The organism is Streptomyces lomondensis, assembly GCF_014651035.1.
GTDB classification, from domain to species: domain Bacteria; phylum Actinomycetota; class Actinomycetes; order Streptomycetales; family Streptomycetaceae; genus Streptomyces; species Streptomyces lomondensis.
Map to the genome: position 1 here is coordinate 1 of NZ_BMWC01000008.1, position 57,671 is coordinate 57,671.

General features: G+C 72.0%; 47 protein-coding genes, 5 tRNA genes, 1 rRNA gene and 1 riboswitch (1 of these 54 running past the window's edge). Of the genes, 23 read left to right on the forward strand and 30 right to left on the reverse strand.

Features of this window, described 5'->3' with window-relative positions; translation table 11 throughout:
* Positions 1–236, reverse strand: a 16S ribosomal RNA gene (locus IE255_RS25060); the annotation flags it as partial.
* A 582-nt stretch (positions 237–818) separates the two neighbouring features.
* Positions 819–1,367 (reverse strand): MarR family winged helix-turn-helix transcriptional regulator, encoded by a 549-nt coding sequence (locus IE255_RS25065; RefSeq protein ID WP_190052642.1) that lies wholly within the window; start codon positions 1,365–1,367, stop codon positions 819–821.
* Between the two features lie 123 nt (positions 1,368–1,490).
* On the opposite strand from IE255_RS25065, the gene IE255_RS25070 reads away from it, so the two are divergent.
* The gene (locus IE255_RS25070) at positions 1,491–2,756 is read left to right on the forward strand and encodes an MFS transporter (RefSeq protein WP_190052953.1); all 1,266 of its coding nucleotides are present in this window, start codon (positions 1,491–1,493) and stop codon (positions 2,754–2,756) included.
* 13 nt (positions 2,757–2,769) lie between these two features.
* Here IE255_RS25070 and IE255_RS25075 read toward each other — a convergent pair whose 3' ends face one another.
* Together IE255_RS25075 and IE255_RS25080 are read right to left on the reverse strand one after the other, a co-directional pair.
* Positions 2,770–4,437 carry an ATP-binding SpoIIE family protein phosphatase gene (locus IE255_RS25075; RefSeq protein ID WP_190052643.1) on the reverse strand — a complete coding sequence of 556 codons (1,668 nt, stop codon included), beginning with the start codon at positions 4,435–4,437 and terminating at the stop codon, positions 2,770–2,772.
* 173 nt (positions 4,438–4,610) lie between these two features.
* The gene (locus IE255_RS25080; protein WP_190052644.1) at positions 4,611–5,990 is read right to left on the reverse strand and encodes an NAD(P)/FAD-dependent oxidoreductase; all 1,380 of its coding nucleotides are present in this window, start codon (positions 5,988–5,990) and stop codon (positions 4,611–4,613) included.
* A 375-nt stretch (positions 5,991–6,365) separates the two neighbouring features.
* On the opposite strand from IE255_RS25080, the gene IE255_RS25085 reads away from it, so the two are divergent.
* Both IE255_RS25085 and IE255_RS25090 read left to right on the forward strand, forming a co-directional pair.
* Positions 6,366–7,136 (forward strand): TetR/AcrR family transcriptional regulator, encoded by a 771-nt coding sequence (locus tag IE255_RS25085; protein WP_190052645.1) that lies wholly within the window; start codon positions 6,366–6,368, stop codon positions 7,134–7,136.
* Between the two features lie 197 nt (positions 7,137–7,333).
* Positions 7,334–9,322: a sigma-70 family RNA polymerase sigma factor gene (locus tag IE255_RS25090; RefSeq protein WP_190052646.1), complete on the forward strand. Its 1,989-nt coding sequence runs from the start codon at positions 7,334–7,336 to the stop codon at positions 9,320–9,322.
* On the opposite strand, the gene IE255_RS25095 is transcribed toward IE255_RS25090, so the two are convergent.
* Together IE255_RS25095 and IE255_RS25100 are read right to left on the reverse strand one after the other, a co-directional pair.
* Positions 9,309–12,596 carry an AfsR/SARP family transcriptional regulator gene (locus IE255_RS25095; protein ID WP_190052647.1) on the reverse strand — a complete coding sequence of 1,096 codons (3,288 nt, stop codon included), beginning with the start codon at positions 12,594–12,596 and terminating at the stop codon, positions 9,309–9,311. The two genes, IE255_RS25090 and IE255_RS25095, sit on opposite strands and share 14 nt — an antisense overlap.
* Before the next feature lie 463 nt (positions 12,597–13,059).
* Positions 13,060–15,177 carry an asparagine synthase-related protein gene (locus IE255_RS25100; RefSeq protein WP_190052648.1) on the reverse strand — a complete coding sequence of 706 codons (2,118 nt, stop codon included), beginning with the start codon at positions 15,175–15,177 and terminating at the stop codon, positions 13,060–13,062.
* A gap of 870 nt (positions 15,178–16,047) precedes the next feature.
* On the opposite strand from IE255_RS25100, the gene IE255_RS25105 reads away from it, so the two are divergent.
* The 4 genes from IE255_RS25105 to IE255_RS25120 all read left to right on the forward strand — a co-directional run bounded on the left by IE255_RS25105 (position 16,048) and on the right by IE255_RS25120 (position 21,284).
* Complete coding sequence (locus tag IE255_RS25105) at positions 16,048–17,472, forward strand: NsdA family TPR-like regulatory protein (RefSeq protein ID WP_010044958.1); 1,425 nt, start codon at positions 16,048–16,050, stop codon at positions 17,470–17,472.
* Between the two features lie 75 nt (positions 17,473–17,547).
* Positions 17,548–18,753, forward strand: coding sequence for an L-2-hydroxyglutarate dehydrogenase (gene lhgD / locus IE255_RS25110; protein ID WP_190052649.1), 1,206 nt, complete (start codon positions 17,548–17,550; stop codon positions 18,751–18,753).
* A gap of 283 nt (positions 18,754–19,036) precedes the next feature.
* Positions 19,037–19,882: a tRNA (guanosine(46)-N7)-methyltransferase TrmB gene (gene trmB, locus IE255_RS25115; RefSeq protein ID WP_190052650.1), complete on the forward strand. Its 846-nt coding sequence runs from the start codon at positions 19,037–19,039 to the stop codon at positions 19,880–19,882.
* Between the two features lie 58 nt (positions 19,883–19,940).
* A complete protein-coding gene (locus IE255_RS25120) occupies positions 19,941–21,284 on the forward strand; it encodes a PrsW family intramembrane metalloprotease (RefSeq protein WP_190052651.1) in 1,344 nt (447 codons plus the stop codon).
* 18 nt (positions 21,285–21,302) lie between these two features.
* Here the strand turns inward: IE255_RS25120 and IE255_RS25125 are convergent, their stop codons facing one another.
* From IE255_RS25125 to IE255_RS25145, 5 genes are all read right to left on the reverse strand, one after another.
* Positions 21,303–22,247, reverse strand: coding sequence for an aldo/keto reductase (locus IE255_RS25125; RefSeq protein WP_190052652.1), 945 nt, complete (start codon positions 22,245–22,247; stop codon positions 21,303–21,305).
* An 82-nt stretch (positions 22,248–22,329) separates the two neighbouring features.
* Positions 22,330–23,361: a M23 family metallopeptidase gene (locus tag IE255_RS25130; RefSeq protein WP_190052653.1), complete on the reverse strand. Its 1,032-nt coding sequence runs from the start codon at positions 23,359–23,361 to the stop codon at positions 22,330–22,332.
* Between the two features lie 11 nt (positions 23,362–23,372).
* A riboswitch (cyclic di-AMP (ydaO/yuaA leader) is annotated at positions 23,373–23,529 on the reverse strand.
* Positions 23,530–23,818: 289 nt separating this feature from the next.
* Positions 23,819–23,892, reverse strand: a tRNA-Met gene (locus IE255_RS25135).
* Between the two features lie 54 nt (positions 23,893–23,946).
* Entirely contained in the window at positions 23,947–25,179 is a 1,233-nt protein-coding gene (locus IE255_RS25140) for an alginate lyase family protein (protein ID WP_190052654.1), read from the reverse strand.
* Positions 25,180–25,268: 89 nt separating this feature from the next.
* A complete protein-coding gene (locus tag IE255_RS25145; protein WP_190052655.1) occupies positions 25,269–26,399 on the reverse strand; it encodes a dihydrofolate reductase family protein in 1,131 nt (376 codons plus the stop codon).
* 76 nt (positions 26,400–26,475) lie between these two features.
* Between IE255_RS25145 and IE255_RS25150 the strand changes: the two genes are divergently transcribed.
* The 3 genes from IE255_RS25150 to IE255_RS25160 all read left to right on the forward strand — a co-directional run bounded on the left by IE255_RS25150 (position 26,476) and on the right by IE255_RS25160 (position 28,432).
* Positions 26,476–26,991 (forward strand): MarR family winged helix-turn-helix transcriptional regulator, encoded by a 516-nt coding sequence (locus IE255_RS25150; protein ID WP_190052656.1) that lies wholly within the window; start codon positions 26,476–26,478, stop codon positions 26,989–26,991.
* A gap of 156 nt (positions 26,992–27,147) precedes the next feature.
* Positions 27,148–27,792 (forward strand): GTP cyclohydrolase II, encoded by a 645-nt coding sequence (locus IE255_RS25155; RefSeq protein WP_190052657.1) that lies wholly within the window; start codon positions 27,148–27,150, stop codon positions 27,790–27,792.
* A 136-nt stretch (positions 27,793–27,928) separates the two neighbouring features.
* Complete coding sequence (locus IE255_RS25160) at positions 27,929–28,432, forward strand: MarR family winged helix-turn-helix transcriptional regulator (protein WP_190052658.1); 504 nt, start codon at positions 27,929–27,931, stop codon at positions 28,430–28,432.
* A gap of 69 nt (positions 28,433–28,501) precedes the next feature.
* Here the strand turns inward: IE255_RS25160 and IE255_RS25165 are convergent, their stop codons facing one another.
* The gene (locus IE255_RS25165; RefSeq protein ID WP_190052659.1) at positions 28,502–29,362 is read right to left on the reverse strand and encodes an RNA polymerase sigma factor SigF; all 861 of its coding nucleotides are present in this window, start codon (positions 29,360–29,362) and stop codon (positions 28,502–28,504) included.
* Positions 29,363–29,698: 336 nt separating this feature from the next.
* A complete protein-coding gene (locus tag IE255_RS25170) occupies positions 29,699–30,142 on the reverse strand; it encodes a MarR family transcriptional regulator (protein WP_190052660.1) in 444 nt (147 codons plus the stop codon).
* Between the two features lie 267 nt (positions 30,143–30,409).
* Between IE255_RS25170 and IE255_RS25175 the strand changes: the two genes are divergently transcribed.
* From IE255_RS25175 to IE255_RS25195, 5 genes are all read left to right on the forward strand, one after another.
* Complete coding sequence (locus tag IE255_RS25175) at positions 30,410–31,570, forward strand: PP2C family protein-serine/threonine phosphatase (RefSeq protein ID WP_190052661.1); 1,161 nt, start codon at positions 30,410–30,412, stop codon at positions 31,568–31,570.
* A 152-nt stretch (positions 31,571–31,722) separates the two neighbouring features.
* Positions 31,723–32,640, forward strand: a complete 918-nt coding sequence (locus IE255_RS25180) for an STAS domain-containing protein (protein ID WP_190052954.1) — start codon at positions 31,723–31,725, stop codon at positions 32,638–32,640.
* Positions 32,637–33,050, forward strand: coding sequence for an STAS domain-containing protein (locus IE255_RS25185; RefSeq protein WP_190052662.1), 414 nt, complete (start codon positions 32,637–32,639; stop codon positions 33,048–33,050). The genes IE255_RS25180 and IE255_RS25185 overlap by 4 nt, the downstream gene beginning before the upstream one ends.
* Positions 33,050–33,493: an anti-sigma regulatory factor gene (locus tag IE255_RS25190; RefSeq protein ID WP_190052955.1), complete on the forward strand. Its 444-nt coding sequence runs from the start codon at positions 33,050–33,052 to the stop codon at positions 33,491–33,493. Before IE255_RS25185 ends, IE255_RS25190 begins: the two co-directional genes overlap by 1 nt.
* Positions 33,493–34,530, forward strand: coding sequence for an ATP-binding SpoIIE family protein phosphatase (locus tag IE255_RS25195; protein WP_190052663.1), 1,038 nt, complete (start codon positions 33,493–33,495; stop codon positions 34,528–34,530). Before IE255_RS25190 ends, IE255_RS25195 begins: the two co-directional genes overlap by 1 nt.
* Before the next feature lie 101 nt (positions 34,531–34,631).
* Here the strand turns inward: IE255_RS25195 and IE255_RS25200 are convergent, their stop codons facing one another.
* The gene (locus IE255_RS25200) at positions 34,632–35,849 is read right to left on the reverse strand and encodes an AAA family ATPase (protein ID WP_190052664.1); all 1,218 of its coding nucleotides are present in this window, start codon (positions 35,847–35,849) and stop codon (positions 34,632–34,634) included.
* A gap of 183 nt (positions 35,850–36,032) precedes the next feature.
* The gene (locus IE255_RS25205; protein ID WP_229906580.1) at positions 36,033–37,064 is read right to left on the reverse strand and encodes a LacI family DNA-binding transcriptional regulator; all 1,032 of its coding nucleotides are present in this window, start codon (positions 37,062–37,064) and stop codon (positions 36,033–36,035) included.
* A gap of 158 nt (positions 37,065–37,222) precedes the next feature.
* On the opposite strand from IE255_RS25205, the gene IE255_RS25210 reads away from it, so the two are divergent.
* The 4 genes from IE255_RS25210 to IE255_RS25225 all read left to right on the forward strand — a co-directional run bounded on the left by IE255_RS25210 (position 37,223) and on the right by IE255_RS25225 (position 42,304).
* Complete coding sequence (locus IE255_RS25210; protein WP_190052665.1) at positions 37,223–38,536, forward strand: ABC transporter substrate-binding protein; 1,314 nt, start codon at positions 37,223–37,225, stop codon at positions 38,534–38,536.
* 366 nt (positions 38,537–38,902) lie between these two features.
* On the forward strand, positions 38,903–39,691 hold the full coding sequence (locus IE255_RS25215) for a carbohydrate ABC transporter permease (RefSeq protein WP_229906581.1): 789 nt from the start codon (positions 38,903–38,905) through the stop codon (positions 39,689–39,691).
* Complete coding sequence (locus IE255_RS25220) at positions 39,688–40,536, forward strand: carbohydrate ABC transporter permease (protein WP_190052667.1); 849 nt, start codon at positions 39,688–39,690, stop codon at positions 40,534–40,536. Before IE255_RS25215 ends, IE255_RS25220 begins: the two co-directional genes overlap by 4 nt.
* Positions 40,537–40,636: 100 nt before the next feature.
* On the forward strand, positions 40,637–42,304 hold the full coding sequence (locus IE255_RS25225; RefSeq protein WP_190052668.1) for a glycoside hydrolase family 13 protein: 1,668 nt from the start codon (positions 40,637–40,639) through the stop codon (positions 42,302–42,304).
* 89 nt (positions 42,305–42,393) lie between these two features.
* On the opposite strand, the gene IE255_RS25230 is transcribed toward IE255_RS25225, so the two are convergent.
* From IE255_RS25230 to IE255_RS25245, 4 genes are all read right to left on the reverse strand, one after another.
* Positions 42,394–42,466 (reverse strand) — tRNA-Lys (locus tag IE255_RS25230).
* Positions 42,467–42,606: 140 nt separating this feature from the next.
* Positions 42,607–44,718 carry a DEAD/DEAH box helicase gene (locus tag IE255_RS25235; protein WP_190052669.1) on the reverse strand — a complete coding sequence of 704 codons (2,112 nt, stop codon included), beginning with the start codon at positions 44,716–44,718 and terminating at the stop codon, positions 42,607–42,609.
* A gap of 337 nt (positions 44,719–45,055) precedes the next feature.
* Positions 45,056–45,589, reverse strand: coding sequence for a hypothetical protein (locus tag IE255_RS25240; RefSeq protein ID WP_190052670.1), 534 nt, complete (start codon positions 45,587–45,589; stop codon positions 45,056–45,058).
* A gap of 87 nt (positions 45,590–45,676) precedes the next feature.
* Positions 45,677–46,027 (reverse strand): metallopeptidase family protein, encoded by a 351-nt coding sequence (locus tag IE255_RS25245; protein WP_190052957.1) that lies wholly within the window; start codon positions 46,025–46,027, stop codon positions 45,677–45,679.
* Positions 46,028–46,121: 94 nt separating this feature from the next.
* Between IE255_RS25245 and IE255_RS25250 the strand changes: the two genes are divergently transcribed.
* The 4 genes from IE255_RS25250 (at position 46,122) to IE255_RS25265 (ending at position 48,059) form a co-directional block, all read left to right on the forward strand.
* Positions 46,122–47,696: a metallophosphoesterase family protein gene (locus IE255_RS25250; protein ID WP_190052671.1), complete on the forward strand. Its 1,575-nt coding sequence runs from the start codon at positions 46,122–46,124 to the stop codon at positions 47,694–47,696.
* Between the two features lie 80 nt (positions 47,697–47,776).
* A tRNA-Glu gene (locus IE255_RS25255) sits at positions 47,777–47,849 on the forward strand.
* Between the two features lie 37 nt (positions 47,850–47,886).
* Positions 47,887–47,961 (forward strand) — tRNA-Asp (locus IE255_RS25260).
* Positions 47,962–47,985: 24 nt separating this feature from the next.
* A tRNA-Phe gene (locus tag IE255_RS25265) sits at positions 47,986–48,059 on the forward strand.
* Positions 48,060–48,209: 150 nt separating this feature from the next.
* On the opposite strand, the gene IE255_RS25270 is transcribed toward IE255_RS25265, so the two are convergent.
* The 11 genes from IE255_RS25270 to IE255_RS25320 form a co-directional block, all read right to left on the reverse strand.
* Positions 48,210–49,115, reverse strand: a complete 906-nt coding sequence (locus IE255_RS25270; protein WP_190052672.1) for a hypothetical protein — start codon at positions 49,113–49,115, stop codon at positions 48,210–48,212.
* Between the two features lie 137 nt (positions 49,116–49,252).
* Entirely contained in the window at positions 49,253–50,455 is a 1,203-nt protein-coding gene (locus IE255_RS25275; protein ID WP_190052673.1) for a site-specific integrase, read from the reverse strand.
* The gene (locus IE255_RS25280) at positions 50,455–50,652 is read right to left on the reverse strand and encodes a helix-turn-helix domain-containing protein (RefSeq protein ID WP_190052674.1); all 198 of its coding nucleotides are present in this window, start codon (positions 50,650–50,652) and stop codon (positions 50,455–50,457) included. Before IE255_RS25280 ends, IE255_RS25275 begins: the two co-directional genes overlap by 1 nt.
* Positions 50,653–50,831: 179 nt before the next feature.
* Positions 50,832–51,977: a DUF3631 domain-containing protein gene (locus tag IE255_RS25285; RefSeq protein WP_190052675.1), complete on the reverse strand. Its 1,146-nt coding sequence runs from the start codon at positions 51,975–51,977 to the stop codon at positions 50,832–50,834.
* A complete protein-coding gene (locus IE255_RS25290; RefSeq protein WP_190052676.1) occupies positions 51,974–52,288 on the reverse strand; it encodes a heme oxygenase-like domain-containing protein in 315 nt (104 codons plus the stop codon). The genes IE255_RS25285 and IE255_RS25290 overlap by 4 nt, the downstream gene beginning before the upstream one ends.
* An 86-nt stretch (positions 52,289–52,374) precedes the next feature.
* The gene (locus tag IE255_RS25295) at positions 52,375–53,292 is read right to left on the reverse strand and encodes a bifunctional DNA primase/polymerase (RefSeq protein WP_190052677.1); all 918 of its coding nucleotides are present in this window, start codon (positions 53,290–53,292) and stop codon (positions 52,375–52,377) included.
* Positions 53,289–54,509 (reverse strand): DNA cytosine methyltransferase, encoded by a 1,221-nt coding sequence (locus IE255_RS25300; RefSeq protein ID WP_190052678.1) that lies wholly within the window; start codon positions 54,507–54,509, stop codon positions 53,289–53,291. Before IE255_RS25300 ends, IE255_RS25295 begins: the two co-directional genes overlap by 4 nt.
* A gap of 92 nt (positions 54,510–54,601) precedes the next feature.
* Entirely contained in the window at positions 54,602–56,389 is a 1,788-nt protein-coding gene (locus tag IE255_RS25305) for a MarR family transcriptional regulator (RefSeq protein ID WP_190052679.1), read from the reverse strand.
* A 265-nt stretch (positions 56,390–56,654) separates the two neighbouring features.
* Positions 56,655–57,020, reverse strand: a complete 366-nt coding sequence (locus IE255_RS25310) for a DUF6251 family protein (protein WP_190052680.1) — start codon at positions 57,018–57,020, stop codon at positions 56,655–56,657.
* The gene (locus IE255_RS25315; protein WP_190052681.1) at positions 56,990–57,361 is read right to left on the reverse strand and encodes an RRQRL motif-containing zinc-binding protein; all 372 of its coding nucleotides are present in this window, start codon (positions 57,359–57,361) and stop codon (positions 56,990–56,992) included. Before IE255_RS25315 ends, IE255_RS25310 begins: the two co-directional genes overlap by 31 nt.
* A protein-coding gene (locus IE255_RS25320; RefSeq protein ID WP_229906602.1) for a DUF2637 domain-containing protein crosses the window boundary here: on the reverse strand, positions 57,361–57,671 show its end. The gene runs 520 nt beyond the window's last position; only the last 311 of its 831 coding nucleotides appear in the window; the start codon falls outside the window, past its right edge; the stop codon is at positions 57,361–57,363. Before IE255_RS25320 ends, IE255_RS25315 begins: the two co-directional genes overlap by 1 nt.

Genomic DNA, 57,671 nt, shown 5'->3' on the forward strand with positions numbered 1-57,671 from the left:
TAGGCCGCGGGCTCATCCTGCACCGCCGGAGCTTTCGAACACCACAGATGCCTGCGGTGATCAGTATCCGGTATTAGACCCCGTTTCCAGGGCTTGTCCCAGAGTGCAGGGCAGATTGCCCACGTGTTACTCACCCGTTCGCCACTAATCCCCACCGAAGTGGTTCATCGTTCGACTTGCATGTGTTAAGCACGCCGCCAGCGTTCGTCCTGAGCCAGGATCAAACTCTCCGTGAATGTGTACCGGTAATCCGGTGCAACACCACGAGAGCGGAACAGTCAGGCGGAATAAGCCCGACCGTTCACAGCGTCCTCGCTGTGTTTTTTCAAAGGAACCTCGCCCCAGCAGATGCTGGAGACGGGGTATCAACATATCTGGCGTTGACTTTTGGCACGCTGTTGAGTTCTCAAGGAACGGTCGCTTCCTTTGTACTCACCCTCTCGGGCTTTCCTCCGGGCGCTTCCCTTCGGTCTTGCGTTTCCGACTCTATCAGATCTTTTCTCGACCCGATCCCCAGTCAGCGGGGCTCGTCTTCCGGGCCGTTGGCCCTTCCGACGTCTCCAACCTTAGCGCGGTCTCTCGGCGATTCCAAAATCGAAGCCGGTTTGGCGTCGATCAGATCGTCGAGCCCCAATTCGAATTGAATTCGGGCACGCCGAAATCAACCCCGTTGGGAGCGATCTTGCTGGTGGTTGGGTGCCGCTGGTGCGGCGGAAGTGCTGTCGCAGAACCGTTACGTCTCCGCGGCAACCCGAAGAACTCTACGGATCGAGCCGGGGGCTGTCAAGTGGCCCCTGTCAAGATCTTTTGTGCGGGCGTCAGTCCAGGTCGGAGAGGCGGCCGCCGGCGTCCGGCTGGGCGTGTTCCACCCGGCGCAGGAGCCGGGTGAGGACCTCACCCAGTGCCGTGCGCTCCTCCGGGGACAGGTCCTGGAGCAGGTCTTCCTCGAAGACCGACGCCAGGCGCATCGCCTCCAGCCACTTCTCACGCCCCTCGGGTGTCAGCTCCACGATGACTCGTACGCGGTTGGACTCGTCTCGCTCACGGGTGACCAGTCCTTCGCCGACCATGCGGTCGATCCGGTGAGTCATCGCGGCCGGGGTGAGACCGAGGCGCTTGGCGAGGTCGCTGGGGCCCAGACGGTAGGGGGCGCCGGAGAGGACGAGGGCCTTGAGGACCTCCCACTCGGCGTTGCTGATGTCGAGGGTCGCGGTCTGACGGCTGTAGGCGACGTTCATACGGCGGTTCAGGCGGGACAGGGCCGAGACGATCTGCTCGACCTGGGGGTCGAGGTCCTGGAACTCGCGCTGGTACGCGGCGATCTGCTCTTCGAGGGTCGGCTCACTGGGGCCGGGGGTGTCGCCCATGGGCCGCAGTATGGCACGGCCGCTCTTTGCCTTGAAGTCCTTGGATGTGTACTCTTTAGCTTCGAATTTTAGTTTCGAAGTCTTCACTCCTAACTTGTGAGAGAGGTGAACGTGACCAGGGCGATGGGCGCGGCGATGCGCCGGATTCACGTGGGCAACGCACTCAGCGCGTTCGGGCTCGGCTTCACCGTCCCCTACCTGTACGTCTATGTGGCGCAGGTGCGGGGACTGGGAGCCATGACGGCGGGTCTCGTACTCGCCGTCTTCGCTGTGGCCGCGCTGGTCGTGCTGCCGTTCGCCGGGCGGGCCATCGTCCGGCGCGGCCCGCTGCCGGTGCTGTTCGCCGCCCTGGTCGCCGCCGCCATGGGCGCGCTGAGCCTGGGGGTCGCGAGCAGTGCCGCGGCCGTGCTGGTGTCGGCGTCCCTGCTGGGGGCCGGGCAGGCCGTGATGCAGCCGGCGCTGGCGACGATGATCGTGGACTGCTCCAGCGCGGAGACGCGGTCGCGTGCCTTCGCCCTTCAGTTCTTCCTGCAGAACCTCGGGCTCGGGGTGGGCGGTCTCATCGGCGGTCATCTGGTCGATACGAGCAGTGCGGCGTCCTTCACGCTGCTCTTCGCGATCGAGGCGGCGATGTTCCTGCTGCTGGTCGTGGTGATGGCGACCGTGCGGATGCCGCAAGCGCCGCGGATCGAGGGAGCGCCGGCGGCGTCGGGCCGGGGCAGCTGGAAGCAGCTGCTGGGCAACCGGGCGATGGTGCAGCTGTGTGTGCTGGGCTTCGTGCTGTTCTTCGCCTGCTACGGGCAGTTCGAGTCGGGGCTGAGTGCGTACGGGGTCGAGGCCGCCGGGATATCGACGTCCGCGCTGGGGACCGCGCTGGCCGCCAACACGCTGGTGATCGTGGTCGCGCAGTTCGCCGTGCTGCGGTTCGTGGAGCGGCGCCGGCGGTCGCGGGTGATCGCTGCCGTGGGGCTGATCTGGGCCGTGGCGTGGGCCGTCGCCGGGTACGCGGGGCTCGGGCAGGGGAGCCAGGAGATGGCGACGGCCGCGTTCGTGTCGACGTACGCGCTGTTCGGGCTGGGCGAGGCGATGCTGTCGCCGACCGTGGCCCCGCTGGTCGCCGATCTGGCGCCGGAGGGCATGGCCGGGCAGTACAACTCCGCGTTCGCGCTGGTCAAGCAGCTCGCGCTGGCCGTCGGACCGGCGGTGGGCGGGCCGCTGGGGGCCTCGCTGCACGCGCCGTACATCGTGGCCTTCCTGTTGTTCTCGCTGGGGATCACCTTCCTGGCGGTGCGGCTGGGGCGGCATCTCACGGAGGTGCAGGATCAGCCGTGGCTCGCGAAGAGCCGGGTCGTGGCGCGGGGTGGGGCGCCCGTTTCCGCGGACGTCTGAGCCTCGACGCCCTCTACGTCGGCTGGGCGCGCGGTAGCGCGAACTCGCACCAGACCGCCTTGCCGCCGCCCGGTGTGCGGCGGCAGCCCCAGTTCGAGGCGATCGTGGCGACGATGGCGATGCCGCGGCCCGATTCGTCGCCCGGTTCCGCGCGGCGGCGTCTGGGGAGGTGGTCGTCTCCGTCGGTGACTTCGATGATCAGGCGGCGGTCGGTGCGGCGCAGACGCAGGCGCATCGGCGGGGTGCCGTGCTGGAGGGAGTTGGCGACCAGTTCGCTGGTCGCCAGGACGCCCAGGTCGTGCAGGTCGGCGGGGAAGCGCCAGCTGGTCAGGACGCCGGAGGCGAAGGCACGCGCGCGTGGGGCCGCTTCCACTCCGCCGAGGAGTTCCAGGGCGGCGTTGCGGAAGAGCTCGCTCTCCGGGCCCGTGCGGGCGGGGTGCTGGAGGACCAGGACGGCCACGTCGTCGTCGTGGTCGGGGGTCACGCCTGCCGAGCGGACCAGGCGGTCGCAGACGACCTGGGGCGTGCCGGTGGCGCCGGCCAGGGCGCGTTCCAGGGCGGCGATGCCCTCGTCCAGGTCGGCGTCGCGGCGCTCCACCAGGCCGTCCGTGTAGAGGACGGCCGTCGAGCCGGGGCTGAGGGGGATCGAGCCGGAGGTGTGCATCCAGCCGCCGGTGCCGAGCGGGGGGCCGGTGGGCTCGTCGGCGCGCAGGACCGTGCCGGTCTCGTCGCGGACGAGGATGGGGAGGTGGCCCGCCGAGGCGTAGACGAGCTTGCCCTCGTTCGGGTCGTGGACCGCGTACGCGCACGTGGCGATCTGGTTGGCGTCGATCTCGGCTGCCAGGCCGTCGAGGAGCTGGAGCACCTCGTGCGGGGGCAGGTCGAGGCGGGCGTAGGCGCGGACCGCCGTGCGGAGCTGGCCCATGACCGCGGCGGCCCGGACGCCGCGGCCCATGACGTCGCCGATGACGAGGGCCGTGCGGCCGCCGCCCAGGGTGATGACGTCGTACCAGTCGCCGCCGACCGCGGCTTCCGTGCCGCCGGGGTGGTATGTGGCGGCGATGCGCAGGTCGTCGGGTTCTTCGAGCTCCTGGGGGAGCAGTGAGCGCTGGAGGGTCACCGCGGTTTCGCGCTGGCGGCGTTCGCTGGCGCGCAGGCGTTCGGCGGCTTCGGCGTGGTCGGTGACGTCGGTGGCGAAGACGAGGACGCCGCGGCCGTCGCCGCCGCCCTTGCCGTCGCGTTCGGCGACCGGGGTGCAGGTGAAGGTGTAGGAGCGGCCGTCGGGGGCCTTGCGGGACTTGACCGTGCGGGGCTTGCCGCTGCGCAGGACCTGGTCCAGGAGGGGGAACAGGCCCAGTGCGTCCAGTTCCGGGAGGGCCTCGCGGGCGCGTTCGCCCAGGGGGCGTACGCCGAAGGCGGTGGTGTAGGCGTCGTTGACGTAGGCGATGCGGTGGTCGGGGCCGTGGACCAGGGCGACGAGGGACGGGACGCGGTCGAGGACCTCGCGCACCGGCAGTTCGTCGACGGCGGGTACGGACGGTGGTTCGTCGGTCAGTTGTTCGGCACGGGCGGCGGGTACGGAACCTTCCCCCCGCCGGTCCGGGGAGGCCGTCTGCTCGGTCCGCGCTGCGGCGCGGCGCTGCGTTCCGGGGAGCCGGGCGCTCCAGCGCGTGAAGTTCACGAATCCTTGCCTCGTGTAGTCGTCGGCGGCCGGCACCGGAACCGGCCGGGGCCCCGGGGGCCCGCACCGGGACGTGCGGTGGCACACCCGCGGTGGTGGAACAGTCTGGCAGTGCCCGGACCGGACCAACATCCGTCAGACGCCGGGCCGGCCGGTGGAGTTCCTGGGTCCGGTCAGGACGACCCCTTCGGGTTGTGCGGGGGGTCTTGGGAAGGCTTTCCACCGGCCGCGAGTTCGAACTCGGCCCGGGGGTGTTCGAGTGAACCCAGGGAGACGATCTCCCGTTTGAACAGGCCGGCCAGGGTCCATTCGGCGAGCACGCGCGCCTTGCGGTTGAAGGTGGGCACGCGGCTGAGGTGGTAGGCGCGGTGCATGAACCAGGCGGGGTAGCCCTTGAGCTTGCGGCCGTAGACGTGGGCGACACCCTTGTGGAGGCCGAGGGAGGCGACCGAGCCGGCGTAGGCGTGTTCGTACGTCTGGAGGGGTTCGCCGCGCAGGCTGTGCACGATGTTGTCGGCGAGGACCTTGGCCTGGCGGAGCGCGTGCTGGGCGTTGGGGGCGCACTCGCGGCCCGGTTCGGAGGCGGTGACGTCGGGGACGGCGGCGGCGTCTCCGGCCGCCCACGCGTGCGTGGTGCCCTCGATCGACAGTTCCGGCGTGCAGGTGAGGCGTCCGCGGCCGTTGCGCGGGAGGTCGGTGGCGGCGAGCACCGGGTGGGGTTTCACGCCGGCGGTCCAGACGACCGTACGGGTGGGGAAGCGGGCGCCGTCGCTGAGGACCGCCACCCGGTCGGCGCAGGACTCCAGGCGGGTCTGCAGGCGGACGTCGATGTTGCGGCGGCGCAGCTCGGTGACGGTGTAGCGGCCCATCTCCTCGCCGACCTCGGGCAGGATGCGGTCCGAGGCCTCGACGAGGATCCACTTCATGTCCTCGGGCTGGATGTTGTGGTAGTAGCGCGCGGCGTAGCGGGCCATGTCCTCCAGTTCGCCGAGGGCCTCCACGCCGGCGAAGCCGCCGCCGACGAAGACGAAGGTGAGGGCCGCGTCGCGGATCGCGGGGTCGCGGGTGGAGGAGGCGATGTCCATCTGCTCGATGACGTGGTTGCGCAGGCCGATGGCCTCCTCGACGGTCTTGAAGCCGATGCCGTGGTCGGCGAGGCCGGGGACCGGCAGGGTGCGCGAGACCGAGCCGGGGGCGAGGACGAGTTCGTCGTAGGGCAGCCGCTGCCCGCCGGTGCCCTCCTCCTCGGTGGCGAGGGTGGTGATGGTGGCGGTGCGTTTCGCGTGGTCGACGGCGGTGGCCTCGCCGATGACGATGTGGCACCGGTCGAGGACGCGGCGCAGCGGTACGACGACGTGGCGGGGCGAGATGGCGCCGGCGGCGGCCTCGGGGAGGAACGGCTGGTACGTCATGTACGGGTCGGGGGTGACGACCGTGATCTCCACCTCGCCCCGCTCCAGCTCCCGTCTCAGTCTGCGCTGGAGGCGCAGGGCCGTGTACATCCCGACGTAGCCGCCACCGACAACGAGAATGCGCGCACGTTCCTTCACCATCCCATGACGCACCCGCCGCTTGCGTTTGTCCACAGCCTCGACGAATTGTGTGACCGGAGCCGGAGAGCGCGCGGAGTTGGCCGGAATAGCGAGGTGCGGCGAATAAGCGCAGGTCAGCTGGGGTGGTACGGGGGGCGCACGGGGGCACATTCAGGACGTATGCGGCCCGTACTCCGATCGGTGGGCGCTCCGTGCGGAACGTGCCCCTTCTGAATTGACTCCCTCTCAACTATGTTCGTGTGTCGACGGGGTGTAGGGGGATGCGCTCACCGGGTCCGCGACGGGCGGGCCCGCGGACCCGAGCCTGTTCCCCAGTCCCGGCATCGAATGGCGGGGAGTGTCTCCGGGGGGAGACGTCATTACCGGGGGAAGCGTATGCATGTTCAGGACTCTCATTGGTCGTCCGCGTCTGCTCTCGCGGCGGGCGGCGCGACGATGAGCGCGACGGCGAACGGTCGCGGGGACGGCCCGCGGACGACGCCGCTGCGCGTGGACGCACAGCGCAATCTGGAGCACGTGCTGCGTGCGGCGCGCGAGGTCTTCGGCGAGCTGGGGTACGGCGCGCCGATGGAGGACGTGGCGCGGCGCGCGCGGGTCGGCGTGGGCACGGTGTACCGGCGGTTCCCGAGCAAGGACGTCCTGGTACGGCGGATAGCCGAGGAGGAGACCTCCCGGCTGACCGACCAGGCGCGTGCGGCGCTCGGGCAGGAGGACGAGCCGTGGTCGGCGCTGTCGCGCTTCCTGCGGACGTCGGTGGCCTCCGGCGCCGGGCGGCTGCTGCCGCCCCAGGTGCTGCGGGTCTCGGTCGGGGAGGACGGCTCCGGCGGCGCGCGGGTGCCGCAGCAGCGGACCCAGTCGGGGCCGGCGGAGCTGCGGCTGGTGCCGGAGGAGCCGATGGCGGTGGCTTCGGTGCCGGCGGTCGCGGCGGCGGACGACGCCGGGGCGTCGGCGCTGCTGGAGGTCGTGGGCCAGCTCGTGGAGCGGGCGCGTGCGGCGGGTGAGCTGCGGGCGGACGTGTCGGTGTCGGACGTCCTGCTCGTGATCGCGACGGCCGCGCCCTCGCTGCCGGACGCGGCGCAGCAGGCGGCCGCGTCGGCCCGGCTGCTGGACATCCTGCTGGAGGGGCTTCGGTCGCGGCCGGCGTGAGCTTCCGGGGCCCGGCGTGACGTCCGGGCCCGGAGCGAAAGGGGAACCTTCCCCGAATGAGTGTCGGTTAGTACTGGAGTGCGGCAAGTCCCCACGGATGAGTGATGGTCCGAACTCCGAGGACCTGACCAAAAGCCAATATGGCACTCTGACCCGGTGGTCTGGACGGGTTGGGCGGCTGGCGGGGGCTTTCCGCGATGAGCGTTGACGGGCGGGACGAGTCGAGCGGTGGCAGCAGCGGCAGCGGTGACGCGGCCGGCGGCCCGGTCCCGCCGCAGGTGCCGAGCCAGGGCGGTCGCGCGGGCGGCCCGCCGGGCGGGCACCCCGTCGACGACTCGGTCCCGGCCCAGCGCGCGGGGCGCGAGGACAGCGTCTTGCCGCCGCCCCGCGAGCTGCCGCCGTCCGACGCCGAGCTCATCGACCGGATGCGCTCGGGTGACGACACGGCGTACGAGGAGCTGTACCGGCGCCACGCGCAGGCCGTGCGCCGGTACGCCCGCACCTGCTGCCGGGACGCCCACACCGCGGACGACCTGACCGCCGAGGTCTTCGCCCGCGTGCTCCAGGCGGTACGCGGCGGCTCCGGTCCCCAGCACGCCGTACGCGCGTACCTGCTCACCTCCGTCCGCCGCGTCGCCGCCTCCTGGACGAAATCGGCGCGGCGGGAGCAGCTCGTCGACGACTTCGCGGTGTTCGCCACGCAGTCCGCCCGCGGCTCCCACGTCTCCGACGACGACACGCTCGAACTGGGCGCGGACGTGCGGGCGATGCACGAGGCCGAGCGGTCCATGGCCATGCGGGCCTTCCGGTCGCTGCCGGAGCGGTGGCAGGCCGTGCTGTGGCACACCGAGGTCGAGGACGAGTCGCCCAGTGAGGTCGCCACGCTCTTCGGGCTGGACGCCAACGGCACCCGCGTGCTCGCCAGCCGGGCGCGCGAGGGCCTCAAGCAGGCCTACCTCCAGGCCCACGTCAGTGACACGCTCACCGGCGACGGGGAGTGCGCGCGCTACGCCGACCAGCTCGGCACGTACGCCCGCGGCCGGCTGCGCACCCGTGCCGAGCGGGGGCTGCGCAAGCACCTGGAGGAGTGCGGGCGGTGCCGGCTGGCCGCGAGCCAGATCGAGGAAGTGGCCGGTGGCATCCCGGCCGTCGTGCCGGTCGCCGTCATCGGCTGGTTCGGTGCCGCCGGGTACGCCAAGGCGGCCGGTCTCATCGCCGGAGGCGCGGGCGCGGGAGCGGCCGGTGCGGCGGGGGCGGCCTCGGCGGCGGGCGGGGGCTCGTCGGGCGGGGCGGCGGCCACGGGCGGCGGTTCGTCCGGTGGGGCGGGCAGCGGTGGTGGTGCGGCGGCCTCCGAAGGGGTCGGCGCGCCGGTGAAGGCCGGTATCGCGGCCGGTGTCGTCGCCGTGGGCGTCGTGGCCGCGGTCGTACTGGCCCTGGCCGGCAACGAGAAGCCGGAGGAAGAGGCGCGGAGAACTCCCCCCGCCCCCTCGTCGCCGGTGGTGCGGCCCGGCGAGCCCACGCCCTCCCCCTCCGAGCCGGAACCCGGGCCACGGCCCCCGGCGATCGTGCCCGCGCGCGCCGAGACGCCCGCGCCGGCGCCGCCCTCCAGGACCAGCCCGGCTCCCTCGCCGTCCGCGACCCCGACTCGCTCGGCACCCAAGCCGCCGCCCGAGTCCCCGAAGCCCAGTCCGCCACCGCCCCCGGCACCCACACCCACACCCACGCCCACCCCGACCCAGGCGCCGCCGCCCCCGGCCGTCTACCAGTGGAGCGAACTGTCGTACGACGTCAGCGGCGACGGCACCGGGCCCGAGATGCGGATCGGCGCGAGCAGCTGGGTCTGGCAGCGCTACGGCATGTCGATCGCGGACCGGCGGTACGCGCACGGCGTCACCGTGCACGGCCGCTCCTCCGTCACCATCGACCTCAACCGCCCCTGCTCCTCGTACGACGCGCTCGTCGGCGTGGACGACCTGGCGCTGAGTCTCGGCAGGGTGTCCTTCTCCGTCTACGCCGACGGGGCCCGGCTGTGGCGGTCCGGGCCGGTCGAGGGCGGTGACCCGGCCGTCCCCGTCCATGTGAACCTCACCGGCCGCAGCACCGTACGGCTGGTGGTGGAACCGCACAGCGCCCTGGACAACGTGATGCCGGCCGACTGGGCGGAGTCTAAGTTCACCTGCGGTTAGCGGTGTACGCGCGCTGCGCCTCGGCCAGCTCGCGCAGGACGTCCTCCGAGGTGAGAGCGGTGCCGCGGGAGCGCTCCGCCGCGCTCCGGGCGCTGCCCAGGGCTGCGCGGGTCTCGGCGTCCGTCCGCTCCGCCTGGGCGCGCTCCGGCATGGGGCGCGGCCGGCCGGCCCGCCACTGGTCGCCCGCACCGAGCAGCCGTGCCGCGCGCGGGTAGTCGCCGAGGTCGGCCAGCAGCTCCGCCGCGCCGTCCGCGACCGTGGCCCGGATCGTGTCCGAGCACCGCTTGTCCACGGCCTCGCGCAGGGCTCCGGTCAGCCTGGGCAGGGCTGCCTCCGGGCCCGACTCGCTCGCCGTGATCACGGCGTCGACCAGATGCAGCATCACCAGGAACTGCGGCGGCGGTGTGCCGCGCGCGGCATCCACGCGCGCCGCCTCGCACAGGTCGCGCGCCCTCGCGGTGTGCCCTTCCTCGGACGCGATCTGGGCGCGCAGCAGCAGGACGAACGCCTTGGAGTCCGCCACGCCGTGCCGGTCGGCGGCGGCACTCGCCTCGTCCAGCGCCGCCAGCGCGGCCGGGCGGTCTCCCGCGCGGTAGGCGATCTCGGCGAGCCGGGCGATGAGGAACGGCGACTCCGTGTACGCGCCCACCTCGAAGGCGAGCCGCAGGGCCTCCTCGTACTCCCCCTTGGCCTCCTCGAAACGGCTGCGCGCCATGGCGGCCTCGCCGGCCGCGCTGCACACCTGGGCCCGCAGCCAGCGGTCACCGGAGCGGCGGCTGAGGACCCGCAGCTCCGTGAGGTCGTCGTCGACGCCCTCCAGATCGCCGGGGGCGTCGACGACCATGTGGGTGCGGAACATCAGGGCGACGGCGATCTCCCAGTCCCCGCCATGGGCCCGGCAGTGGGCGACGGCGGAGTCCATGACGTGCCGGACCTCGTCCTGATCCCGCCCGCCGCCCGCGAAGGAGGAGATCATCGGCCAGACGAGCCCCGGGAGCCGGGCGGCCCGCGGTCCGCCCTCCGCGAAGAACGCCCACACCCGCTCCACGTACGACGGCCGCAGCTCCATGAACCCCTGCAAGGGCCCCGCTTCGGCCATGAAGAACAGATGCATCATGCGCAGATCCATCCGCCGGGCGTGCAGCGGATGCCCCGCCTCCCCGCCCGGCGCGGCGAGGAAGTGGTCGACGGGATCCGGCAGGCCCTGCTCCTCACCGGACGGCGGACGACCGCCGGTATCGAGAGCCGCTCCCAGGCGCAGGATCCGCTCGAGCCACTCCATGCCCTCGTGCCGGTAGTTGCGCAGCCACCAGAACCAGCCCATGGCCAGGAGGACTGCGCCGGCCTCCTCCTCGTCCCCGGCGGTGAGAGCACGGTCGAGGGCCGCGCGGATGTTGTCCAGCTCGCTCTCCAGGCGGGAGATCCACGGCAGTTGCCCGGCGGAGCGCAGCAGCGGATCGGCCCGCTCGACGAGCGCGCGCACCCACGCCCGGTGCCGGCGCTCGGCCTCGGCGCGCAGCAACGGGGCCTCGGCGGCGCGCTCGACGGCGTACTCGTGGATGGTCTCCAGCATGCGGTACCGCATGCCGCCGGAGCCGTCCTGCGCGCTGGGCGCCGCCACGACGAGGGACTTGTCGACGAGCGCCCCGAGCAGTTCGGCGGCGGGCCCGCCGCACACCGCTTCGGCCGCCGCGAGGTCCCAGCCGCCCGCGAACACGGACATCTCGCACAGCACCGTCCGCTCGGCCTCGTCGAGCAGGTCCCACGACCAGTCGACGACGGCCCGCAGGGTCTGCTGGCGGGGCAGGACCGTGCGGCTCCCGGAGGTGAGGAGGCGGAAGCGGTCGTCGAGCCGGTCGGCGATCTGCCGGGGCGTGAGCAGCCGGAGCCGGGCAGCCGCCAGCTCGATGGCGAGCGGCAGCCCGTCCAGCCGCCGGCAGATCTCCGCCACCGACCGCTCGTCGCGGAGCACGGCGTCCGCGTCGGGACGGACGGCGGCGGCACGCTCCGCGAACAGCCGGCGCGCCTGCTCTGGCCGCAGCGGCTCGACCGGCCGCACCAACTCGCCCGGCACGCCCAGGGGTTCACGGCTGGTGGCGAGGATCGTGAGCCCCGGGCTGCGGGTCAGCAGGGTCTCGGCGAGGTGGGCGGCGGCGCCGATGACATGCTCGCAGTTGTCAAGGATCAGCAGCTGGCTGCGCGGGGCGCAGTACTCCACGAGCAGGGCGACGGGGTCGTCCTGCACGGCCGTGAGCTCGCTGGTCATCAGCACGGTCTCGCGCAGACCGAGCGCACTGACCACCGCTCCCGGCACCGCCTCCGGCCGGTCGAGCGGGGCGAGCTCGGCCAGCCATGCCTGCGGAAGCCCGGCGGCGGCCTCCTCGGCGAGACGGGTCTTGCCGGAGCCGCCCGGTCCGGTGAGGGTGACGAGGCGGGCCCTGTGCAGGTCGGAACGGATGGCGTCGATCTCGGGTTCCCGGCCGACGAAAGAGGTCAGACGGGGACGGAGGTTGCCGGTGCGCTCGGGCGGGGCGGGCGCGGGCCCCTCGTACGGCGCGGCCGTGCCGAGCAGTTCGGCGTGCAGGGCGCGCAGTTCGGGTCCCGGGTCGGTGCCGAGGCCTTCGGCGAGGGCGCGGCGGGCGGACTCGTACGCGGCGAGGGCGTCGGCCTCCCGGCCGGTGTCGCGCAGGGCGCGGATCAGGAGGGCGTGCAGCGGTTCGTCGTACGGGTGCGCGACGGTCAGTTCCCGCAGTTCCGGTACGACGTCCGGCGCGCGGCCGAGCCGTAGGCGGGCCTCGGCGCGGGCCCGGGTCGCCTCCAGGCGGGTCGCCTCCGGGCGGGTGGCGGCGGAGCGGTCGGGGAGGTCGGCGAGGGCGGGGCCGCGCCAGAGGGCGAGGGCGGCGTCGAGGTGCCGTTCCGCGAGGGCGGGGTCGTCTGCGGCGAGGGCGCCGGAGCCCTGCCGGACGAGCCGTTCGAAGACGAAGAGGTCGATGTCGTCCTGGGTCGCCGCGAGTCGGTAGCCGCCGGTCTCCGAGGTCACGGCCCCCTTGCCGAGCGCTCGGCGGAGCCGGCCGACCAGGGCCTGGAGGGCGGCGGGGGCGTCCTGGGGCGGGTCGTCCGCCCAGACCTCGTCGATCAGCGTCTCGGGTGTCGTGACGCGGGAGGGGCGCAGGGCGAGGGCGGTGAGCAGGGCACGGACGCGGGGGCCGCCGACGGGTATGACCGTGCCGTGCTCGTCCTCTGCCGTGGTGACGCCCAGGATTCTGTACCGCACCGGGTTATTGTCGCTGGGTTCTGACCGAGGGCCGGGGGTTTTCGGTGCGGGGTGTTGCTGGGGGCTGTTGTGCAGGTGCCAGGTGCGTGCTCGGTGCTCGGCGTTGTCGTGAGGGCCGGGGCGTCGCGCAACCCGGCGCCGCGGGGTGCCGCTGCGCCCACCCGTGCCGCCCCAGCGGCACGACTGCCCGCAACTAAGCGGGACCAGCGGTCCGCCTCCACTCGCCCGCACCCGCGCACGGCGAGAAGGGGCCGTGTCGGGGGGTGTCCGCCCGCAGCGGTTGGCGCGTCAACGGACAGTCAGTCGGCGTCCAACCCCATCGCGCCGTTCCGAGGACGGACACCCCCCGGCGCGGCCCCGACCCCCCACCCGGCACTAGGCGCAACGCGCACCCCCACCGAAGCAGCCACAGGCCGCCGCAGGCACCCCACCCCACCGCCGGAGGCACCCGCCGCGGCACGCCCTACCCCCGCCGCCCCCCACCGGCCCCCGCCCCCAACGCCCCCCGCTGCGGCGCGACCCCCGCCGGTACCGCTCGCTGTCGCGCCGGCGTGCCCGTCCAGCACGTGCCGCGGCGGGCCAGCAGCCGTCGAAGCCACAGTTCCAGGGAGACCAGGTCGGCGAGGCCGTCCAACGGGAGGGGCTCGCCCGCCGCCGCGCCCCGCAGGGCCTTGCGGACCACCCGGGCCTCGACCAGCCCCGCCTCCGCCAGCAGCGGCGTGTCGAACAGCGCGACCAGCGAGTCCGCCGCGACGCGAAGCCCCGTACGCGCCGCGGCCGCCGTCGTCGCCTGGGTCGGCGCGCCCCACCCGGCCGGCAACTCCCGCACCCCGGCCCCCTCCAGCACCGTACGCAGAATCGCCGCCCGCGCCCCCGGCCGCACCCGCAACGCCTCGGGCAGCGCCCGGGCGGCGCGGACGACCTGGTTGTCGAGGAACGGCGCGTGCAGCCGCTGGAAGCGGATCTCCGCGGCCTGCTCCAGCACCCGCAGGTCCGCCGCGTGCCGCGCCAGCGTCGCCCGCGCGCGGAAGTCACCCGGCCGCTGCCCCGGCCCCACCAACTCCGACCGGTGCCTCGACGCCTGAAGGCGAACCGATACTTCAGCGAGCGCCTCACCGGTCAGCCAGCGCGCCGCCGGCCCGGGTCTGCCCCAGGTCAGCGCGGCGAGCGAGGCCTCCACCGCCCCACCGGGCGCGTCGAAGCCGTCGTCCGACCGGTGGTCGAGGAGGCGCTCGGCCAGGGACTCCAGCCCCGCCCGGTACGGCGTACGGGACAGCCGCCGCGCCGCCGCGTACACGCGCGCGGGGACCAGCACCGAGCCGTCCGCCTTGGCCAGCGCGGCGACCGGCCGCACGAGATGACGCCGCTTGCGGTCCATCAGCAGGTCGGCCAGCCGCGCGGGATGGGCGTCCAGGACCTGCCGCGCCCCGTACCCCGTGAAGTGGTCCGCGCTGCCGGACGCCAGCCGCGCCCGGTGCCGGGCCGCCGACACCAGGGACGGCCCGGGTTCATCGGTGAGCGGGCCCTCCAGGTCGGCGTACGGGAGGGTCTCCTCGCCGCCCGCCACGACCACGTGGTGCAGCCGCGGGTTCGCCGCCAGCGCCCCGGCCCGCTCCAGCTCGGCCTCACGCCCCCCGACGGCCAGGTCGTTGAACGTGACCGCCAGCAGCCGCTCCCCCGCGCCCGTGCCGTGCCCCAGCACGGTGCCCGGCATCCCGGGCAGCCCCGCGGCCAGCAGCGCCAGCGTCCCCGAGGCCGGCCCGCCGGACAGGTCCGCCCCGATTCCCGGCACCGGCATCCCCCGCGCGGCACGCCGCTCGGCGGGCCCCATGCCGGGCACCGGCCCGGGGTCGATGTCCGCCCCGGGAACATGCCGCGGCGCGGACAGCCGCGTCCGTACGGCCTCCACGAGGGCGTCCCGTACGGCGTCGACCGCGCTGTCCGGATCGGCCGGCGGGGCGGCGACCGCCAGCGAGGCGACGGGCTCGTACCCGGCGACCTCCCGCGCCCCGGCGCGCAGGATGAGCGCATGCCCCGGCGGAATGCGCTTCACGCCGTCGTACGGCGTGGAGTCGTGGAGCGCGGCGGGCACGTCAGGGGCGGCCAGCAGCGCGGCGAGGTGCCCGAAGTCGAGGTTGGCCTCGATGAGGTCGGCCAGCGGCAGCGCGGCCGTCGCGTACGCCGTGCCGCCGGCCCAGGGGGTGTAGAACACCGGCCGCGCGCCCGCGAGATCACCGCAGACGGTGATCCGCCTGCCGACCTGCACGATCGCGGTGTAGCTCCCGGACCAGGCGGTCAGATGCCGAAGTGCCCCGCCCCGCGCGGCGAACAGCGCGACGCGCAGCTGCTCGTCGGTGGCGCCGCAGATGCCGAGCACGGCGATACGGGTGCGGTCGTCGGCCGTCACGACCCGCACCTCGTCGGGGCGCCAGTCGCCGACGGCCCACAGCGGATCGGGGTCGCCCCACAGGAGTTGGGACCCCACCGGGTGCAGCGTCTCACCCTCGTGCCCGGTGGCCCCCGCCGAACCGGCAGCGACGGCTCCCGCGGCGGTGCTGCTCCATCCCACCAACCACCGCATCGCCGCCTCCACAGGCTGTGGACAACCAGTGCACCGTACGAACCGGTTCACCATGCTGCCATGAAGGAAGCGCTCCAGAGGGTGCCCGCGCCGCTTGCGCTCCGCCGAATGCGCCCCGGCGGAGCCACCCACGCCGTCCGGAACTCCCCGAACACCCGCACGCCACAAGGAGAGAGGACGCAGAAGCAGGCACGGAAGACGTGCGGAGAGGATGAGGGACTGGACGGACCGAGAAGACGCGACCCAACCGTCGGCCCAACCGCCGCCGACCCAACCCCCGCCGACCCAACCGCCGCCGACAAGAAGAAACAGCCAAGAATCAAGGCCCGCCAGCGACACGTCTCCCCTGGGACCGCGACGCGAATGCGCCCCCGATACGCGCCCTAAACACGCCCGATGCGCCCTCAAGTACCGTGGTCGGAGCCCTGATACCCCGCGAACGACGGGGTCGATTTTCGGCCAAATCGCCGACATGCACGCAGAGTCGAACACTCTCCGTACAGGCTCCGCGTACCACCACCCGGTCGCGTAGTCCGGGAGACGCGGCACGCCTCCCGGACCGTTCCGCCGCCCGCGGGGATGGAGGCGGCGGTGTCCCCCAGCCCACTGGATCCAGTACAGCGGGCCGACCCACGCAGTGACCATGGAACCGCTCCCGCGATGGCCGGAGAAGAGCGCACGGGCGGGCGCACGGCCACACAGCGGGAGCACGCCGCAACTGCCCGTATCTGAACCGCACTTCAGTACGGACCACAATCCCGCCAACCGGAACAATGCCCCTTAACGCTTGGGATGCGGCGAACTACGCTGGGTTTACGAATGCCGCACGGTTATGCCAGCGCGGCAGCCGTCTGTGTCGAGGGGTGGCGCATGTCCAGGGAGCAACGCGGGCCGAACGAAAAACTCGGCGCCGTTCTCGCCCTCGCGGGAATCAGCAACGCGGGCCTCGCGCGACGCGTCAACGATCTTGGCGCTCAGCGAGGGCTGACGCTTCGCTATGACAAGACGTCGGTGGCGCGCTGGGTGTCGAAGGGCATGGTGCCGCAGGGTGCGGCGCCGCACCTCATCGCCGCCGCCATCGGCCAGAAGCTGGGCCGCCCGGTGCCGCTCCACGAGATCGGCCTGGCGGACGCGGACCCGGCGCCCGAAGTCGGCCTCGCCTTCCCCCGGGACGTCGGCCAGGCGGTGAAGTCCGCGACGGAGCTGTACCGCCTCGACCTCGCGGGCCGCCGCGCCGGCTCGGGCGGCATCTGGCAGTCGCTGGCCGGATCGTTCGCGGTAAGCGCGTACGCAACGCCCGCCTCACGATGGCTGATAACCCCGGCCGACAGTTCGGTCGCGCGTGACGTGGGCCCCGGCGAGGGCTCCGGCGCACCGCTCAAAGTCGGCCACAGCGATGTGCAGAAGCTGCGGGAGGCCGCCGAGGACGCGCGGCGCTGGGACTCCAAGTACGGCGGTGGCGACTGGCGTTCGTCGATGGTCCCCGAGTGCTTAAGGGTCGAGGCCGCCCCGCTCCTGCTCGGCTCCTACTCCGACGAGGTCGGCCGGGCCCTCTTCGGTGCCTCCGCCGAACTCACCCGGCTCGCCGGCTGGATGGCCTTCGACACGGGCCAGCAGGAAGCGGCCCAGCGCTACTACATCCAGGCCCTGCGCCTGGCCCGCGCGGCGGCGGACGTCCCCCTCGGGGGCTACGTCCTGGCCTCCATGTCCCTCCAGGCCACCTACCGCGGCTTCGGCGACGAGGGCGTGGACCTCGCCCAGGCCGCCCTGGAACGCAACCGCGGCCTGGCGACGGCCCGCACCATGAGCTTCTTCCGCCTCGTCGAGGCCCGGGCACACGCGCGTGCCGGTGACGCCCAGGCGGCCGGCGGCGCCCTGAAGGCCGCCGAGAGCTGGCTGGAGCGCGCCCGCCCCGGCGACAACGACCCGAGCTGGCTCGGCTTCTACTCCTACGACCGTTTCGCCGCCGACGCGGCCGAGTGCTATCGCGACCTGAAGGCACCCCGCCAGGTCCGCCGCTTCACGGAGCAGGCACTCTCGAAGCCCACCGAGGAGTTCGTCCGCTCCCACGGCCTGCGCCTGGTCGTCTCGGCCGTCGCCGAACTGGAGTCGGGCAACCTGGACGCGGCGTGCGAGCAGGGCGTACGGGCGGTGGAGGTCGCCGGGCGCATCTCCTCGGCCCGTACGACGGAGTACGTGAAGGATCTCCTCCACCGACTGGAGCCGTACGGCGACGAGCCGCGGGTGGTGGAGCTCCGCGAGCGCGCGCGGCCGCTGCTGATGGCCCCTGCCTGAGCATGTACCTGCCTACCGCCCGACTCCGCGTTTGAAGCCGCTGTCAGTGGCGCAGTGCACTATCGGTAGCGGGAGGTGGTGCGGGTGCGGACCCCATACGACTGTGACGTGCTGGTGATCGGCGGCGGGATCGTCGGCCTGTCGACGGCCTACGCGATCACACGCGCCGCACCGGGCACACGTGTCACCGTCCTGGAGAAGGAACCCGGCCCGGCCCGGCACCAGACCGGCCGCAACAGCGGCGTCATCCACAGCGGCATCTACTACCGGCCGGGCTCCCTCAAGGCGCGCTACGCGGTGCGGGGCGCCGCCGAGATGGTCAAGTTCTGCGCCGAGTACGGCATCCCGCACGCGGTCACCGGCAAGCTGATCGTCGCCACCGACCGCTCCGAGCTGCCCCGCCTGCACGCGCTCGTGCAGCGCGGCCGGGAGAACGGCATCCCGGTCCGGGAACTGGGCGCGTCCCAGATCGCCGAGTACGAGCCGGAGGTGCGGGGCCTCGCCGCGATACACGTCGGCACGACCGGCATCTGCGACTTCGTCGCGGTCGCCCGCCAGCTGGCCCACGGCTCGGGTGCGGAGATCCGCTACGGCACGCGGGTCGTCCGCGTCGACCGCCGCCCCGAGCGGGGGGTCGCGGTGCTCACGGCCGCCGGGGACGTCGTACGCGGGCGGGTCCTGGTGAACTGCGCGGGCCTGCACTGCGACGAGATCGCCCGGCTGACCGGGGACGACCCGGACGTGCGGATCGTGCCCTTCCGCGGCGAGTACTACGAACTCGCCCGGCCGGAGCTGGTCCGGAGGTTGGTCTATCCCGTGCCCGACCCGGCGTTCCCCTTCCTCGGGGTGCACCTCACGCGCGGTATCGACGGGGGTGTCCACATCGGCCCCAACGCGGTGCCTGCGCTGGCCCGCGAGGGGTACGGCTGGGGCACGGTCCGCTGGCGCGAGCTCGGCTCGACCCTGACCTGGCCGGGCTCCTGGCGCATTGCCCGCCGGCACTGGCGGTACGGGGCGGGTGAGCTGCGCCGGTCGCTGTCCAAGGGCGCCTTCACGGAGGCGGTGCGCAGGCTGCTGCCCGGGGTGTCCGAGGACGACCTGGTGCCGACGGCGGCGGGTGTGCGGGCACAGGCCGTACTGCGTGACGGAACCCTGGTCGACGACTTCCTGATCCGCGAGGCCCCTCGGACGGTCCACGTGCTGAACGCGCCGTCACCTGCGGCTACGGCGTCCTTGCCGATCGGCAGGGAGGTGGCGCGCAGGGCGTTGAGCGCGCTGTGAGTGTGCCGGCTGCTCGGCGTCGGCGCGGAGGCCGGGTGGGTGCGCAACTCGGCGCGACGAGGTGCCGCTGCGCCCACCCGTGCCGCCCCAGCGGCACGACTGCCCGCAGCTAGGGCAGCGACCACGCGCCCGCAGCGGTTGGCGCGTCAACGGACAGTCAGTCGGCGTCCAACCCCATCGCGCCGTTCCGAGGACGGACACCCCCCGGCGCGGCCCCGACCCACACCCGGCGAAAAGGCGCAAGCGCACGCCCCCACCCACCGGCCGTAAAATCGGCCTCACTGTGTCTGACTCCGCGAACACCCCCGAACCCCCGCCCCACACCCCCGGTGTCTCCCTCCGGCGCACCCGGGCCAAGGGAGAGCCGCGCTTCCCCGACGGGCCGAAGGCCGACCCGGCCGGGTCGCACTTCGAGCGGCGGATCCGGAGTTTCCAGCCGCGGCGGAGCCGGGTCACAGCCGGCCAGGCGGACGCCCTCCAGCGGCTGTGGCCCAAGTGGGGCCTCGACATCGACGGCAGCCGAACCCTCGACCTCCCCGACCTGTTCGGCAACGACAACCCCGTCGTCCTGGAGATCGGCTTCGGCATGGGCGAGGCCACCGCCCAGATGGCCGCCGCCGACCCCACGACCAACATCCTCGCCGTCGACGTCCACACCCCCGGCCAGGGCAACCTGCTCAATCTCGCCGACCGGAACGGCCTGTCCAACATCCGGGTCGCCAACGGCGACGCGATCATCCTGCTCCGCGAGATGCTCACCCCGGACTCCCTCGACGGCCTGCGCGTCTACTTCCCCGACCCCTGGCCCAAGAAGCGCCACCACAAGCGCAGACTCATCCAGCCGGCCTTCCTGACCCTGGCCGCCACCCGCCTCAGGCCCGGCGCGATCCTGCACTGCGCCACCGACTGGGAACCGTACGCCGAACAGATGCTCGACGTACTCACGGCCCACCCCGACTTCGAGAACACGCAGGCGGACGGTGGTTTCGCGCCGCGCCCCGACTTCCGTCCCCTGACCCGTTTCGAGGGCCAGGGACTGGACAAGGGACATGTCGTGAACGACCTCCTGTTCCGCCGCGTACAGCACGTGGACCAACCGCACATGGACCAACCCCCCGCCGGCGCCTGACCGCACCTGGCACGTCTCCGCCTGCGGACAACGCCCATCCGTCGTTAGGGTCAATGCCGTGGCCACCAGCCCCCCACACCCGTCGTACCCCAGCGGTCCCACCGACGGCGCGCCGACGGCCGGCGCACCCCCCGCCGGCACCCTGCGGCACGCCCACTGGTGGCAGCGCGCCTGGGTGCGCTACGGCGCGCTGACCACGCTCCTCGCGATCTCCGGCCTCGTCATCCTCGCCCTGGTCCGCGAGGAGACGGGCACGGAGGGGTTCCTGGTCGGGCTCGGGCTGGCCATCCTCCCGGTTCCCCTGCTGATAGCCGCGTTCCGCTGGCTGGACCGGGTCGAGCCGGGCCCCTGGCGGAACCTGGTGTTCTCCTTCGCCTGGGGCGCCTGCGCGGCGGCGCTGATAGCGATCGTCGCCAACAGCTTCGCGACCCGCTGGATAGCGACGGCGACCGCGGACCCGTCCCGTGCGGACACCCTCGGCGCGACCGTCATAGCCCCGGTGGTCGAGGAGTCGGCCAAGGCGGCGGCCGTCTTACTGGTCTTCCTCTTCCGCCGCCGCGACTTCACCGGCATCCTCGACGGAGTCGTCATAGCCGGCGTCACCGCCACCGGCTTCGCGTTCACGGAGAACATCCTCTACCTGGGCACCGCCTTCGGCACCGACCAGCTCACCGGCCACACGGGCATCGCCTCCGTCACGGCGGCGACCTTCTTCGTGCGCATCGTCATGTCGCCCTTCGCGCACCCGCTCTTCACCGTGCTCACCGGCATCGGCTTCGGCATCGCCGCGCTCTCGGCGGACCGCCGCCCCGTCCGCCGCGTCGCCTTCCCGCTCTCCGGGCTGCTGCTCGCGATGGGCATGCACGCGATGTGGAACGGCTCGTCGGCGTTCGGCGAGTACGGCTTCTTCGCCGTGTACGCGGCGTTCATGGTGCCCATCTTCGGGCTGCTGACCTGGCTGGTGATCTGGACGCGCCAGCGGGAGCTGCGGACCGTGCGCGCGGAGCTGCCCGCCTACGCCGTGGCGGGCTGGCTGGCACCGGCGGAGCCGTACGCGCTCGGCTCGATGCGGGCCCGGCGGATCGCCCGCCAGTACGCCCGCCGGCACGCGGGCAGTGCGGCGGCCCGGGCGGTGGCGCAGTACGAGGCGTACGCGACGTCCCTCGCGTTCCTGCGGCACCGGGCCCGCCGCGGCAGCGCCGGGTCCGGCTTCGCCGTACGGGAGCGGGAACTCCTCGACGAACTGTGGCGACGCCGGGAGACGGCCCGCCCCGCGCTGGACCACGCGGCGCGGATCACGGCCCCTCCCGTCCCGGTGGCGGCACCGCCCTGGCCGGTGTACGGGGTGTACGGCTACGGCCAGCAGCCGACGCCCTGCGCGTACAACCCGTACCGTTCCTAGACGGCCTCGTCAGCAGCCTCAGGCCGAAGCCGTTGTGAGCCGCTCCACCTCCGCCGCCGAAAGCGTCAGCTCCCCCACCCCCAGCAGGGCGGGCAACTGCTCCACCGTCCGCGCGGACGCGATCGGCGCCGCCACGGTCGGCTGCGCGGCGAGCCAGGCCAGGGCCACCGTGGCGACGGGCACGTCATGCGCAGCGGCGACCTCGTCGAGGGCGGCGAGGACCCGGCGTCCCCGCTCGGTCTCCAGGTGCCGCGCGGCGCTGCCGGCCCGCGCGCTGTCGACGGTCGTACCGGGCCGGTACTTGCCCGTGAGGAAGCCGGACGCGAGCGCGTAGTAGGGGACGGCCGCCAGGCCGGTCCGCTCGGCCAGGTCCTGGAGCTCACCCTCGTAGGTGTCGCGGGAGACGAGGTTGTAGTGGGGCTGGAGGGCCACGTACCGGGCGAGCCCCTCGCGGTCGGAGAACTCCAGGGACGCCCGCAGCCGCTCCGCCGAGATGTTGGAGGCGGCGATGTACCGCACCTTCCCGGCCTTCACGAGTTCGTCGAGGGCGCCGATGATCTCCTCCACCGGCACCTCGGGCTTGTCGTAGTGGGTGTAGTAGAGGTCGATGTAGTCGGTGCCGAGGCGGCGCAGGGAGGCGTCGGCGGCGGCCTTGATATTGGCGGCGGACAGGCCCTGGTACTCCGGGTGCTGGCCGACCTTCGTGGCGACGACGACGTCCGCGCGGTTGCCGCGCGTCCGGAGCCACTTACCGAGGACGGTCTCGGACTCGCCGCCCTGGTTGCCGTCGGCCCACGCCGAGTACACGTCGGCGGTGTCGACGAAGTTGCCGCCGGCGGCGGTGTAGGCGTCGAGGACGGCGAAGGACCGGTCCTCGTCGGCGGTCCAGCCGAAGACGTTGCCACCGAGGGCGAGCGGGAAGACCTCGAGGTCGGAGGAGCCGAGCTTGCGCAGAGAAGTCATGCTCTACGTCAACGACCGTACGGGAACGGCCCATTCCACAACTGACGCAAAGCTTCCGTAAGCACGGCTCCCCGCACAGGTGTCAGACGTTCAGGCCCTTGCCCCGCAGCCACGCCAGCGGGTCGATGCCGTTGCTGGAGCCACCGGTGTGGACCTCCAGGTGCAGGTGCGCCCCGGTGACGTTGCCGGTGGCACCCACGCGGCCGATGACGTCACCCGTGTTGACCTTCTGGCCGACGCTGACGCCGATCGACGACTGGTGCGCGTACCAGATCTCCGTGCCGTCATCGAGGGTGAGGACGGTCTTGTAGCCGTACGAGCCGTTCCAGCCCGCCTCGGTGATGGTGCCGCTGTGCACCGCCTTGATCGGCGTGCCCGTGGGGGCGGCGAAGTCGAGGCCGGTGTGGTAGCCGGAGGACCAGTAGGCGCCGGCCTGACCGAAGGTCGAGGTGATGGTGTACGAGGAGGTCGGCAGCGCGTACTGCTTGGCGAGGGCGGCGAGCCGCTCGGCCTCGGCCTTCTTCCGGGCCTCCTCCTCCGCCTTCCGCTTGGCTTCGGCGGCCTTGGCCTTGGCTTCCTTCTCCGCCTTGGCGGCGGCTTCCTTGGCCGCCTTCTCGGCGGCGGCCGCGGCATCCTGCGCGGCCTTGGTCTCGATCTGCTCCTGCTGGTGCTCGACCTGCGCCATGATCCGGGCGCGCAGCGCCTCACCGGCGCCGGAGGTGCCCTGCTCGGTGTCGGCGGACGCCGTGGCGAGATCGCTGAGCGGGGTGGCGGAGCCTTCGGGGGTGTCGTCGTCCGAGATGAGGGAACCCACCGAGGGAAGGTCCGGCACGGAGATCGACACCGGCGGCTTGCCGGTCTGGGCGCTGGCCATGCCGCCGGCGCCCACGGCGGCTATGACGCCGACGCCCAGGACGGTGGAGCTGCGGGCGAGGCCTCCGCCGCGCTGCTTGGTGACGCGATGCCGGCCACGGACGGGACGGATGGACTCCGCGGTGGGGTTCCATTCCTGGAACGGGCCCTCGTCGGTGCGGTGACCGCCGTAGCCGAAGGTTTCGGTGTCGCGCTGGCTGGGCGCGGACGGGGCCGCGGGGGCAGGCCGGTTGGACGCCACGTGGGCGTACTCCTTTCCTTCCTTCTCGCCTACCGGGTTAGCTGACGGGTTCGGAGCAGGAAGGTCTCCTACGCGCGTATACCTGCCGTGCTTCCACGGCGGCATCCGCCCGATTCACCCCAAGTGGTGGTTCCCCGGTTCCCTTTCGGGATTCGGCGCGTGCGCACGGAGCCGCCTTCTGTGACGGCTGGGACGACCGCGCTGCGTTATCGAACGTTAATAGACGCGCGGTGGGTATTCCAGCGATTCCGCTTGATCATTAACCTTTTTCGCGCGGACTTACCTGCCATGACCGGCCCAAATCGGGCGAGTTGACCATGCCGCAAGTGACTCATGAGTTTTGACGGTGTGTCAGTTGTTATGCGGAGTGATGCGATTCGCTCACCGTCAGTAAGGAAGGGTCCGGGAAATACACCGAGGGCCGGAACCCTTTCGGATTCCGGCCCTCGGCCTTCAGTAGCGGGGACAGGATTTGAACCTGCGACCTCTGGGTTATGAGCCCAGCGAGCTACCGAGCTGCTCCACCCCGCGTCGTTGTGACTCCAGTGTACGCCATGCGCAGGACAGCTCGTGCACACCTGCCGCTCAGCCGCCCGGGCTGCCCGCGTGGGTGAGCGTCTCCCAGGCCGTGAACAGGCCGTCGGTGCCGGCGGGCCGGGCCCGTACGGCCAGCTTGCGGGCGTCCGGGAGGGACGCGCCGAGGCGGCCCTCCAGGTGGTTGAGGGCGACCTCCAGGTGCGGCCCGAGTCCGCCCTCGACGCGGCCGCCGCACAGCCACGCGGGTGCGCGTCCGCGCAGTTCGTGGCGGGAGTGCAGGGCGAGCGCGGCCGTCAGCCGGTCCTTGGTCTCGCCGTAGAGGTCGACGCCCTGGTGCCAGGCCGTCTCGGCGATGTGGGCGGTGGCGGCGAGCGAGGCGCCGACCTGCCGGAAGGAGCGGCAGGTCTCCTGGGTGACGCCGTCCCGGTAGGTGGCCTGCCCGAACCAGTACGACGTCACGCGCCGCGGCGTGTCGACGCCGGAGCCGGGCACGGTGCGCGGCGCGGGGCCGTCCTCCTCCAGGTAGAAGTAGGCGGGCACTCGCTCCCGGAAGCGCTTCAGGGCCTGGTCGAAGGCCCGGCGGTCGTCGAGGAAGACGGCGACGGCGATGACCGCGTCCGTCGCCACGAGGTCCCAGGCGCCGGTGAAGTCGGGGTCAGCGGCGGAGACTTCGGGCAGGTGGGCGGTGCGCAGCATCTCCTCGAAGTCCCGCACCCGCTCGGCGCTCCAGCCCCCGCCGCGGGTGTGCCGCACGATCTCCGCGGCCCGGGCCCAGACCGACCCGGTCCAGCCGGCCTGCAAGGCGGCGTTCGCCCCGGTGTGCCGACGCAGCGTGCCCGACCATGCGTCCATGATCTGCCGGGCCTTCACGGCGTGCTGCCGCTTGCCGGTGACGGTGAAGAGGAGGGCCTGCGTGTAGGCGGCGAGGGCGTCCGCGCGCTCCTCGGCGCAGCCGCGCCCCCGGAGGTCGCCGGCCGGGCAGACGACGGTCGCGTACGGCTCGGCCCGGTACCGGTACGAGCCGTACGGGCTGTCCCGCATCGCGAGGTACGCCGTCAGCCAGGGCTGCCTGCCGGCGGTGACGTTCTCCCGTACGGCGTCCAGCTGGGCCCGGTCGACGAGGACGCCGGGGTGGGTGAACGCGGCGTCGGGGGGCAGGGCCGGGCCCATGGTGCGGCTGTGCTGGCCGGGGGCCCCGCAGGAGGAGACGAGGAGCGCGAGCGCGGTGAGCAGGGGGCCGAGCAGGAGCGCTGCCGTACGTCGTCTCCCTGCTGCCCACATGCCCACTGCCTCCCTGCTCCCGTCCGGGCCCTGGAGGCAGCGTGACCCGGAAGGCGGCGGGTCCGCAGGATCTGTTGGGCCGATCGGCCTCAGCCCAGCAGGTGGCGGTTCGGGGCCTTGGCCCGCTCCTCGTGCTCGGGCAGGACGACGACCCGCGCGCCCCCGGCCGCCAGGACGCCGCTGCCGTCGGCCCCGGCCACGAAGGTGTCCGGCTCGCGCCAGGCCGTGACGACCCGCCGGACGCCCGCGTCGAGGATCAGCCGGGCGCAGGGGGCGGGGCGGGAGGCGCGGCGGGCGCAGGGCTCCAGGCTGCTGTAGACCGTGGCGCCGGCGAGCCGCGGGTCGGCCGGGTCGGTCTTCGCCAGGGCCGCCTCCTCGGCGTGCACCAGCGGGTCGCCACCTTCGCGTGAGTGGCCGCGGGCCAGTTCCGTGCCGTCGGCCGCGACCACCACCGCGCCCACGCTGAACGCCGTGTCCGACGGCGGGCACTTCTCCGCCAGGGCGCAGGCGAGGGCCAGCCAGTGGTGGTCGGCGGCGACCGGGAGCGGGCCGGTGCCCGGGGCGGTCGGCTCGTAGCGCATGAGGACGACGTCCTCGATCCGCCGGGTCTCCAGCAGCCGGAGCCGGCCGGGCTGGTAGCCGCCGGGGCCGAAGAGCCGGGGCGCCCCGGGGTCTCCCACGAAGAGCGGAGCGAGGACCAGCTGGAGTTCGTCGGCGAGGCCCTGGGTGAGGAGCTGGGTGTGGATCAGGCCGCCGCCCTCGACCATGAGCCGCCGTACGCCCCGGACGTCGTGCAGGTGGGTGAGGAGCCGCCGCCAGTCGAGGTCCGGGCCGAGGGGGACGACGCCGGTGGCGAGGCCGAGGGCGCGGGCGCGCTCGGCGCCCTGGTCGGTGGTGTAGAGGACTTTCTCGCCGCCGGTGTGCCAGAAGCGGGCGTCCGGGTCGAGGTCGCCCGTGCCGCTGACGGTGACCTTGAGGGGGTACTCCGGTTTACCGGCGGCGGTGCGGGCAGCGCGCCGCTCCTCGGAGTTGACCAGGAGACGCGGGTTGTCGGCGCGGATCGTGCCGGCGCCCACCAGGATCGCGTCGACCGACGCCCGGACCTCGTCGACCCGGTCGAAGTCGGCGGGGCTGGACAGCAGGAGGCGTTCGGGTCCGGTGTCGTCCAGGTAGCCGTCGAGGGAGACGGCGGCGGACAGCAGGACGTACGGGTGGGGCATCGACGCTCCGCGGCTGGTCGGGACGGCGGACTGGGCAGGGCTTGGTTCAAGTTTGAAACAAACCTACACTGGCGGCATGACGACTCGCTGGCTCACCCCCGAGGAGCAGCGCGCCTGGCGCGCCTACATCGCCGCCTCACTGCTCCTGGAGGACGCGATCGACCGGCAGCTCCAGCAGGACGCCGGCATGCCGCACCTGTACTACTCCATCCTGTCCGTCCTGTCGGAGTCCCCGGACCGGCGGCTGCGCATGACCGATCTCGCCGAGCGGCTGAAGATCACGCGCAGCCGGCTGACCTACGCGGTGACGCGGCTGGAGAAGGACGGCATGGTGCGGCGCGAGGCCTGCCGCTACGACAAGCGGGGCAGCATCGCCGCGCTCACCGACGAGGGCTTCGCCGTGCTGGAGCGGGCGGCGCCCGGGCATGTCGAGACCGTGCGGAGCTTCCTGTTCGACCGGCTCAGCGAGGAGCAGGTGGGGCAGCTGGAGGAGATCTCCGCGGCGATCGCCGAGGGGCTCCAGGAGGAGGGGACGCGGCCGGCGTCGGACGACGTGCCGTGGCGGCGGAGGGCCTCGTCGGCCTGTTCGTGACGCGCGTCACAAGGTGCCACATTCTCGTTGATTCAAATTTAAAGCATGGGTAGGGTTCCGATCGTGGTTCTGCTTCAAATCTGAAGCAGTACGGCTGCGCAGCCGAACACGAATACGGCTGTGCAGCCGACAGGAAACGGAACCCGGAGGCCCCGCATGCCCGACACCCCCGCTGCCGTCATCGCCACCCCGCGCTCCCGCGTCCGGGTCCCGTTGCGCTTCCACGACGGCTACGAGGTCGACGCCGAGGTCGTCACCTTCCACGGCCTGGCCGACGGCCAGGAGCACGTGGCCGTGGTGCTCGGCGAGCCGGGCCCGGTCCCGCTGGTGCGGCTGCACTCCGAGTGCCTGACCGGGGACGTGTTCGGCTCGGCCCGCTGCGACTGCGGCCCGCAGCTGCGCGAGGCGGTCGAGCGCATAGCCGACCGCGGCGGCGTGCTCCTCTACCTCCGCCAGGAGGGACGCGGCATCGGCCTCTACAACAAGCTCGACGCGTACGCACTCCAGGACCAGGGCCTCGACACCTACGAGGCGAACGCGGCCCTGGGGCTGCCGGAGGACGCCCGCGACTACACGGCGGCGGCCCAGATGCTCCGGGCCCTGGGCATCGGCGCGCTGGACCTGCTCTCCAACAACCCCGACAAGGCGGGCCAGTTGCGGGAGCTGGGCGTCGACGTCCGCGACCGCGTCCCGACGGGCGTCTTCACCACCGCGCACAACGTCCGCTACCTGCGCGCCAAGGTCCTCCAGACCCAGCACACGCTGCCGCTCGCCGCGCTGACGGAGCTGAGCGCCGGCTGACCCGCCGGCCCGGCCGGAGTGCCGAACGGGACTGCTTGCCCCTCGGCACATCGGGTACAGCCTTTGAAAGAGGGCGACCTTCACTGAAGGAAAGCGACCCTCGCTGTACCCGGAGCTTATGGAAAGTGACCGTTTTGTGACCGATCTCGGCGGCCCCGGCGACTATCTCGCGAGAGGACCGGGCGATGGCCCGGAGGCCGTCGCGTCGCAGATCGCCGATGCCGTGGAGAGCCTGACGGACCTGTGGGCGGTCGCCGCCCAGGAGGCGTCCCTGCGGCTGTCCCCGCACCAGCTGCGGGCGCTGCGCATCCTTCAGGCGGCGCCCGGCCTGAACCTCACGGCCCTCGCGGACCGGCTGGACATCGGCCTGCCCACGGCCAGCCGGCTCTGCGACCGGCTGGCGGCGGCAGGCCTCCTGGAGCGCGTCCCGCACCCGGACACCCGCCGCGCGGTACGGCTGCTGCTCACCGCGCACGGGCAGCATGTGCTGGGCGACGTCGCCGGCCGCCGGGCCCAGGCCCTGGCCGCGGCGCTGGCGGCGATGGACCCGGCGGAACGCGTGGCGCTGAGCAGGGGCCTGCGGGGGTTCCTCGCGACCCAGGACGGGCCGGTACCCCGCGGCAGGCCGCCCGGCGGCTAGCGGGAACGGGCCGCCACGGCGGCTCCGGCGGCTCCGGCGGCTCCGGCGGCTCCGGCGAAGGAGATCGCCTCAGCCCGTCGCCAGCATCCCCGAGCGCAACCGCGCCACCGTCCGCGAGATCAGCCGGGACACATGCATCTGGGAGATGCCGAGGCGGGCGCCGATCTCGGCCTGGGTGAGCTCCTCCACGAAGCGGAGGTGCAGGATGAGGCGCTGGCGCTCGTCGAGTTCGGCGACCAGGGGCGCCAACGCGTGGAAGTCCTCGACGAGTTCCAGGGCGGGGTCCTCCTCGCCGATGAACGCCGAGAGCGTCGACTCGCTCTCCTCCGCGTCGCCGCCGACCGTGGCGTCGAGGGAGGAGGACAGATAACCGTTCGCCGCGATCTGGGCCTCGACGACCTCCTCCTCCGAGAGGTTCATCAGCGCCGCCAGCTCCGCGACCTTCGGCGCGCGGCCGAGTCGGGAGGCCAGCTCCTCGGTGGCCTTGGCGAGTTCCGTACGGGCCTCCTGGAGGCGGCGCGGCACGTGCACGGCCCAGGACGTGTCGCGGAAGAACCGCTTGATCTCGCCGATGATGTACGGCACCGCGAAGCTGGTGAACTGCACCTCGCGGGAGACCTCGAACCGGTCGATGGCCTTGATCAGCCCGATGACGCCGACCTGCACGACGTCGTCCATCGACTGCCCGCTGCTGCGGAACCGGCGGGCCGCGAACCGCACCAGCGACATGTTCATCTCGATGAGCGTGTTGCGCGCGTACTGGTATTCGGGCGTGCCCTCCTCCAGCACGGCGAGCCGGTCGAGGAACTGTCCGGTCAGATCGCGCGCGTCCCGCGGGGCGAGCTTCTGGGGCTCGGCGATCTGCGGCAGCTCCGCACCGGTGTCGGTGCCGGAATCCGTCGTCGCGCCGATGCGCGTGGTCGTCGTCACGGGCCCTCCCTCGTAGTTCCGGCCCGTTCCGATCCCCCGTCAGGCCACCTTTAGGGCCGCTACCCACAGCCGCCCCGCTCATGCCCCCCGTACGCCCCGCCGAGACGTTGCCCACAGTCGGCGCAGGTCGGAACGGTGTCGGGGTACCCGCAAACGTGCTGTGACGGAACGGGACAGGAGGGAGGGCGGGCGGTGCGGCGGAAAGGAAAAGGCCAAGGGACTCACGGAGCGGACAGTTGTCGTTCGACAACTGTAGCCGTGATGCAACAAGGTGACCAGGCCGGAACGGCGCCGGGAAGAATCCGGAAGGGCCGCGCCGGTGCCGCGGCGGGCAGTTCAGGCAGTCCGGGTGCCGGACGCGCGGGAGTCGTCGGCGTCGTCGTGTATCTGGGCCGCCGCCGCGTCGCAGAACGCCTCCAGCCCCTGGAGCAGCGCGACCCGCTTGGCGGCGGGCATCTGGTCGAGCACCGCGCGCAGCGCCTGTTCCCGGCGTACGCGCAGGTCGGCCAGGAAGGCTCTGCCCCGGCTGCTGAGCCGAAGGCGCACCTCGCGCCGGTCCACCGGACTGACCACGCGCTCGACGAACCCCGCCGCCTGGAGCCGGTCGCACAGCCGGCTGGTCGAGGGCGGCGTGGAGGCGAGGGAGTCGGCGAGCGTGCGCAGGTTGATGCCCTCGTGGTGTTCCAGGATGAGCAGCACGCGCAACTGGGACGCGGACGCCGGTGCCGTCGAGGCCCGGCCCCACAGGACCTCCAGCAACTCCGCGGCCGTGGAGGTCACACGGGCGACCTCTGCTGGCTCTGGGCGGGGTCGGAGGGAAGTCACAGTCACACTCTCGCAGGCACCGGGATGGCCGTCAGCGTACTAGGGGAAACCAGGGGTGGCACCGGCCCCGGCGCGCGGCCGTCCACCATGCCCTCGGTCGCACACCGATGACCCCTGCCGGCGCCCGATGACCCGTACAGCACGCCCGAATCCGGGAACCCGTGCCCGAAGACCCGTTGACGCCCGACGAAGGATTGGTGTTCGACCATCGTGACTACGATCGTGAACAGATTCGTGGCCGCCGAGCGCGCTCTGCGCACGGCGGCACCCCACCGACTGCTGGACGCGGTCCGTCGTGTACTGACCGATCAGTACGCGGCGGACTCCGTCGAGCTGTTCCTCGCCGACTACGGACTGACGGTGCTTCAGCCGGTGTCCGAACTGCCGCACACCCTCCAGCCGGTGCCCGTGCACAACAGCCCGGCCGGCCGCGCCTTCGGTGCGCAGGAGCCGTACGTCGAGACCCGTCCGGGTGACCTCGTACGCGCGCATCTGCCCGTCACCGTGCGCGGCGACCGCCTCGGCGTGCTGACGGTGACCCTGCCGGGCGGCGAGCACGCCGAGGGCTGCCTGGGCGAACTGGCCGAGATCGCCGAGGTGCTCGGGCACGAGGTGGTCGTGGCCGAGCGGGACACCGACCTGTACCTCCAGGCCCGCCGCAGGGACCGGCTCACCCTGGCCGCCGAGATGCAGTGGCAGCTGCTGCCGGGCCGCTCCTGTGCCCGCCCCGAGTACGAACTGGGCGCGCAACTGGAGCCCGCGTACGCGATCTTCGGCGACAACTTCGACTGGTCCGCCACGGCCGACCGGCTCAGCCTCTACGTCACCAACGGCATGGGCGAGGGCATAGAGGCCTCCCTGCTGACGAACCTGGCGATCAACGCCCTGCGCAACGCGCGGAGGGCCGGCATCCCCCTCGACGACCAGGCCGCATTGGCCGACCAGGCGGTGTACGCCCACTACCGGGGCCGCTGCTACCTGTCCGCGCTCATGCTCGACTTCGACCTGGCCACCGGCCAGGTCCGGGCGGTGGACGCCGGGTCCCCGCGACTGCTGCGGCTGCGCCGGGGGACGGTGGAGCAGGTGGCCTTCGAGGCCCAGCTGCCGCTCGGCATGTTCGAGGAGACCGACTACGTGGCCCAGGAGTTCCGGGTCGAGCCGGGCGACCGGCTGGTCTTCGTCAGCGACGGCGTCCACGACGTCGCCTCGCCGCGCGGAGAGGCGTACGGCGACGCCGCCCTGGCCCGGGCGATCCAGTCGACCCGGCTGCTCCCGGCCGCCGAGGTGCCCCGGGCCGTCCTGCGCGAACTGACCGGCCACCGCGGCAGATCCGCCCCGGACGACGACGCCCTGGTGGTCTGCCTGGACTGGCGTGGGCGGTAAAGGACGGGGCAGGCGCAGGTCAGGGGATCCGGCGAGAAGTTGTTTGGTGGTGCCGTACGCCGGCACTAATGTTTGTCATATGGCAAGTAACGGCTGAGGTGCCGTCACGCGACCTCGGTCCGGCCCGTTGCAAGGGAGCGATACACGTGTCGGTGTCGGTATCGGATGAGAACGCGGAACAGGAGCCGGCCGCACAGCAGGTGAGCGCCTTCCTGGAACGGCGCCGGGAGCAGATCGCCCAACGGTGGGCGGACGCCGCGCTGTTCCGGACGGTCTTCACCGTGTCACGCGACGAGGCGGTGGAGGCGGGCAGGGCCGTGGCGGCCGCGCTGGCCGCGGTGGCGGCCGCCGGCCGGCCGGACGACATCCGGGCGTCCGGATTCGAGGCGGTGCGCGACCAGTTGGGGCGGATGGCGGCCTCCCGCGCCCGGACCGGGGCCGACGCGGACCGGATCGCCGACGAGGTGGCCGCGCTGCGCGAACCGGTGACCGATCTGCTGCGCGCCGAGTTCCCGGACCCGTACGCCCCCGAGGCGCAGGAGTGCGTGGTGGCGCTGACCGTGCTCATGGGCACGCTGCGCCTGGTCGTGATGGAGACGGCGGTCAGCGCGAGCGAGGAGCTGATCGCCCGGCAGCGCGAGCAGCTGCACGAGGTGGCCACCCCGGTGATCAAGCTGTGGGAGAGCACGGTCGCCGTCCCGCTGATCGGCACGCTGGACAGCGCCCGCAGCCAGGTCGTCATGGAGAGCCTGCTGAACGCGATCGTCGCCGAGCGCGCCCGGTACGCCATCCTCGACATCACCGGCGTGCCCACCGTCGACTCGCTGGTCGCCCAGCACCTGATGAAGACGGTGGCCGCGGCGCGGCTGATGGGCGCCGAGTGCATCGTCTCCGGTATCCGGCCCGCGATCGCGCAGACCATAGTGCACCTGGGCATCGACCTCGGCACGGTGCTCACCCGCGGGAGCCTGGCGGACGCCCTGGCCTACGCGCTCAGCCGGCAGGGCGTCGGGATCGGGCCGGTGGCGGCGGCCGAAGCGGCCCTCACGGCCGACGCGGGCGCGCGGTGACCGGGGCCGCCGGGACCGGCCCCGCGGGCGGACACGGCTTCACCGTGCCGGTCCTCCAGCTGGGCGACGTCCTGCTGGTCACCCTCCAGGGCGAGCTGCACGACGGGATGGCCGAGCAGCTCCAGCAGGACGTCACGGACCGGATCTCGCACACCCGGGTGACCGGGGTCGTGATCGACATCTCCGGCGTGGAGATCGTCGACTCCTTCCTGGGCCGGGTCCTCGCCGAGATCGCCGCCGGAGCGGACCTGCTGGCCGCGCGCACGGTGCTGGCCGGGATGCGCCCGGCGGTGGCGATCACGCTGGTCGAGCTGGGGCTCACGCTGCCCGGTCTGCGCACGGCACTGGACGTCGAACGCGCGATGGAGCTGCTCGGCGCGGCCTCGCGCCAGGGTGAGGGGAGTCCATGATGCGGGCCGCCCGCCACGCCGCCCCGGCCACCCTGCCGATCGGCTCGGACGCCGACCTGGCCTGGGTACGGCAGCAGGTCCGGCAAACCGCCGCCGAACTCGGCTTCGGCCTGGTGCAGCAGACCAAGCTCGTCACCGCGGCCAGCGAACTGGCCCGCAACACCCTCGTCCACGGCGGGGGCGGCCAGGTGCGGATCATCCCGCTGGACAGCGGCCCGTCGCGGGGGCTGCGGCTGTCCTTCGTCGACACCGGCCCCGGCATCCGCGACCTGGAGCAGGCGATGACCGACGGCTACACCAGCGGCGGCGGGCTCGGACTGGGCATGAGCGGGTCCAAGCGGCTGGTCCACGAGTTCGAGGTGGACACCCGGCCGGGTGAGGGGACCACCGTCACCGTCACCGCCTGGGCCACCGCCGTACCGCCCTCCCGGCCGGGGTCGTGATGAGCAGGGTGTGGGACGTCCCGGTGGACGACTCGACCCGGGTGCGGGACGTGCGCGTGGCGGCCGAGGAGGCCAGCGCCCACGCCGGCCTCACCCCGCAGCGCACCGCGACCGCCGCGCTCGTGGCGACGGAGCTGGCCACCAACCTCCTGCGGCACGCGGACGGCGGGCACGTGCTCATCAACCTCGTCGAGCACGGCTACGACGAGGGCCACCTGACGTCCGTACAGCTCGTGTCGCTCGACCACGGCCCCGGCATCCCGGACATCGCGGCGGCGATGCGCGACGGCTACACCACGACGGCAGCCGCCTCCCTCGGCGCCGGGCTCGGCACCTGCCGGCGCATAGCGAACGCCTTCGACCTGCACAGCGCCCCCGGCCGGGGCACGGTGGCCGTGGCCCGCATCGACCACGAACCCGCCAGGCCCGGCCCTCCCCTGCCAGGTCCGCGCACCGGCGGCGTCAACGTCCCCCTCGGCCGGGCCGAGCACTCCGGTGACGCCTGGGGCCGGGTGCGCGGCCGGGACCGCCTGACCCTCCTGCTCGCGGACGGGCTCGGGCACGGTGCCAAGGCCGCCGAGGCCTCCACCACGGCGGTGACCGAACTGCGCGGCGTGGCCGACCGGTCCCCCGCCGAGATCCTGCGGCACCTGGGCGGACCCCTGCGCCGCACCCGGGGTGCGGCCGTCGCCGTGGCCCAACTCGACCTCGCGTCCGGCCGGTTGCACTTCGCCGGCATCGGCAACGTCGGCGCCCGCCTGCGCACCGGCGGCACCTGGAGGCCGCTGCTGTCCCAGCCCGGCATCGTGGGCGCCCAGGGCCCGGCGACCGTGCTCGTCCAGCGCGAGCCGTGGCACGACGACAGCCTGCTCGTCCTCCACAGCGACGGCCTGCCCACCCGCTGGACCCCACCCGACGACGACACCCTCCTCACCTGCGACCCGGCGGTGGTGTCCGCGGTGATCCTCCGTGACGCGGGGAGCGCGGCCCGCCCGGTACGGGACGACACGTGTGTGGCGGTGCTGGGCGGGCGCTAGAACGCCGCCGATTTCTTACAACAGGCGGCGCGAGGCTTGGCCGGGGGCCGACTTCTCCTGATTGCCGATGCCGACGAGAGCGGCCACCCGGCGAGCCACCTCTATGGGGGCGATGCCGCCGGTATCCACCACGTGGTCGGCCGGGGTGGCCTGAGCTGCCGCGTACCGACCAAGGCGGCACCGGCGGTGATCGCATCGGCTACCTGTTCGACGGTATGTCCGTCGGTGTCGATGCGCAGATCACCGATCCCGGCATCTTCCAGGGCGGCTGCCGATGCCACCGCCCGGTCGGCGACGTGGAGCAGGCGTGTGACGGACCGCCCCCGCAACGGGTCGCCCGGTTGGAGCCAACTGCCGCCTTGTCCTCGGGACATGATGCGTTCTGTCAGGTGCTGCCGTCCGGCGTGCAGCCGGCACAGCGTGAGCTCGGCCGCAGGCATCGCGTCGGCGTACGCCTTGGCCGTGGCCTCGTCCTCGACCGGGCCGGACATGATCAAGCACTGGGCCCCGGCCGCCCGGTAAGTCCGCAACACGGCGGCCAGGTTGCGGGTCTTGACCCGGTGGTTGGCGGGATCATCCGCAACCGGGCGGCAGAAGCCGAGCTGGTCGAGATCGAGATACGCGGCGGTGACACCAGCGCCCAGGACTCTTCGGTAGACCTCGAAGCCGACCGTCGACTTCCCGACGCCGGTCGCGCCGCACAGCCACAGAACCGGAAGATCAGCGGAAGGGCCCGCCTGCGCCGAGGCCGAGCTCCTGCCCGCAGCGGTGACCGCCGACGGCTCGGGCGCGTCAGCTGACCGGCCCAGAGCCGAGGCGCGCCATCCGCCGGTTCGCTCCCCGACACGCCGCACCACCTCGTTCACCAGCAGACCGCTGGTGTCGACGCAGGCATCCGCGAAGGTACTCGCGTCCAGGGCGTCGGCTTCCCGCAGCACCTCGTCGACCAGCTCGGCAGGACCTCCGCGACCGGTGAACCGCTGCCGAAGCACTCCCCGGTCGGCACGCAGGCGGCAGACCGTCACCGCGGCCTGCGGAATCTGGTCGACGTGCACTCCGCAGGCGGGATCGACGACACCCGAAACGATGAGACACCGGGCGCCGGCCGCCCGGAAACCGGCCACCACCGCATCAACGTTGCGTGCCTTCATACGGTGCCGCCCCGGATCCCCCGCAGGCTCGGGGTAGCAGATCCCCAACTGGTCGATGTCGACGAAACTGCTCTCGATCCCGGCCTGTACGAGCTGGGAGTACATTTCCCAGGCGGCCGTGGTCTTACCGACTCCTGGCGGACCGCAGAGCCACAGCACCGGGAACACTGCGCCCCTCACCGGCTTGCCACCAGATCCGGGCGACACGCCGTGAGCTCAGGAAGCGCGGGGTCGATGACAGACACCATGGCCCCGGATTCTCTCCATCGCGCACGTGCCTGTCGACAGATTCAGGCGCGTTCGCGGAGCGCGCCAATGGATCAGGCATCGCTCACGCAGACAGTCCGAGGGTCAGAGCGCCGGCCGGCGTACGGCGCTGGTCGTGCCACGCAGCACCAGGCGGGTGTCGAGGCGCTGCCCGGGTTCGGCGATCGTCCCCTGTTCCACGGCCTCCACCAGCATCCGGCCGGCGATAAGGCCCTGTTCGTAGACGGACTGGGCGACGGTCGTCAGGTCGAGAAGGTCGGCGATGGGGCTGTCGTCGAAGCCGATGAGCGACATCTGCCCGGGCACGTCGACCGCGGCGCGCCGCAGGGAGCGTAGGGCGCCGGCCGCGATGTCGTCCGCTTCGGCGAACACGGCGGTCGGCGGCGTGCGCAGGGAAAGGAGCTGCGCCATGGCCTGTGCGCCGCCGTCGATGCCCCAGGGGGCGGAGACGATCGAGTCCTGCTGTACGGGCAGGCCACACTCCGCCATGGCGGCGAGATAGCCGTCCAGGCGGCGCTGGGACACGCCGCCGTGGATGCCTTCCTCGTCGGTCGCCCGGATCATGCCGATCCGCTGGTGTCCGAGGTTGGCCAGGTGCCTGACGGCCATCGCCGCTCCGGCCGGATCATCGATGCCGACGCTCGGATGTCTGCCGAGGTCAGTACTGGCTCCCACGACGGGCATGCCCAGACCGCCCAGGCGTTCGATCTCCTTCTCGGACAGGGAGAGAGCGATGATCACCAGGCCGTCCACCCTGCGCCGTACGGGCAGCGTTTCGAAGAACTCCCGGCGCTCGGCGATCCCTTCGACGTGGTAGAGCACCACCTCGAAGCCGGCGTTGCGCAGGACGTGGTGCGCGCCCGCCAGCGCGCGGGCGTGGAACCAGCGGCTGATGTGCGGTACCAGGACCGCGACGGAGCCGGTGCGTCCGGTCGCCAGCCCGGAGGCGCCGGGCGACACCACGTAGTCGAGTCCCTCGGCCGCTCGCAGGATGCGGCGGCGCATCGCCTCCGAAACCCCCGGCAGGCCACGCAGCGCCCGCGAGACCGTACCGGTCGAGACCCCGACTGCCCGGGCCACGTCCGCCATGGTCGCGGGCGGCTGTTCATTACTCACCGAGACAGGCTATCAAGGCGCGCGCAAGCGCTTGAGTAGCTTCCCTGACAGTAGGGGATTTTTTCTGCATTCCAGCCCCTTGACGGTGTGCAAGGAGTCGCGCAAGCTAACGCAAGCGCTTGAGCAAACGTGTTGCGCGGGATAGGAAGAGAGCCGCAGTGATCGACAAACCAAGGCGCCGCGCCCACCGCCTGATGAGGCTCGCCGCGGCCGTGCTCGCCGTCACGATCACCGCCGCGTGCGGGAGCGGACCGGACGGCGCGGCGGGCGACGGACGGGTGAAGCTCACCTGGCAGGCGGCGCCGTTCGGCAACCGCACGGACGACGCGCGTCGGTATCTCGTCACGGCCTTCGAGCGGGCACACCCCGACATCGATGTGCAGGTCGCCAGCGCGCCCACCAACGTGGACACGAACCGCGCCGGCCTCACCACGCAGATCCTCGGGCACTCGGCCTCGCCCGACGTGTTCAACGGCGACGTCGCCTGGGCCGCGCAGTTCGCCTCCGCGGGCCTGGTGTGGCCCATCGGCAAGCATGTGCCGAAGGGCTTCTGGGACCGGTTCGACCCGGCGACCGTGAAGGGCGCCACCTACCAGGGCACCGTCTACGGCGTTCCCCTCACGCTCGACCAGGCGTTCCTCTACTACCGCAAGGACCTGCTGGCCAAGCACCACCTGCCCGTGCCGACGACATGGGAACAGGTCGCCGAGCAGTCCCGGATCCTGCGCGAGGCGGGTGACGTCGACACCGGCGTGGTCTGGCAGGGGGCCTCGTACGAGGGACTGACCGCGGTGACCAACGAGTTCCTCGCCGCCGCCGGCGCCGGACTCCTCAGCAAGGACGGTCGGCACGCCGGCACCGAGTCGCCGGCGGCGGCACGCGCACTGAGCTACATGGACGGTCTCCTTCACGACGGGGTGAGCCCGAAGGCGACCGTCACCTACCAGGAGCCGCAGGCACTCCAGGCCTTCGCCAACGGCGATGCCGCCTTCCTGCGCAATTGGGCTTACGCGTACGGCACCTTGGAGGCCGAGGGTTCCCCACTCGCAGGCAAGGTCGGAGTCACGGCCATGCCCGCCCTGAAGGGGGGAGACGGCACCCGCGCCTCGACCGTGGGCGGCTGGAACGTCTACATCAACCCCAACTCCCGGCATCAGAAGGCCGCCCTGGAGTTCGTCACCTGGCTGACCAGCCCCGCCACCCAGAAGCTGATGGCCGAGCGGTCCTCGACCATCCCCGCCGTCGACAGCGTGCGCAGCTCGCCCGAGGTGCAGACGCTGAGCCCGGTGCTGCGGGCTTCGCTGGAGAACGACCTGGTCGCCCGGCCGACGACGTCGCGCTACTACAGCCAGATCAGCCAGGCCACCTCCAGCACGGTCAACGGCATGCTCTCCGGAACGGTCGGGGTGTCCGCAGCCCCACGCCGACTCGCCGAGGACATCGACGCCGCGCTCGCCGGGCGACGGCTGTGAGGCGGACGCCGGCCGTGAGCCCGCCACGGGCCCGGGTGACAAGCCCGCCACCGGCGCGGACCGAGAGCCCGCCACCGGCGCGGACCGAGAGCCGTCCGCCATACCCGCGCCACGCGCGCCACGCGGTGGCGTCCGACGCCCCACCCGCCGTGCTTCCCACTCCCCGGAAGGTCCCACGAAAGGCCCCACCTCATGACCACATCCGCCTGGCCCGCGAGCCGCACTCGCCGAGGGGCCGCCACCTCGCCGGCACCGCCACCGCCCTCGCGAGCCCGACGCGCTTCCCGTACCGCGTGGTGGTACACGGCACCCACCCTGTTCGTAGTCGGCGCCGTCACGATCGCCCCGATCGCGATCTCCCTGATCATGAGCTTCTCGGAGATCCGGCTGAGCAGCTCGGGATTCGAGCTCGGTGATGTCGGCACCCGTAACTACGAGGCCCTGCTGGCCAGCACCGCCTGGCGCGACGCCCTCACCTTCACGGTGTCGTACACCGTGCTGAGCGTCCTGATCGAGCTGGTCCTCGGCGTCCTGGTCGCGCTCGTCCTGGAGCGGCTGACGAAGGCCCGCGGCTGGATGATGGCGCTGCTGCTGATCCCCTGGTCCATGATCACCGTGGTGTCGGCCCAGTTGTGGAGCTACCTCTACAACTCCGCGTACGGGGCGCTGTCCTGGCTCGTCGGGCTGGTGACCGACGAACCGCCGATCATCCTCGGCACACCCGTCTCCGCCTTCTCGGCGATCCTCGTCGCGGACGTGTGGAAGACGACCCCCTTCGTGGCGATCATCGTGCTCGCCGGACTGGTCACCATCGACCGCAGTGTGTACGAGGCCGCCGAGATGGACGGGGCCGGCGCCTGGACCACGTTCTGGCGGATCACCCTGCCGCTGCTGCGCAGCACGCTGGCCATCGCGGTGCTCTTCCGCGTACTGCAGGCCTTCGGCGTCTTCGACCTGCCCTTCGTGCTGACCGGCGGCGGGCCCGGTACCTCGACGCAGCCCCTGGCCATGCTCGGCTGGAAGGTGATGTTCCAGAACCTGAACATGGGCGCGGGTGCGGCGGTGGCCGCCTCGACCGCGCTGATCGTCTTCGTGGTGTGCCTGCTGTGCCTGAAGGCATTCCGTTCCCAGGTCGCAGAGGAGGACGCCAAGTGACCGCCCTTTCCGCCTCGTCCGCCCGGCGCCGCCTGTTCACCCCGGTCCATGCCGGAGCGGTCGTCATCGCGCTGCTGACGGCCCTGCCGCTGTACTGGCTGGCGGCCTCCTCCTTCAAACCGGACGCCGAACTGGGCAGCACGCCGCCCGCCCTGTGGCCGTCCCACCCGACGCTGGACCACTACCGGGACGCCTTCGGCCAGTACGAGTTCGCCCGCTACCTGGCCAACAGCCTGCTGGTGGCGAGTCTCACCACCCTCGGGGTACTCGCCCTGGGGCTGTTCTCCGGATACGCCCTGGCCCGGCTGCCGATGCGCGGCAAGCGGCCCATCCTGATCGCGCTGCTGATGATCTCGGTGTTCCCGACGGTCTCCGTCATCACGCCGCTGTATCTGATCGAGCGCCAGATCGGCTGGCTCAACAGCTATCAGGGCCTGATCGTGCCCTACATCGCCTTCCATCTGCCGTTCGCCGTCTGGATCCTGCGCAACTACCTGCTGCGCATCCCCTTCGAGATGGAGGAGTCGGCGAGGATCGACGGCGCCGGGCCCACCCGCACCGTCCTGCAGATCATCCTGCCGCAGGCCGGACCCGGCCTGTTCACCTCCGGTGTCTTCACCTTCACCGCCGCGTACACCGAGTTCCTGATGGCGCTGACCTTCAACAGCGAGGACGCCTTCCGCACCGTACCGGTCGGAGTGGCGCTCTTCGGCGCCGAGTTCGAGGTCCCCTACGGCACGATCTTCGCCGGGTCGATCGCCGCCCTGCTGCCGATCGTCGTCCTTGTCCTCATCTTCCGCCGCGCTGTCGTCTCCGGGCTCACGTCGGGGGCGGTCAAGGGCTGAGCCCCGGCCACCGCCCCACGTCACCGCACCACCCACAGCAGCACCGCCGTAACCAGACCCTCGCAACAACCAGCCCCTCGCAACCGCACGAGAGGAACCCGTGGCCCCGACCACCCCCACACAGTCCGGCCCCACCCAGTCCGGCCCCGCCTGGTGGCGCGAAGCCGTCGTCTACCAGGTGTACGTCCCCAGCTTCGCCGACTCCGACGGCGACGGAATCGGCGACCTGCGCGGGATCACCGACCGGCTGGACCATCTCGCCGACCTCGGCGTCGACGCGCTCTGGCTCACGCCGTTCTACCCCTCGCCCTGGGCCGACGGCGGCTACGACGTGTCGGACTACCGCGACGTCGATCCCCGCCACGGCACCCTCGACGACTTCCGCGAACTGATCGCCCGGGCCCATGCGCGGGGCCTCAAGCTGATCGTCGACATCGTCCCCAACCACTGCTCCGACCAGCACCCCTGGTTCGTCGAGGCGCTGGCTTCCCCGCCCGGCTCACGGGCCAGGGACCGTTTCATATTCCGCGACGGACAGGGTCCCGACGGGAGCCTGCCGCCCGCCGACTGGCAGTCCAAGTTCGGCGGCGGCGCCTGGACGCGCGTACCAGACGGCCAGTGGTACATGCACATCTTCTCCGCCGAGCAGCCGGACCTGAACTGGGAGAATCCCGAGGTCCTCGCCGACTTCCAGGACACCCTCCGGTTCTGGCTCGACCTCGGAGTCGACGGATTCCGCGTCGACGTCGCCCACGGGCTCCGCAAGGACCTTACGCCGCCCCTGCGGAACACCTACGGATGGGACGCCGCCCCGCTCAACTCACCGCCCCAGGGCGACGACCACCCCTTCTGGGACCGCGACGAGGTACACGAGATCTACCGTGCCTGGCGGAAGATCATCGACAGCTACGAGCCACCCCGCATCGCCGTCGCGGAGGCGGGCGTCAGCGCGGCCCGGCTGCCGCTCTACACCCGCCCGGACGAACTCCACCAGGCATTCAACTTCTTCTTCCTGCGCTGCCCCTGGACCGCCGACGACCTGCGGAAGGTCATCAACACCTCGCTGACCGACGCCCATGCGGTCGGCACCCTGCCCACCTGGGTCCTCTCCAACCACGACGTCGTACGCCACCGCAGCCGCTACGGCCTGCCGCAGGACACCGACCTCACCGCCTGGCTGGCCACCGACGGCACCGCCCCCGCCGCCGACGACACGCTGGGCGGCCGCCGCGCCCGGGCCGCCGCTCTGCTGACCCTCGCCCTGCCGGGCAGCGCCTACCTCTACCAGGGCGAAGAGCTCGGCCTGCCCGAGGTCGCCGACCTGCCGCCGCAGGCGCTGCGCGACCCCATGTGGGAACGGTCCGGGCACACCCTCAAGGGACGGGACGGATGCCGAGTCCCCCTTCCGTGGACCCGCTCCGGGACCTCGTACGGATTCGGCCCGGCCGGCAGCTGGCTGCCACAGCCGGACCACTGGGGCGACCACTCCGTCGAGGCCCAGCGCGGACGGCCCGGCTCCTTCCTGGAGCTGTACCGGGCGGCCCTGCCCCTGCGCGGACGCTTCCGCGGGGACGAGACGTTCGCCTGGCTGCATTCCCAGGAGGGCGAACTCGCCTTCCGCAAGGGAGGACTCGAATGCCGCGTCAACCTCTCCGACCTGTCTCTGCCCCTGCCGACCGCCGCCCCTGTGCTGCTGGCCAGCGGCCCCGTGGAGGACGGCATGCTCGCCCCCGACACCACGGTATGGACGGTCGCGGCGCGCGCCTGAACCCGAAAACGCAGCAGCGCCCGACCCGACCGAAGCCGACCCGGACGCTGCGTAGCAGGTCAGAGGCCATATCCCCCGCCTACCACCGGTAGGCCCTGTGGGACTCGAACCCACAACCAATGGATTAAAAGTCCACTGCTCTGCCAATTGAGCTAAGGGCCCAGGCGATGTTGCCCCCACGAGCATAGCCGGACAACGCCGAGTCTCCGATCGGGTATCGGGTCCCGGCCGTGCCGGAGGGGTGACAGAGCGCCGTGGCCCGCCCGGAGAGGGCGGGCCACGGCGCTCTTCACGCGGGTGTGTCAGCCGTTGCGCTTCCAGCGCGGCTTGTCCTCGCGGCGCTGGAAGGAACCGCCGCCGCGGTGGTCGTCACGACGGCCGTACGGACGGTCGTGTCCGCCGGTGCGGAAGCCCGGACGGTCGTCCCGGCGGTCGCGGTTGAAGGGACGGTCGCTGCCCCGGTGCCCACCGCGCTCGTCCCGGCGGAAGCCGCCGCGGTCGCGGTCGCGGTTGAGACCGCCGCGGTCGTCCCGCCGCTCGAACGAACGGCCACCACGGTCACGGTCGAAGGAGCGACCGCCACGGTCGTCACGCCGGAAGCCGCCGCGCTCACCACGGTCGCCCCGGTCGGTCCGGTCGGTCCGGTCGGTCCGGTCGGTCCGGTCGGTCCGGTTGTCGGTCCGGTCGTCCCGACGGAACCCACGGTCGCGGTCGCGGTCGAAGGAACGCCCACCGCGGTCACGGTCACGGTCGCGATCCCGGTCACGGTCGCGGTTGAATCCGCCACGGTCGTCCCGCCGCTCGAACGAACGGCCACCACGGTCACGGTCGAAGGAGCGACCGCCACGGTCGTCACGCCGGAAGCCCCCGCGCTCGTCGCGCCGCTCCCGGCGCTCGTACGCCCCGGAGGAGTCGCCGCGCTCCTCGCGCTCGACGTCCTGCGCGGTCGGCTGCGCCGGCACCGACACCTCGACACCGGCCGGAACCTCGGTGCCCTCGGCCACCGCCTGCGGCTCCTCGCCGCGCTCGCGGGCGACCCGCGCGAGCAGCCGGTCGGCCTCCTCGCGCAGCTCGTTCGCCCGCCGCTGCGCCCGCTCCAGCTCCTTGCTGAGCTGGGCGACCTCACGCTCGGCCTGCTGCGCGGCGTTGCCCACGGACTCGGCCTGGACCTCGGTCATCGACCGGGCACCGGTGATCTCGGCGACCTCCGGGTCGAAGGCGCCGGCGCCCTGGATGATGTGGCGCGTGGCGTCGACGCCCGCGTCCTCCATCAGCCGGAAGATCTGACGCCGCTGGTGCGGCAGGGACAGGGACACGACCGTGCCCGTCCGGCCGGCGCGGGCCGTACGACCGGCCCGGTGCAGGTAGTCCTTGTGGTCGCCGGCCGGGTCCACGTTCAGCACCAGGTCGATGCCGTCGACGTGGATGCCGCGGGCCGCGACGTCGGTGGCGACCAGGACGTTGACGTAACCGTCCTTGAAGTCGGCCAGGGTCCGCGTCCGCGCGCCCTGGGTCATGCCGCCGTGCAGCGCGTCCGCCTTCACACCGGCGTCGCGCAGCTGCTCGGCGACGCGGTCGGCGCCCAGCTGGGTGCGGACGAAGATGATCGTGCGGCCCTTACGGGAGGCGATGGCCGCGGTGACCGGCGCCTTGTCCTTGGGCTTCACGATGAGGATGTGGTGCGACATGGTCGTCACGGCGCCCTGCGCGGCGTCGACCTCGTGGCTGACCGGGTTGTTCAGGTACCGGTCGACCAGGGTCTTGATCTCGTTCTCCATGGTCGCGGAGAACAGCATCCGCTGGCCGCCCGCCGGAATCTGGTCCAGCAGCTCGGTGACCTCGGGCATGAAGCCCAGGTCGGACATCTGGTCGGCCTCGTCGAGAACGGCGATCTCGACGTTCGCCAGCGAGCAGGCGCCGCGGTTGATGATGTCGCGCAGCCGGCCCGGGGTGGCGACCAGGACGTCGACGCCCTTCTCCAGGGCGTAGATCTGGTTGCCCATGGACGTACCGCCGCAGACGACCTTCATCTTCAGGCCGAGGACGTCGCCATAGGGCTGGAGCGCGTCGGCGACCTGCATGGCGAGCTCACGCGTGGGGGTCAGGATGACGGCACGCGGCTTGTGCTTCTCGGTGCGGCCGCCGGCCAGCGAGGCCAGGGTCGGCAGGCCGAACGACAGGGTCTTGCCGGAGCCGGTGCGGCCCCGGCCGAGGATGTCCTTGCCGGCCAGGGCGTCCGGGATGGTCGCGGCCTGGATCGGGAAGGGGGTGGTCACGCCGTTCTGCGCGAGCTTGCGCACGACGCCCTCGGGCAGGCCGAGGGCGGCGAAGGTGGCCTCGGGGGTGCTGTCGGGGGTGGTGTCGGCTGCCTCGTTCTCGGGCACGACGACGTGATCAGTACTGGCGATGGACATGCGAATGCGAAACCTTCCGGAGTCTCAAGTCGGCACGCGCCCGTCAACTCCGTGATTCGCGATTCGCAATACGACCGCCTCAATGCGGTCCACCACGGCAAAGGAGAGTACGCGCCACACGGCGCGCTCTGCGGTGGCGCCGGGCAAGATGGGATCAAACGATCTGCCACCATACGCACTCCGGGCCCCGCAAGGCAAACCGGACCGGTATGGCTCCCTCTACAAGGCAAGCCGGGCGCCGTTTGTTCCCGCCTCGACAGCGCTCCGCCACGGCGGCAGCGCTGCCCGGAGGTGCCAGCACCCGGCCGAAACCCCGGCCCCGCCCCGCCCCGCACGGCTACGCCGGCGACCCCGCCTCCGGCGCCGGTTCCCGCTGCTCGAGCTGCGGCCCCGGCGGCTCGTGCGCCGACGACGACGGCTCCGGCGACGGCTCCGGGGAGGTCGTCGGCTCGGGCGGCGTCGGCGAGGGCTCCGGCTCCGTCGTCCGGGTGGGCGCGGGCTGCGTCGGCGGCTTCGGCGTCGGCCTGGCCGGCTTCCCCGGCTTGCCGCCCCCGGGCGCGGACGCACTCGCGTCCGGGGTCGGCGACGCCTCGGGCGGCGCCGACTCGCCCGGCCCGCCCCGCTCGCCCTTCTTCCCCTTCTTGCCCTTGCCGCGCCCGCGCTCGCCGTCGGCCGCGGCCGCGCCGAACCCGGAACCGCCGCCCGACACCGCCGCCCCGCCGTCGGGCGCCTCCCCGCCCCGCTGCCCGGCGGAGTGCGACGGCTTGGCGCTCCCGCCCGTGTCGTCGTCCCCCACACTCATACAGCCGGCGGCAGCGGCGACGGCCACGACCGTGGCGGCCAGGCGGACGGGTACGAACAAGGGGCGCACAGGGCCACCTCCGGGAAGGGTGATGGAGTCAACACCTCCAACTCCCGCCGCCCACAAGAGGACACGCGCCCCGTATTCACATCGCGCTCAGCCGTAGCCCAGGGCGTGAAGGCGCGCGTCGTCGATGCCGAAGTGGTGCGCGATCTCGTGCACCACGGTGATCTCCGTCTCCGCGACGACGTCCTCCCGCGACTCGCACATCCGCAGGGTCGGGTTCCGGTAGATGGTGATCCGGTCCGGCAGCACACCGGCGTACCACTCGCCCCGGTCCGTCAGCGGAGTCCCCTCGTACAGCCCGAGCAGCTCGGGATCGTCCGCCGGCGGATCGTCCTCGACGAACACCGCGACGTTGTCCATCAGTCGCGTCAACTCCGGCGGGATCCGGTCGAGCGCCTCGGCGACCAGCTCCTCGAACTCCTCGCGCGTCATCTCCAGCACAGGCCCATTGTCGGCCACGACCCAGCCGTACGAGAGCCATACGAGAGCCATCGGGGCTCGCATATCCGGCCCGGGACTTGGGCATACGGGACCAATGGCCCGCGTCCCCGCCGCAGTCCTGAGTGTCCTGAACCCGATCCGCAAGGCCCCGCACGCCCTGGCCCGCCACTACCGCTCCCGCCAGGCGCCCACCACGATCGAACTCGTGCCGCAGCCCCATCCATGGGTCCGCGCGGCGGGACTCGTGGCCGTCGTCCTCTTCGGCGCCTGGCTCGGCCTGCTGGTCGTCGGCAACGTCCGGGTCCCGGTCGGCCCCATGAACACGACGATGACCCTGCGCCCGTCCTTCACCGGCGGCACGAAGATCAACATCTCGCCCCTGGGCGCCCTGGAACTGAACAGCCACATCGCCCCCGTCCGCCTGGACGTGAACGTCGACCAGCTCGACCCGGACCGCTCCCAGGCCCTCGTCGACCACCCCGAACGCCTCTCCGGCCTCCAGGACGAGGTCGCCCAGGACGTCGGCCGCGGCACCTTCGACCTGGCCGTACGGTCATCCGTCGCCGTAGTCGCCGGCGCCACCGCCCTCGGCCTCGCGGTCTACCGCCGCCCCCGCCGCGCCCTGGCCGCCGGCGGCCTCGCCCTCACCCTCCTCGGCGCCTCGGGCGGCACCGCGTACGCCACCTGGCGCCCCGACTCCGTCCTGGAACCGAAGTTCTCCGGCCTGCTCACCTCGGCCCCCTCCCTGGTCGGCAACGCGCGCAGCATCGTCACGGAATTCGACGTCTACCAAAAGGAACTGGCCCGCCTGGTCACCAACGTGACCAAGCTCTACGACGCCACCTCGACCCTCCCCGCCTACGCGCCCGACCCCTCCACCATCCGGGTCCTGCACGTCTCCGACATCCACCTGAACCCGGCGAGCTGGAAGATCATCGCCTCGCTCGTGGAGCAGTACAAGGTGGACGTGATCGTCGACTCGGGCGACACGATGGACCACGGCACGGCCGCGGAGAACGGCTTCCTGGACCCCATCGAGGACCTCGGCGCGCCCTACGTCTGGGTGCGCGGCAACCACGACTCGATGATCACCCAGCGCTATATGGAGGGCCTGAAGAACGTCCACGTCATGGACGAAGGCCGGGCCCGGACGATCAAGGGCCTGCGCTTCGCGGGCATCGGCGACCCGCAGTTCACCCCGGACCGCTCGAAGCAGCCCGGCGCCGAGCAGTCCCAGGAGCTGGCCGGCGCCCGCCTGGCCACGGCCCTGCGCGACCAGCGCGCGGCCGGCACCCCGGTCGACATCGCCATCGCGCACGAGCCGTCCGCGGCCCGCGAGGTCGACGGCGAGGTGCCCCTGGTCCTGGCCGGCCATCTGCACCACGACGAGATGGAGGTCCTGAAGTACGGCACCCGGCTCCGCATCGAGGGCTCCACGGGCGGCAGCGGTCTGCGCGCCATCGAGGGCAAAGACCCCGACCCCATCGAGGCGTCGATCCTCTACTTCGACCGGGACACCCGCCATCTCCAGGCCTGGGACGAGATCGAACTGGGCGGCCTCGGCCTCACGACAGCCGAGGTCAGCCGCCACCTCCCGGAGGAGAACCAGCCCGGCGCGAGCCCGTCCCCGAGCACCCCCACGCAGACCGCTCCCTCCCCCTCCTCCTAAACCGTTTTGGCGATAGCTCCCGCCATCCCATATGCTTCTCACGTCCCCGACGCGCTGAGAAGCGCCCAGGCGGGCCGATAGCCCTCATCGTCTAGCGGCCTAGGACGCCGCCCTTTCAAGGCGGTAGCACGGGTTCGAATCCCGTTGGGGGCACGCACCACCCTGTGCGACACTGTCGTACGACACGCTTGGTCCTGTGGAGCAGTTTGGAGTGCTCGCCACCCTGTCAAGGTGGAGGCCGCGGGTTCAAATCCCGTCAGGACCGCTGAGGTTTCACGTGAAACCTCGTGGCTGGGTAGCTCAGTTGGTACGAGCGTCCGCCTGAAAAGCGGAAGGTCGCCGGTTCGACCCCGGCCCCAGCCACCGCAGCCCTCACCAGGGCTTGAGCCCCTCTCCGTCGACAGCGGAGAGGGGCTCTTTCGTGCCGTCTACGCCAACCGGTACGCCAACACGTTCGAGTGCGTCCCATCTGCCAGGAACTCGCGACGCTGAAGCGAGGCAACCAGCCACAAGTCACCCGAGCGAGTTCAAGGCTCCCTGCCCCATCTGGATGGCGATCTGGCCAGCGATAGTCCCGGCGGCCCCAGAGAGCCCCTCCAGGATGCGATCCGTCAAGGCGCGCAGGCGCCCTTGGTCTGGAGCACCGGACGTGGCTTCCCCATGCAGCTCCTGCGCTACTCGCTCCAACTCGACTCGCTGAGGCTCCGCAAGGTTCAGAGTGCTGCTGACTTGCCCAACGTACCCAGCAAGCTGAACGAAAGCCGTTGGATCAATCCCAGCGCTGTTGTTCTGTGTGACGTTCTCCTGCTCGCCAATGATGACGCCCTGCGCGTTTGGCAGATACGTGTTGTACACGTTGCCCACGTTGGCTTGCGGCTTGATGAAGTCGGACACGGTTCTCCCACTCTCCACACATTCGATTCCGCGAGCGAGGAGCGTGGGCACCAAGACATCTCCGCCCCAGGCGCTCCTCCCCTTAACCATGTGTTGCTCGCTCAGGTATCGGAACGCCTTGCCCACTTCTTCCGTTGTCAGTGGATCACCATAAAAGTGCACATCAGGGTCTTGGATCATCTCGGCGAGCGAACGCACGTTCTCCTCTTCATGGTCGTAAAGCCACCGAAGTATTTCGTTACGGACAAAGGCGGCACGTTCTCTGCGATTGGCACGTTTCTCTCGAATGGCCTGCAACTCTGAAACGCCAGCCGGGGCGAGTGCGACACTGCGCCCCTGATCAATTCCAGGGTCACTCAACAAGCCAGAATCGAACAAGCTTCCGATTATTGATCGAAGCTGCAGGGCGGAGACTCCGTTATGGAACGCCCACGACTCGACATCCAGCACGTCCGAGTGAGTCTCAACAACCTTCTGTTCAACCCACTCCAGCAACGAGAAACGCTGCCGATCAAAGCGACTCATGAAGTGTGATGCTAGTCACGCTTGCGGTCGCGATGGGGGCGAACGGCTGATTTCGCGTCTTCCCTGGGCGCCGACGTGGTCAATTCCGGTCTCTTCGAGTGGGTGCGCCTACTCGCTGCCGACGCACCCCAGAGCTCTCAGAAAAGCTGGTCGCCGAGTCGGCTCAGCGCCTTCCGCTGCTCGCCCAGTGAGGCGTGCGCGTACACCTTCATCGTCACGCCGATGTCGCTGTGGCCGACGACCTGCCGGACGACATGCGGCGGCACCCCCAGGTCGAGCAGGAGCGACACCGCAGAGTGTCGGAGGTCGTGAAACCGGATCTCGAAACCCAGCCGTGAGCGAAGTGGGTACCAACTCCGCCGGAGGTTGTCTGGCTCCAGTGGGGTGCCGATGCGGGAGGTGAAGACCAGCCCGTGTTCCTTCCACCCCATGCCGGCGGCGGCCCGTTCCTGCGCCTGTCGCTCGCGGTGCTCGCTGAGCGCCTTAACGACGACGGGCGGGAGAGGGACGGTACGGACTGAGGCGAGGGTCTTGGGCTTGACCAGCCTCAGCTCACCGCCGACGCGCTGTAGAGCGCGCTCCACGATCAGCGTTTCGCGGTCGAGGTCGACCGCATCCCAGCGCAGCCCGAGCAGCTCGCCCCGTCGCATCCCCAGGACCAGGGCGAGCACGTACAGCGCGTGCAACCGGTCCTCGGCAGACTCTCGGATGAGGAGCCTGGCGTCAGCAACGCTGAGCCCCTTCCCGGTGTCGTACGAGGGCGTGGGGACCTGCACGAGCTGGGCGACGTTCCGCACGATCAGTTCCTCCCGTACGGCGTTCTGGAGCGCGTTGCGGAGCACGGCATGAATGGACTGCACCATGCGGCGGGACAGCAGGGCCTTGCAGCACTCCCCCGTCGCGCAGCACTGCGGCTCGGGTCGTTCCTTGTCCCAGCCGTGCTTGCAGCACTGGCACTCGGAGGCAACGCAGGCCAGCCACGTCCGGACCTCGGCGGCGCGCAGGGTGCGGATCTTCTTCCGCCCCAGCCCGGGGACCAGGTGGACCCGGGCCACGCTCTCGTAGCCCTGGTAGGTCTTGGGGCGGCGGTGGACCTTCACCACGGTCGCGAGCCAGTAGGTCAGGTAGTCCTCCAGGTTCATGTTCGTGTCGGGCACCGGGATGCCCTGGTTCTCCTGCGCCTGGAGTTCGGTGATCTTCTGGCGCACCTCGTCACGGGTCTTGCCGTAGACCGAGACACGCTTGCGAATGCCGCTGGTTGTCGTCACGTACACGCGGCCGTGGTACGTGCCGTCCTTGCGGATCGTGATGCTGCCTTCGCCGTTGGCGCGCTTGGCCATCAGGCGGCCTCCTCCAGTCGGTTTTGCATGAAGGCTTGGACCGCGTCGGCAGGGACTCGGCGGGCCCGGCCGACGGTGAAGCTCGGGAGCTGCTTGGAGCGGATCAGGTCGTAGACCTTGAAGCGGCTCAGGCGGAGGGCCGTCATGACCTCAGGGACGGTCAGCGCCTGGTGGGTGGTGGGCAGGGCGGGGCTCATGCGGTGACTCCTCCGGGGCAGTCCGTCGGGGGTCTCTCTGAGGGCCGCTACTTCCGCTACCGCCGCTACCGCGCAGGTCAGAGGCCTGTGCGGGGTAGCGGGAAGGGGTAGCGGTAGCGGATGGGTAGCGGCGCGGTAGCGGCAACCGGCAACGGTTGCCGCTACCGCGTTAGTGCTGGTCAAGCAGCGTTTTCGGTGCCCGGTAGCGGAGGTAGCGGACTTTCCGGGGGTGGGGGGCAGTAGCGGGCCCAGGCGTCCCGGAGATCGGCGGCGTAGTAGCCCTTGAGTACGCTCCCGGCTGCCTTGATGTTGCGGGACGTGATGGGCTCGTTGTCGGCCGTCATGTACTCCGCGAGCATCCGCGACAGGCGCCGGTTGTCGAGCGGCTTGCCGTTCAGGTCGGCCCAGGGGGCGTCGTCGAGGGCGTTGAGCCGGTCGAGGATGGCGACGGTGGGCAGGCGGTCGATGCCGACCATGACGTGGTCGCGCAGATCGGTCAGCAGCCGAACGCCCAGGCTTCCCTTGTCGTTGGCCTTGGAGGCGGTCACCAGCGTCACGCAGGCTGCCCGTGCCCGCTCGGGCCAGTCCCCGCCGGCCGCGTCGGCGACGGCGAGCAAAGGTTCCCACACGTCTGCCGGCCGGTCACTCACTCCGTCCGGCATGTCCGGCCAGGCCCCCATGACGAACCCGCGTGCCTGCTCTGCCCACGTGGCGATCCGGTCACGGAGCTTGTGCCCTTCCGCTTCGTGGATGCGGGCCCGGAACGGCTCCACCTTCTCGTTCCTCGCGCGGCGTCGCATGCGGATGACGACGGAGCGGCTCAGGATCGTGTCCGGCAGCGAGCCGAGACCGGCGACGGCGACGGCGCAGTACGAGGGGAAGGCCTGCACGGTCTGCTGCCCGCCGTCGCCGATGCACCGGTAGGTGACCCCGGTGCGGCGGTGTCCAGCGTTGAGGAACCCGCGCAGTTCCTCGTTGTCCCCCGCCTTGGGACCGAAGACTGTGTCGATCTCGTCGAACAGGATCGTGGGTTTGCCGTTGCCTGCGGAGACGGACCGGAACAGGGCGGCGGCGGACGCGTTGACGGCCGTCATGGGCTGCGGCACGAGCGTTTCGACGATTTCCAGTGCCCGGGTCTTGCCCGACCCCGGTTCGGGGGACAGGAAGGCGATCCGGGGCGTGGAGTCGAAGCAGTCGAGCAGGTGAGCGTGCGCGTCCCACAGTGCGACCGCGACGAATGCGGCGTCGGTGGGGAAGACGTTGAAGCGCCGGTGGAAGGCTTCCACCTCGTCGAGCAGAGCGGCGCCGTCGATGGGACTGGTCATGCGGCGGCCCTTCCTTCCTCGGTCCTGCGGAGCGGGCAGGTGTCGCGGTGGATGTCGTACTTGCTGAGCAGCGCGGCCACGGCGCGGGCACCGGTGGCGTTGCCGGTCTGGCCGCAACGGCAGGCGTAGGCGGCGGTGGGGGTGTCGCCGTAGCGCTTGGACCAGCGGGCCCCGTCGTAGTGGTCGCGGTAGACCGGCGGGGCATAGATGCGCAGGCCGGGCCGCTCCGGTGTGGGGTTGTCCGGGTCACCGGCCTGCGGCTCAGGGCTTGTTCGGACGCCCTTGCGGGCGACGCCTGTCGGCTCGCCCACGGCCGCAGCGTCCACAGGCTGTGGAGCGGCATGCAGCCTGATGGGGCGGACGGTGGGGCAATCCAGGGCGGGGGGAGTCGGCGCCGTCATGCCGCCTCCCGTGGGGTGGCGTGGGCGATGATCCAGTCCAGTGCGCTGCGGATCGTCGTGCGGCACTCGGCCGGCGGCAGGCCCGTAGCCTCCCCCGCCCCCTGGATTGCCTCCTCCACCACGTGCCGGGGGATGTCGCCCCACGCCACGAACCGCCCCACCTTGCAGGCGCTGCGGTGCAGCGTGTTGTTCCGCCCGTTCGGCCCGCCCTCGGTCGCGGCGGCGATGACCGCGCACTCCCGCTCCAGCGCCACCCGGGCGGCGAGGGTGCCGTCATGGACCCGCACGGGCACCGCAGCGGGCCTGTCAGGTTCCGTGAGCAACGCGGTGAGCCACGCGGGGAGTTCGGCTACGGGTGCCTCGTGGGCGACCTCGTAAGTGCCGTCGGGTGTGGTGCTGCCGGGGGCGACGACGTAGCCGCCCCAGGCGCGGGTGTCGATGTGCGGCCCGAGCCGTTCCACGCTGCACTTCAGCCGCACCCCCGTGGGGGCGGTGAAGTAGAGGTGTTCACCGCGCGCGGTCCGCACCCGGTAGGTGTCGGGGAGGCCCTGTCCGGCGCGCTCGCAGAGCGCCTGCAAGGAAGTGGCGCCGTCAGGCGCTCCTTGTGGCTCTTCCGCCTTGACCGGGTCGAGGTCGATGACGAGCAGCCCGGCCGGGCCGGTCGCGATTCCGACGTTGTAGGGCCGGTGGGCCCACGCCGCGTGGATCAGATCCGGGTCGGTGGTGGCGCGCTCTTCGGGGGTGCGGTGCCCGTCGGCGCACCGGCCGGTGCGGGGGCAGGCCCGTTCGGCGTGCCCGGCTGGCCGCTTGCTGCCGGGGTGCAGCGGGATGACGGGCCAGCCGCGTTCGGCCGCCGTGAGCGCGGACGCGAGCAGCGGCAGGCACTCCAGGCTCGCGGTCGTGATCTCGCTCATGCCGCCACCCCCCATGCGGGCGCGGCGGTGGTTGCCCCCAGCAGCAAGCCGTAGGCGTGGTGGGCCTGTTGGGGCACTACACCGTTGCCGAGGATCTTGAGCTGTTCCCGGCGGGGGATGTCGGGGACGGCGGTGACCCAGCCGGCGGGCAGGCCCATCATCCATTCCGCGAACGCCGGCGACAGGCGCCGGTTGCCGCGGGTGCCCGGCTCGGTCGGGCAGGGCGCCGGACGTCCGGTGACGCGCTCCCAACGGCGGATGGCGGGCCCGTAGTCGGTGCCGTCGGCCGCTACCCACCGCCCGTTGAGCCGCACGGCCTGGCCGGGCAGGTAGTACCGGCCCGACGCGTCCCGCTGGTTCGGCCCGCCGTGCGGTCCGTCAGACGCCTTCGGGGTGGGCAGCAGGTTGACGACCACCTCGTCGAGCGGGCGCGTGTTCCTGCCCAGCAGGCTGCGGACGGCGTCCGTCAGGGTGCTGCCGTAGCCGCTTCCGTACGGTGTTCCGTCGGACCGGAAGTTCGCGGTCCCCCTCGAATCGGCCGCTGTGGGCGTGGGCAGCAGCCTCACTCCTCCGGCGGCGCCGGGAGCCTGGTGACGACGGTCCGCAGGTTCATCCCACCCTTGCGCTTCGGGGACGTTCCGGGACCGCCAGTGCCGTCCGCCGTGGTCGGGGTCGGCATCAGCGGGATGGGCAACTGCGAACCACCGGTCCCGCGGGTGCGGGGCTCCGACTTCGGCGTCACCAGCTCGTAGACATGTCCACCGCGCGTCATACCCGAGCGCGGCCAGGTCCGCGGCGACGACGTCCAGCCCCCTCGAGCGGAGCGCCGCCACGTTTTCCAGGAAGACGAGGCGCGGTCGAAGGACGCCCACAGCCTCAGCGACGTTTTTCCAGACCCGCGACCACTGCCCATGGATTCCGTCCCTTCGTCCAGCGTTGGAGATGTTGCGGCAGGGGAAACCGGCCCCGACCACGTCCGGGGCGTACAGGTCCCGCACCCGGTGCCAGTCGACGGCGGTGATGTCCCCGAGGTTCGGCACCCCGGGGTGATGCGCGGCGAACACCGCCGCAGCGAACGGGTCGGACTCGGCATAGGCGGCGACCTGGCCGCCGGTCCCGGCACCGATGGCCTCTTCGAGTCCGCCGTAGCCGGCGCACAGCGCCAGCAGGCGGGGCGGCGAGCCCGAGGCTCGCCTGATGTCGGTGGGTTGCGTCATGCTGGGAGACCTCCACAGGTCTGTTGACGGTCTGGTGGAAGGCGGCGGCCCCGGTTCTTGGCGGAAGGGGGCCGCCGTCGTCGTGAGATGGGTCAGGCGGCGGCGGACTCGTCGCCGCGCGTCGCGGCCAAGCAGCCGTCCGGGGTACGGACGACGGCGCCGCTCGTGGTGAGGGCCTTGACGGCCTTGGACACGGCACCCTTGGACAAGCCCGTGAGCGTCACCAAGTCCTTCTGCCGGACGGGGGTGTCGGCCATCTCGATGGCCTTCAGTACGCGGGCGGCGGCACCGTCCGACGCGGGGGTCGTCTCGGGCGCGGTGTCCTTGACGAGCGTGAGCGTCGGGGCGCCAGCGGCTTCCACCGTGGGAGCGACCGAGCGGGACCACGGGGTGCGGTCGGGCAGGGCGATGACCACGGACTTGTCCATGTAGCGGACCTTGACGGGGTCGGGCTTGCGCTTGCCGTCCCGGATCAGCGCCACACCGGGAACGGGCAGTTCGTCGGCGTTCCATCCCTTGGCCTGTGCGTCCTCCCCGAGGACGACGCGGGCTTCGGCCGGCGTACGCACGGCCAGGCAGATGGAGACGCCGATCTGTGGGGCGATCTGCTTGGGGATGCCGTCGCCGATGGTGGGCTTCTGCGTCATCCACCACAGGTCGATGCACGCCGCGCGTCCCATGCGGGCGATGGACTCCAGGGCCGGAAGTGCGGAGCGGTTGACGGTGCGGGTCTTGCCGTCGCCGGTCTCGGTCTCGTAGGGGACCTTGTCGGCGGCGGTCATGACTTCGGCGCCCTCGTCGACGACGACCGTGATGCGCGGCCGGCCCAGGGTGGGGGTCCATGTGTCCTGTCCCTTGGGCAGGATGCTGAGCCGCTCCAGCATCTCCGTCTCCAGCTCATCGGTCACGTCGATGACCTCGTGCGGGGTGGAGGCGACGCGGGCCCGGTGGTCCCACAGGCGGCCTTCCACGCGCTTGAGGTCGATGATGACGAGCGCGTTCGTGGCGCCCTCGGACGCGTCGAACAGCAGCGGCCGGGACGCCACCGACTTGCCCGCGCCGGACCGTCCGGCGATGAGCAGCCGTTCCCCGAGCGGCACGGTGACCTGCTCGCCGGTGACGGTGTCGATGCCGAGGGAGCGCCGCTCGGGCGTCCATGTCAGGTCGTCGCCGTCGGCCGCGCTGCGGGTGCGCACGGTGAGTTCGGCCCAGCCGCCTTGCTTGCCCGCCTTGATCTGCATGCGCAGGCTCGTGCGGGCCCCGAGCAGGGCGCGAATGTGGTCCTCGGCCGCGCGGAGCTTGGTCGCGGTCCAGGTGCCGTCGAGGCGGACGGCGCACACGATCCCGGCTTCGGTCAGCTTGGGCCGGCCGGTCAGCGTCCCGGCGAGCCCGCGCTGTTCGGCGTGTTCCCTCCAGTGCTGAGGCTGAAGGCGCTTCAGCAGCGCCGACTCCTCAGCAGTCGGCTTCAGGCCGCTGGTGTCGCGCTCGCGCACCGCGATCCACACCGACAGCGCGGTGACGGCCGCGACGACGGCGACGGCCGACCACACCCACACGCGCGCAGAGACCTGCGGCAGCCACACGTATCCGGCGACACCGAGCGCGGTGGCCGTCTTGGTGGCTAACAGCCACATCGGGTCCGGGACGCGCCGCTTGGCGGTGCGCAACTCGCGCTCGGCGCGGTGGCGCAGGGGGGTGACGCCCTCGGGGTCGATGGCGCGTGCGGTGGCGAGCGCCCGACGAGCGTCGCGCACGAGGGGCTTGCGTTCGGCGCGCAGTGCGCGGCGGCGCTCGGCTTCCTTGCGCCAGTGATCGGCGGTCCAGCGGGCGGCGGTGGCTGCGTACTGGCGGTGGGTACGCCAGACTTGTCCGTGACTCACGAGTGGTCCTCTTCTCAGGGGTGGTGGGTCGGTGGTGACGGGCCCTGCGACGGCCCGTCACCACACGCGCGTGTTACGCGGAGTGAGCAGGTTTCCGGTTTCCTGGTTTCCGAGATGGTCCCTACGCGCGTGCGCGCGAGGACGGAAACTTCCGTCACCCTGCGTCGCTACGGGGGTTGTGGCGGCCGAACGGCCTTCCGGGGGTCAAACCCCACCCGGAAGGCCCCTCAAGCGCCCTGCGGGCCGCCTACGGCCTCGGGGCGGTTCAGCGGCCCTTCCGGCCGCGCCGGCCGGTGCCCTTGCCGCCGTCGCCGACGGCGCGAACGACGGTGACGACGGCCCAGCCGAGCACGAGGGCGATGAACGCGAGCATCGCCAGGTTCGCGGCGATGGCGGTCAGGGCGCCGACGAGCAGCGGGCCGAAGTAGACGCCAGCCGCTACCGCACCAGCGCCGACACCGGAGCCGAGCGCGACGCGCTGCACCGTGCGGTCCGGCGGAGCCTGGTGGATGTGCACCACCTGTGGCCCGGCAGGCTGCTGGACGGGCAGAGCGGCGGGGTCGGCGTAGACGTGGCTGCCGTCTGGGAGCTGAACGACCGTCAACGGGCGGTGTGCGGGAAGCTGTTCCATGACGCACCCTCCGGGGCGTTGTCGGGGAAAGCACAGGCAGAGCACATGCCGAGCGATGGCGGGATGACGTATCCCGCGTCGCGGCGGCAGGCGGGACAGGTACGGCGGGCGGCGTTCGCCTTGGCCAAGGCCGCCCAGCGGGCCGGGGTCATCGCACGCACCGGCTTCGCGCGATCGATGCGGTAGAGGTAGGCGACCAGCGGACCCCGCCGGCGCCGGGGCCGCTCCACCTGAGCCGCCACCCCCTGACCCCCCGGCCGCAGGCCGAGGGCGCGGAGCTGGCGGTAGGTGGCGTAGCCGTCCGGGGCGAGCCGCCACCGGTAGACGGGCAGGGCACCCATCAGGCGACCTGAAGGCCGCGCTCGACGCGCAGGGTGTCGCGCAGGGTCCGGGCGTTCGCCGGTGAGGTGCGAACCTCACGGCGGATGCCCTCGGCCGTCAGCCTCGTGTCCGGCCAATCGGCCGTGACCTTCCGGGCCTCGTCGAGCAGCTCATCCGGGGTGCGCTTCGGACGCGGCGTGCGGGCGGCCTCGGGCACGCGGCCCGTAGCGCGGCGCGGCCGGGTCGACTCGGCAGCCACCGCACGCCGCTCGATCGGCGCCGGGGTCGGCTGCTCGATGGCCCCGACCGGCTTGGCCGGGATGTTCGACT

Excerpts from the sequence above, each read along its gene's own strand:
- IE255_RS25100 (WP_190052648.1), bottom strand. The coding sequence starts at position 15,177 with ATGCGGTGGTTGGTGGGATGGAGCAGCACCGCCGCGGGAGCCGTCGCT.
- IE255_RS25145 (WP_190052655.1), bottom strand. The coding sequence starts at position 26,399 with ATGCCCCACCCGTACGTCCTGCTGTCCGCCGCCGTCTCCCTCGACGGC.
- IE255_RS25285 (WP_190052675.1), bottom strand. The coding sequence starts at position 51,977 with ATGACCAGTCCCATCGACGGCGCCGCTCTGCTCGACGAGGTGGAAGCC.
- IE255_RS25150 (WP_190052656.1), top strand. The coding sequence starts at position 26,476 with ATGACGACTCGCTGGCTCACCCCCGAGGAGCAGCGCGCCTGGCGCGCC.
- IE255_RS25235 (WP_190052669.1), bottom strand. The coding sequence starts at position 44,718 with ATGTCCATCGCCAGTACTGATCACGTCGTCGTGCCCGAGAACGAGGCA.
- IE255_RS25070 (WP_190052953.1), top strand. The coding sequence starts at position 1,491 with ATGGGCGCGGCGATGCGCCGGATTCACGTGGGCAACGCACTCAGCGCG.
- IE255_RS25065 (WP_190052642.1), bottom strand. The coding sequence starts at position 1,367 with ATGGGCGACACCCCCGGCCCCAGTGAGCCGACCCTCGAAGAGCAGATC.
- IE255_RS25090 (WP_190052646.1), top strand. The coding sequence starts at position 7,334 with ATGAGCGTTGACGGGCGGGACGAGTCGAGCGGTGGCAGCAGCGGCAGC.
- IE255_RS25250 (WP_190052671.1), top strand. The coding sequence starts at position 46,122 with ATGGCCCGCGTCCCCGCCGCAGTCCTGAGTGTCCTGAACCCGATCCGC.
- IE255_RS25275 (WP_190052673.1), bottom strand. The coding sequence starts at position 50,455 with ATGGCCAAGCGCGCCAACGGCGAAGGCAGCATCACGATCCGCAAGGAC.
- IE255_RS25215 (WP_229906581.1), top strand. The coding sequence starts at position 38,903 with ATGAGCTTCTCGGAGATCCGGCTGAGCAGCTCGGGATTCGAGCTCGGT.
- IE255_RS25140 (WP_190052654.1), bottom strand. The coding sequence starts at position 25,179 with ATGTGGGCAGCAGGGAGACGACGTACGGCAGCGCTCCTGCTCGGCCCC.
- IE255_RS25085 (WP_190052645.1), top strand. The coding sequence starts at position 6,366 with ATGCATGTTCAGGACTCTCATTGGTCGTCCGCGTCTGCTCTCGCGGCG.
- IE255_RS25195 (WP_190052663.1), top strand. The coding sequence starts at position 33,493 with ATGAGCAGGGTGTGGGACGTCCCGGTGGACGACTCGACCCGGGTGCGG.
- IE255_RS25280 (WP_190052674.1), bottom strand. The coding sequence starts at position 50,652 with ATGAGCCCCGCCCTGCCCACCACCCACCAGGCGCTGACCGTCCCTGAG.
- IE255_RS25105 (WP_010044958.1), top strand. The coding sequence starts at position 16,048 with ATGTCCAGGGAGCAACGCGGGCCGAACGAAAAACTCGGCGCCGTTCTC.
- IE255_RS25190 (WP_190052955.1), top strand. The coding sequence starts at position 33,050 with ATGCGGGCCGCCCGCCACGCCGCCCCGGCCACCCTGCCGATCGGCTCG.
- IE255_RS25315 (WP_190052681.1), bottom strand. The coding sequence starts at position 57,361 with ATGGGTGCCCTGCCCGTCTACCGGTGGCGGCTCGCCCCGGACGGCTAC.
- IE255_RS25270 (WP_190052672.1), bottom strand. The coding sequence starts at position 49,115 with ATGAGTCGCTTTGATCGGCAGCGTTTCTCGTTGCTGGAGTGGGTTGAA.
- IE255_RS25125 (WP_190052652.1), bottom strand. The coding sequence starts at position 22,247 with ATGACTTCTCTGCGCAAGCTCGGCTCCTCCGACCTCGAGGTCTTCCCG.
- IE255_RS25295 (WP_190052677.1), bottom strand. The coding sequence starts at position 53,292 with ATGAGCGAGATCACGACCGCGAGCCTGGAGTGCCTGCCGCTGCTCGCG.
- IE255_RS25300 (WP_190052678.1), bottom strand. The coding sequence starts at position 54,509 with ATGACGCAACCCACCGACATCAGGCGAGCCTCGGGCTCGCCGCCCCGC.
- IE255_RS25080 (WP_190052644.1), bottom strand. The coding sequence starts at position 5,990 with ATGGTGAAGGAACGTGCGCGCATTCTCGTTGTCGGTGGCGGCTACGTC.
- IE255_RS25310 (WP_190052680.1), bottom strand. The coding sequence starts at position 57,020 with ATGGAACAGCTTCCCGCACACCGCCCGTTGACGGTCGTTCAGCTCCCA.
- IE255_RS25155 (WP_190052657.1), top strand. The coding sequence starts at position 27,148 with ATGCCCGACACCCCCGCTGCCGTCATCGCCACCCCGCGCTCCCGCGTC.